Below are 48363 nucleotides of genomic sequence, written 5' to 3' on the forward strand. Positions count from 1 at the left end.
TACACTCACCTCATCGGCGAACGCTCGTAACGCCGCTTGAAGTCAAAACTGGAGCACTACCAGGCCACATGTCAGACCGGACTCGCGACAGCATCAATGACATCTGGGGCGCGCGGACGCCGCATGCCGCCGGGGCGATCTGGCCCGCACGGGTGGACGAGCACCTGTCGGAGACGCCGGACCGCTGGGTGCGGGGGGCCTGCGTCCTGTGTTCGAACGGGTGCGGGTTGGATATCGGCGTGAAAGCAGGCCGGATCGTCGGTGTGCGCGGCCTGGCCAGTGACGTCACGAACAGAGGCCGACTGGGTCCCAAGGGGCTGCACGGCTGGGCGGCGAATCACAGTCCGGACCGGCTGACGACGCCGCTGATCCGCGAGGACGGACAGTTCCGGGAGGCGTCCTGGGATGAGGCGATGGACCTGATCGTGCGCCAGTCCCGGCAGGTCATCGAGAGCCACACCGCGATGGGCATTGGTTTCTACACGAGTGGGCAGCTGTTTTTGGAGGAGTACTACACGCTGAGTGTGATCGGTAAGGGCGGGCTGGGCACGCCGCACATGGACGGGAACACCCGTCTGTGCACGGCCACCGCAGCCGCAGCCCTGAAAGTCTCATTTGGCAGTGACGGACAGCCCGGCGCGTACGAGGATCTCGATGTCACCGACACGGTCCTGATGGTGGGCCACAACATGGCCAGTCAGCAGACGGTGCTGTGGGCGCGCATTCTCGACCGCCTCGCTGGTCCCAATCCACCCTGGATCATCGTGATCGACCCGCGCCGGACCTTCACGGCTGAGCACGCCACGGTGCATCTCACGCCGAGAGTCGGCACGAACGTCGCCGTGATGAACGGGCTGCTGCACCTGATCATTCACGCGGGGGCCGCCGACCAGACCTTCATTGACGCGCACACCGTCGGGTATGACGACCTCCAGAGGACCGTGGAGCGGTACACGCCGGAGTACGTGCAGGACCTGTCCGGCGTACCGGCCGCGGATCTGCGCCGCGCCGCGGACATCCTGGCGACCACGCCGACGCTGGTGTCCACCGTGCTGCAGGGCGTCTACCAGTCCATGCAGGCCACAGCCGCTGCCGTTCAGGTCAACAACGTGCACCTGATCCGCGGGCTGATCGGCCGGCCCGGCAGCGGCATCCTCCAGATGAACGGCCAGCCCACCGCGCAGAACACGCGCGAGACGGGCGCCGATGGGGACCTGCCGGGCTTCCGGAACTGGGGCAACGCGGGGCACATCGAGCAACTCGCGACGCTCTGGAACGTCCACAGGCACACCATTCCCCACTGGAGTCCGCCCACGCACGCCATGCAGATCTGGCGGTACGCGGAGCAGGGCAGCATCAGGATGCTGTGGATTCAGGCCACCAATCCAGCCGTGAGCCTCCCGCACCTCGACCGTATTCGCAGGATCCTGCAGAAAGACGACCTGTTCGTGGTCGTTCAGGACGCGTTCATGACCGAAACCGCGCGCTACGCCGACGTGGTCCTGCCCGCCGCCATCTGGGGCGAGAAGACCGGCACCTTCACGAACGTGAGCCGCACCGTCCACATCTCCTGCAAGGCGGTCGAACCGCCCGGCGAGGCCCGCAGTGACCTCGACATCTTCCTCGACTACGCCCGGCGAATGGACTTCCGGGATCAAGGCGGCCAGCCGCTGATCAGGTGGCATGACGCGGAAAGTGCCTTCGAGGCGTGGAAGGCCTGCACCCGCGGCCGACCCTGCGACTACACCGGCCTCACCTACGAGAAGCTGCTGGCCGGGAGCGGCATTCCCTGGCCGGTGAACGAGCAGCGTCCAGACGGCACGGTGCGGCTCTACACCGACTTTGTCTTTCCCACCGCAGCGGACGATGCCGAGACGTACGGACACGACCTGGACACCGGCGCCGCCCACACCGAGCAGGAATACAGGGCGAACGACCCGCAGGGGCGCGCGATCATCAAGGCGGCCGAGCACCGCGAGCCACACGAAACGCCTGACGAGGAGTACCCGCTGTGGCTGACCACCGGACGGCAGGTGTACCACTTTCATACCCGCACAAAAACCGGGCGGTCTCAGGCGTTGCAGGACGCTGCCCCGGACGCCTTCGTGCAGATTTCAGCAGAGGACGCTCAGCAGTACGGCATCGAGCAGGGCGACTGGATTCTGATCGAGTCGCGGCGCGGCCTAGTCATCGAGCGGGCCCGCATCGGGGACATCAAGCCGGGGCTGGTGTTCATCCCCTGGCATTACGGGTACTGGGACGATCCGAGCCGGCCGCGCGCCGCAAACGAACTGACCCTCACCGAGTGGGATCCGGTCAGCAAGCAGCCGCACTACAAGTACGCCGCGGTCCGCATCAGCCGGTACGCCGCGCGGGACGCCCTGCCTGCTCCTGGCCTGATCGGCCGCGCTGTCAAAGCGGTGCAGGGCCTGCTCGGCCAGGAGCGCAGTTCTGCGGCGCAGGGCAGCTCAGCGCAGGAGCCGCAGCCCAAGACGACCCAAAGGGTGGATGGTTGAGATGCACGTCGGACATTACGTCGGCCTGGTGCACGGGAGTGAGGAGCGACTCGTGGACGCCATCACCCGCGTGGCCGAGCACCACCGGGATGAGCCGGACATCTACGAAACCTGCCAGCTACTGGCCGCCTGGTCCCGTCAGCACGCCGCGGCCCTGAAACCGTTGGTTCAACAGTACGGCGAGCACAGGAATGCGGAGCCCAGCGCGATGGAACACGCACTGTTCCAGGGCCCCCGCCGGGGCGGCCTGGCGCTGCTGCGTGACCTGCACGACCTGTGGCTGATGACCCAGGAGGTGCAGCTGTGCTGGACGGTCCTCGAGCAGGCGGCGCAGGCCTTACGGGACGAGCACCTTGAACGGGTCTGTCAGGCGTGCGGCGCGGAAACCGGGCGCCAGACGGCGTTCTTCCTCACCCGCATCAAGCAGGCCGCGCCGCAGGCGCTGGTGGTCGCGTCCTGACCAGACAGGAGGGTACTGCCCCGAGCGCCCGGAGCGGCTGCATGACGCTACTGAAAGCCCCGTCCCGGGCTCAAACGTGCCGGTCGAGCAGATCAGAAGACATCCCGAGAGCAGGGTGGACCGGCCCGCTGCGTGCGGTCTGGAGATCCGGAACGGCTACCGCCCAGCGTCCCCCACACCGGAACTGACCGCTCCGCGTGCAGGTACACGCGGAGGGCAGCTGGATGCGCCTGTGGACCGGTATCAGCTTAGCTCGCCGCGCCGGGCACGGCCCGCAGGCGGACGCGCGTGATCTTCAGACCCTGCACGTCCTCCACGGTCAGGTCGTACCCGGCGACATGCACGGTCGTGCCGGGCGCAGGGACGGTCCCCACGGCCGTCAGGACGAGCCCGGCGATGGTCGTCACGTCCGCGCTGCGAAGGGGCAGGCCGAGGTTCCTGGATAGTTCGGCCAGGGTGACCTCGCCGTCCAAGGTGAGGGATCCGTCCTCGTTGTGCGTGATCCACGGTGAGGACGGGGCGCCTTCTTCCTCGATGACGTCCTCGATGAGGTCGTCCATGGTCACGAAGCCGAGCGTCCCGCCGAACTCGTCCACGACCAGGGCGGCATGCACGCGCTCCCGTTTGAAGAGGGCCAGAAGGTCTTCGGCCGTGGCGCTGGCGGCCACGCTCGGCAGGGGACGCAACAGCCGCTCAAGTGACACGTCACGGCCCTGCACCCGGGCGCGCATGACGTCCTTGCTGTGCAGCACGCCCATAATCTGATCCAGACTGTCCCTGTAGACCGGGTAGCGGCTCCGGGGGGACGCGGCGATCTTCGACTGGACCTCCGCCATGGTGGCGCGGATGTTCAGGGCGTCCAGGCGGCTGCGGGACGTCATGAGCTCCTCAGCGGTGCGGTCTTCCAGATCGAGGATGTTGTGGATGAGCTGCTGTTGCACGTGGTCGAGTTGGCCGCTCGCGGCCACTTCCTCAGTGACGATGGCCAGCTCCTTGCTGGTGTAGAGCCCGGCGGCCTTGCCAGGCTCCCGGACGCCCAGGAGCCGCATGAGGGCCAGCGCGAGGAAGTTCAGCGCGGCGGTCATCGGGCGGAACACGAAGCCAAAGCCGCGCATCAGGGGGTTCACGGCCACGCTGACCGGCTCCGGCGTCTGGAGGGCCAGGGCCTTGGGGATCATCTCGCCGAACACGACGTGCATGAAGGTGATGAAGCTCAGGGCAACGATGAAGCCTGCCGTATGCGCGGCAGCGTGCGAGAGGCCCAGGGACTCGAAGGGGCCGTACAGCCACTTCGCCACAGCCGGTTCGCCGTACATGCCCAGCCCGATGCTGGCGAGGGTGATGCCGAGCTGGGCGATGGCAATGTACCCGTCCTTCCCAGCGGAGCGGTCAAAGACGCGCACCAACCAGCGGGCGGCGCCGCTCCCGGCGTCCGCCAGGGTCTCCAGGCGACTGCGCCGGGCGGCCAGCAGCGCGAACTCAGCGGTGACAAACAGCCCGTTCAGGATGACCAGCACGAGAATCACGGCAACGGGCAGCAGTACGTCCGTGATGACGTTCATGCGCGGCCTCCGGGCAGGGTGAAGCTCACGCGGCGCACCGCCCGGCGTTCCATGTGATCCACGCGCAGGATCACACCAGCGGGCTCCACCACCACCTCATCCCCGACCAGGGGCAGACGCCCGAGTGCCTGCCAGACGAGGCCACTGACGGTGTCCACCTCATGGGTCGGCAGGTTCAGGCCGAACTGGTCGTTGAGTGCCTCGACGAGAACGTCCCCTCGGACGGTGACGTGCCCTTGATGCACGGCGATCGGGTCATCCTCCTGATCGAACTCGTCTTGCAGCTCCCCGAAGATTTCCTCCAGTGCGTCTTCCAGGGTGACCATGCCGGCCACCCCGCCGTACTCGTTGACCACAACGGCGCTGTGCCGCCCGGCGTCCCGCAATTTTCTCCATAGGTCCGGAACGGACACGAGTTCTGACACGATCAGGGGCGTGAGCATCACGCTGGTCACCAGGGCCTCGGGGGTCCGTTCTGCCGTCAGGAACACCGTGCGCAGGTGCACCACGCCGATCACGTCCTCCTGAGCATTCACCACCGGGAACCTGGAGTAGGGGCTCGCCGCGAGCCTCGGCAGGGCCGCCTGGACCGTCAGCTCGGCGGGCACGGTCACCAGCTGCGTGCGGGTGGTCATGATCTCCCGCACCACCCGGTCGTTGACGTTCAGTACGCCTGCCAGCATGTCCCGTTCGGCCGCGTCGATCAGCCCGCCGGCGGCACTCTCGCGGTACAGGCCCTCAAGTTCTTCCGGGGAATGCACGTGCGCGTGGCTGTGGTCCACGTTGAGCTTCCAGGCGCGCATCAGGGCGAACGCCGTTCCATTGAAGAGCCTGATCAGGGGCGTGAACAGCCACTGGCTGACCTGCATGGGCCGCAGGGTGGCCAGGGCCAGCCGCTCGGGGTAGCGCAGGGCCACCGTCTTGGGCAGCAGCTCGCCCAGCACCACCTGAAGGGCCGTGATGACGACCAGCACGATCAGCACGGCAACCGCCTGCCCAGCCGCCCCGAAGAGCGGTTCAAGCAGTGGTGTCAGCTGCGCCTGACCGAATGCGCCCGCCACCAGGCTGGACAGCGTGATGCCGATCTGACAGGCCGCCACGTAATGGTCGAGGCGTCTGGGGTCTTTCAGGATGCTGAGCAGGGCCACGGCCGAGGCATTTCCCGTTTCTGCGGCCTCCTGCACGCGGGAGCGCCGGGAACCGACAGTCGCGAACTCAGCGGCGACGTACAACGCATTGACCGCCACCATGATCAGGACCACCATGATCACGAGCAGGGTGTTCATGGCTGTCTCCGGACGGCAGTAGAGGCCAGCCGCAAGAGGGTGAGCGCAGGGGAATAACCGGAACTGGGGGGTTCGGCGTCGTCACAAAGGGGCAACGTCATGAGGGCTCATCATAACGGATGTCCTGCCCGTGGGGCGTCCTCCTTTCGATGGAATCGGCAGAGGTCAGCGCCAGGATGGGCGATATCCTGCCTGTGAGCTGATTACTTACAAGAGGCAGCGTGCCTTCGACGAGTGTCTGGTCCGTCCAACGGCGGTCAGAGTCGTCAGGTCCATTCACGTGAGTAGGTTCCGCCGTAGCGTCTGAACCAGCGCTCCTGCGTTTCCCGCATGAAGAGCCCAGACCATGATCGGAACGTGCCGGTGGCGCTAGGCACCGACCCGCATATCACTCCCTCCGGCACCATCAGGCGGACCAAGCGGCTCGCGCGCTCCTGTTCAGTGCTGCCCATCAGATCGAACGCACGGACCCTGAGGCTGGCGAAGGCGCCCTGCGCAGACTGGACATGTCAGTCCTGTTGGGCGCCGCCTCAACCTGAGGATCTGGCCCTCATTTGAGGGCGCCCTGTCGCTCTTTCTGGCCTGAATACATACGTTTCAAGATCTGTGGCGCCCGTCAGGTGAAGTCGGCAGAGAAATGGCATGGTTCACGCCTCACACCCAACGCGTTACCCTGCGCTCGCCCCTCAACCCCCTCCTGCTCCTGAACGCAGGCACCCTCCGGCCTCCCGGACTGTGGCCAGGGTTCAGTCAGATTCTGGAAAGGCGTCAGACTATCCGGTATGCCTGCCCCGTTTCAGTTCGACAACACCTATGCGCGGGACCTGCCGGGCTTCTACGCGCGCTGGCAGCCGGCGGCGGTGCCCGCACCAGACCTGCTGTTCTTCAATCACGACCTGGCCGCCGAACTGGGGCTGGACCCCGATGTCCTGGATGGGCCAGAAGGCGCAGCCATCTTCGCCGGCAATCAGGTTCCTGATGGGGCCGAGCCGCTCGCACAGGCGTACGCCGGTCATCAGTTCGGGGGGTTCTCACCTCAACTCGGTGACGGCCGCGCCCTCCTCCTCGGCGAGGTCGTCGACCGATTCGGGCGGCGCCGCGACCTGATGCTCAAAGGCTCAGGCCGCACGCCCTTCTCCAGACGGGGCGACGGCAAGGCCGCCGTCGGGCCTATGCTGCGCGAGGTGCTGATCGGTGAGGCCATGTCCGCCCTCGGCATTCCCACCACCCGCGCCCTCGCGGTGGCGGCCACCGGCGAACCCGTCTACCGGGAGCGGACCCTCCCAGGCGCGGTCCTCACCCGCGTGGCGGACAGCCACCTGCGGGTCGGCACCTTCGAGTACTTCAGCGCCCGCCGCGACACCGAGCGCGTCCAGCAGCTGGCCGAGTACGCCATCGCGCGACATGACCCCGACCTCGCGGGAACGGACGACCGGTACCTGGGCCTGCTGCGGCGGGTAGCTCAGCGGCAGGCGGCCCTGGTGGCGCGGTGGATGAACGTCGGGTTCATTCACGGCGTGCTGAACACCGACAACGTCGTGATCTCCGGTGAGACGATCGATTACGGTCCGTGCGCGTTCCTGGAGGCGTACGACCCGGACGCCGTGTTCAGTTCCATCGACCACGGGGGACGCTACGCCTACGGCAACCAGCCACCGGTCACGCGCTGGAATCTGGCCCGGCTGGCCGAGACGCTGCTGCCACTCATCGCCGGGCAGGACACCGAGGCAGCCGTGTCTCGCGCGGTCGGCCAGGCAACCGAGGTGATCGACGCCTTCCCAGCGTGGTATGCCGCCGAACTGCTCACCGGACAACGGGCGAAGCTGGGCCTGCGGGGCGGAGACGACGCGAGCGACCGCGCACTGGCGGAGGACTGGCTGACGCTGCTCCAGGAGCACCGGGTGGACTTCACGCTCGCGTGGCGTCGACTGGCCGACGCGGCCGACGGGAACGAGGCGCCTCTTCGAGCCCTGTTCCCCTTCCCCCAGGCCCCCGACGCCTGGCTCGCCCGCTGGCGGTCATGCGCTGAGAGCGAGGGCCGTTCAGCTGCGGACTGGCGTGAACGGGCACAGCACATGCGCCGGGTCAACCCAGTGGTCATCCCGCGCAATCACCGCGTGGAAGAAGCCCTGGCAGCCGCCTCCGAACACGGGGATCTCGGCCCGTTCCAGCGCCTGCTGGCGGCGCTCCAGCACCCGTACGACGAAAGACCCGAGCAGGCGGCGTACCATGAGCCGGCCCGAGCGGAGGTCACCGCCTGTTACCGCACGTTCTGCGGTACTTGACGGAGCCAACCCCTCACCGAGTTGCGACGAGAACGTTCAGATCGGTCCGAGGCACCGTTGATTGAGATGGCTGAACATATTCGATGTTGATCTCGGTCTGCTGAGTGACCACTACGGGGTGTGCCGCGTGGCCCCGAGGACGTGTCGGCCGCCAAAGACTACTGATGTGTCGGCACCCAGGTGATCGGTAGGCGAGCGGGTGTCCAGGTACGGGGAAGACGCTGCCACTGGCCCCAGGCCGTAACCTCATCCCGCGCCCCCATGAGGCCGTTGACGATGCGGCGCGAACAGCGTTCCGCAGCAAGCCAGATCCATGGTGGTCTGGTGTGGCGGGTCATGCCGACGCATCACTCGGCGCACTCCAGCGCCAGCGCAGTTGGTGCTGGAGTGCGCTCGCTGTTGGTGGCAGCACAATGCCTGCTCTGCGGGACCCGTTCGTCAGTGCCCTGAGCTGGCGTCGGCACCATGAATGACTGACCCCGATCGCCCGGCCGATGCCCCGGTATGACCGGTGGTCTGACACCCATTGGTCGCCGAGGGCCGCCGGGTCAGGTGACAGTCGCGCTCGTTGGTGATGCTGCGGTTGAGCTGGATTGAGCCGACCGACCGGGTGGGGGAGACGCCGCTCATGATTGGGAACGAGGTGGAGCGACTCAACCGTGCAGGGGGTGGTCGCTCGGAGCGTGTGACGCGAGTTCTCGGATGCAGGAACTGCGTCGTCGAGACGGCTGGTCCAGAGCCTGGGCTGGCGTCAGTGGCGCGTGATGGCTGCGCGGTTCACATCATGTCATGGCTTGAAAACATTTCTGCGATCACGTACTCTTCTGAAAAGCCAACTACAGACTGTTTTGCCTCCGTCGCCGCTCAGTGTCGCCCGCCCGACGCCTGAAGGAGCTGCCGTATGCCGCGATCTGCCTCCACCTGCTGTTCCGCCCGCCGGTCCCTGGACGCTCCCCATGCTGCTTGAACGCGCCGAACTGCGTGTCGTGTCCCTGCCGCTGCTGCGCCCCTTCCGGACCTCCTTCGGCGAAATCCGCGACAAGACCTTCATCCTGCTGCGGCTCTACGGCGAAGGCCTGCACGGCGTGGCCGAAGGCGTCATGGACGCCCGGCCGCAGTACCGCGAGGAGACCATCAGCGGCGCACTGGCCCTCCTGCGCGAAGCCATCCTGCCCGACATTCTCGGACGGCGCTGGGAGAACCCCGAGCAGCTCACGCGCCACCTCAGCGCTGTGCGCGGCAACCGCATGACCCTGGCCACCGTGGAGATGGCCTATTGGGACCTGTGGGCCCAGGCGCGCAACCTTCCGCTTTCCACCGTGCTCGGCGGCGTGCGCAACGAAGTGCCGGTGGGGGTCTCGCTCGGCATCCACACGTCGGTCGACGCCACCGTGGAGAGCGCCGTGCGGCACGCCGAACAGGGGTACCGCCGCATTAAACTCAAGATTCAGCCTGGCTGGGACGTCGAAGTGGTCCGGGCCGTGAAGGCCGCCCTCGGGACGCTGCCGGTGACCGTGGACGCGAACGCCGCGTACTCCCTGGCGGACCTCAACGTCCTGCGCGCGCTCGATGACCTCGGCCTGGACTACATCGAGCAGCCCCTAGCGTGGGACGACCTGCGCGACCACGCCAAACTCCAGGCGCTCATGCGCACGCCCCTGTGCCTCGACGAGTGCATCACCACCGCCCAGGACGCCCGCAAGGCGCTCGAAACCGCCGCCTGCCGCCTCGTCAACATCAAAGTCGGGCGCGTCGGCGGGCACCTCGAAGCCCGGCGGATCCACGACGTGGCCACCTCCTTCAGCGCCCCGGTGTGGTGCGGCGGCATGCTCGAAAGCGGCGTCGGCCGGGCCCACAACATTCACCTCGCGTCGCTGGCGAACTTCACCAAGCCCGGCGACACCAGCTCGTCCTCGCGCTACTGGGCGCGCGACCTGATCCACGAGCCGCTCGAAACCCGCGGCGGCCTGATGCCGGTGCCTGCGGGCCCGGGCATCGGGGTGACCCTGGACCTGCCGTTTCTGGAGAGCGTCACCCGGCACACCGAGCACCTCGGCCCGGTAACGGTGCCGGTCACGGCGGTATGACCGGCGCGCTGACCGTCCGGGTACTGAGCGGCCTGACGGAACTGTCCCTCACGCCGCCCCTGGCGAGGGCGATCTGGGGTGAGGACGACGGCCCGGAAGACCCGGTGCTGCTGCAGGTCCTGCAGCGCGTCGGTGGCCTGGTCGCTGGCGCGCTGGACCCGCAGGGCCAAGTGTGGGCGTACCTCGTGGGGCTGCCGACCGCCCGGGCGGACACCCAGCACTCCCACCGGCTGGGCGTGCACCCGGACGTCCGGCGCCAGGGGCTCGGCGAGCAGCTCAAACGCTTTCAGCAGACGTGGTGCCTGGAACGGGACGTCACCCGCGTCACCTGGACCTTCGATCCGCTGCTGCTCGCCAACGCCCACCTGAACATCCACCGGCTCGGCGCCGTGGCGGTCGCCTACCTGCCCAACTACTACGGGGCGATGGCTGGCATCAACGCTGGCGTGCCCTCCGACCGCTTCGAGGTGGTGTGGCCGCTGGGCGGCGCGCACACCCACGCCCCGTGGCCCATGGGGCCGGCCGTGGATCCCCTCCGGGACGACCTTCCGGCGGACCTTCCGGGCGCGCTGGCCCTATGCGTGCCGCGCGACTACTACCGCCTCCTCCGTGAGGATCCGGCGCTGGCCCTCGAGTGGCGCCAGCGCAGCGCGCCGCTGTTCAGCCGGCTGTTCCAGGCCGGCCACACGCTCGTGGACGTGGACCTCAGCCGGGGACAGTACCTTTTCCGGCGGACGGCATGCTGACGTTCGTGATCCGCCGGCTGCTGGCGCTGCCACTCATTCTGCTGGCCGTGACGCTCTTGATCGTGCTGGTCATGCAGCTGATCCCGCCCGAGCAGCGCGCCGCGGCGTACGCCAGCAACCTGCAGCAGCTCTCCCAGATTCCCGAGATCATCAAAACAAACCACCTCGACGGCAACGTCTTCGAGCAGTACGGACTGTGGCTGCGCCAGGCGCTGAGCGGGAACCTCGGCTTCTCCCGCACCAGTGGCCAGCCGGTGCTTCCCACCCTGCTCTCGCGCTTTCCCGCCACCCTGGAACTCGCGCTCTACACCCTCATTCCACTGATCACGCTCGGCGTCTGGCTGGGCGGTCACGCGGCCGTGCACCGCAACCGCACGGTCGACACGGTCATCCGGGTGGTCTCGGTCGTGGGCTACAGCGTGCCCAGCTTCGTGCTCGGCGTGTGGCTCCTGGTGATCTTCTACGGCGCCCTGGACCTGCTGCCCGGCACCGGCAACCTCAGCAACGACGCCGCCGTGCGGCTGCTCACCGGTGAGGTCCGGCACGTGACCGGCCTCGTCACGGTCGACGCGCTGCTCAGCGGGCGGCTCGACGTGTTCTGGGATGCGCTGGTGCACCTGATCCTGCCGGTGTTCACGCTGCTGGTCGTCAGTGGCGCCGGCCTGATCAAGGGCACGCGGGCCAGCATGATCGAGGCGCTAAACAGCGACTACATCCGCACTGCGCGGGCCAAGGGCGTCAGTGAGCGCGTCATCGTCCGCAAGCACGCCCGGCGCAACGCGCTGCTGACCGTGGTGACCCTGTCGGCCCTCAGCGTGTCCGGGCTGCTGCAGGGCGCCGTGATCGCCGAGACCCTCTACGGCTACCCCGGCGTCGGCAGCTGGGCCGCGCAGGCCGCGGCGCTGGGCGACATGCCCGGCGTGCTGGGCTTCGCGCTGCTGACCGCGACCATCGTCGTGACCGTCAATCTGCTCGCCGACCTGGCCTACACCCTGGTCGACCCCCGGGTGCGGTACGCATGAGCCTCGTCACGGCCGGCGACTCCGGGTCCGCCCCGGGCCCGCGGGCAGCCCGCGAATCCGGCACCCGGGGGCGGCTGCGCCGCCTGCAACGCAGCGTGCCCGCGCAGGTTGGCGCCCTGTTGATCGGTCTGTTCGTGCTGGTCACGGTGCTCGCCCCGGTCCTCGCGCCGCCGCAGGGCAACTGCCGCCGGGCGCTGGGACTGAGCGCCGAGCAGACCGTGCCCGGCCCCGCGGCGTACCTGCGCGAGGTACTGCTCACGCCCGACGCCTGCCTGCAGATGCCCCGCGAGGGCTTCGCCGCCCAGCCCACCCCGCCCGCCCCGGACGCCCCGCTCGGGCGGGTGGGCGGCTACGACATCCGCTACGGGCTGGTGTGGGGCACGCGCACCGCGTTCTTCCTGGGCCTCACGGTCCTGGCCATCACCCTGACCGTCGGCAGCCTGGTGGGCCTGATCGCCGGGTTCTATGGTGGGCTCGCCGACACCCTGCTGATGCGCTTCACCGATGTGATCTTCGCCTTTCCCGCCCTGGTGTTGATGCTCGTGCTTGTGGCCGCGCTCGGCCCGGGGCTGCAGAACATCATCATCGCCCTGAGCCTGGTGTCCTGGGCCGCGCTCGCCCGGGTGGTCCGTTCGGAGGTCCTGCGGCTGCGCGAACTGGAGTTCGTCGCCGCCGCGCAGAGCCTCGGGGCCAGCCCCGGCCGCGTCGCGCTGCGCCACGTGCTGCCCGGCGCGACCGGCCCGCTGCTGAGCCTCGCCGTGCTGGAGATGGGCGCGCTGCCCATCGTGGCGGGCGCGCTGTCCTTCCTAGGGCTGGGCACGCCGCTCGGCTACGCCGACTGGGGCCAGCTGATCGCCCTGGCCCAGAAATGGATTCAGGGCCCGCCCGGCGAGCCGTTCGCCTACTGGTACGTCACGCTCTTTCCCGGCCTGTGCATCGTCCTGTACAGCGTCGCCTGGAACCTCCTGGGGGACGCGCTCAGCGAAGCGTTCGATCCCCGCAACCGCTGACCCCCTTCCCGCGCCTGTCCGCGATCCGCGCGTCCCCTGTCCGCCCGCCCCCCGTCTTCCGTCCGGAGGTCTGCCCATGAAGCGTTCCCTGATTCCCCTGTCCGGCGCCCTGCTTGGCTCCCTCGCCGCCGCCACGCCACGCGACACCCTCGTCTACCAGGTCGCGGCGGCCGTGGCGAGCGTCGAACCCGCTCAGGCCGTCGCCACGTACGACGTGCTGCCCGTCCAGCAGATCTACGAGGGGCTGTACCTGAACAACTTCGGCACGTACACCCCGCTGCTCGCCACCGGCATGACCCAGAGCAAGGACGGCAAGGTCAGCACCTTCACCCTGCGCAAGAACGTGAAATTCCACGACGGCACCACCATGACCTGCGCCGACGTGGAGTACTCGCTGCGCCGCACCTTCGTGGTAGGCAGTGAAACCTCCCTGGCCGCCCAGGTGCGCAGCACCGTCCTCGGCATTCCCGGCTTCACCGCCGACGTCAAGAAGACCTACACCTTCGCCAAACTGGCCGCCGCCGTGCGGTGCAACGCCGCCGGGCAGCTGGTCCTGACCCTGGACCGCAACGTCCCGAGCCTGCTCGACGCCCTCTCCCAGGCGTACGTCGTGCCCCGCAAGGCGCTCGTCGCGGGCGGTGACTGGAGCGGGACGGCCAGCGACTTTGCGGCGTTCCTCGGCAAGGACGTCGCGAACTCCGCGCTCGCCCAGAAACCCGTGGGCACCGGGGCGTATCAGTTCGTGGCGCGCGACCCGAGCCGCTTCATCCTGAAGGCCTTCCCGAGCTACTGGGGCGGCGCACCCGCGATCAAGAACGTGATCCTCCAGAAAGTCGACAGCGACACCGCCCGCGTGCTCGCCCTCCAGAAAGGCGACGCCGATATTGTCATCGTGCCGGACCGCGACACGCTCGCCAAACTCAAGGGCGTGGCTGGCGTCACCGTGTATGAGTCGCTGCCCAGCCGAGACCTGTCCACCGTGGTGCTGTTCAACCAGAACGTCAAGAACTCCGCGCTGCTGCCCGCCGGACAGCTTGCCGAGAACAATATGCCCGTCAACCTATTCAGCGACATTCACGTCCGCCGGGCCTTCGCGGCGCTGTTCGACGCGCAGACCTTCACCCGCGACGCCCTGCAGGGCTTCGGCGTGCCGAAGAACACCACCCTGCCGCCCAACAACTGGGCCGACGACAAGACCCTGCGGCCCCCCACGTACAGCCTCAAGACCGCCGAAGCCGAATTCCGCCAGGCCTGGGGCGGCAAACTCTGGAGCACCGGCTTTACCATCCCCATCGACTTCTTCGCGGGCAGCGGCCTGTCTGAGGTCGTGTCCGGCATCTTCAAGCAGAACATCGAGCGTCTCAACCCCAAATTTCACGTGCAGGTGAACACCGTGGAACTCAGCGCGGCCAACGCCGCCCTGCTCGGAGGGAAACTGCCCGTCGCGGCCCTCACCTGGGGCGGCGCGGATCCCGACACCGTGCTGCGCGGCCTGTACAGCGCCCAGGGCATCCTCGCGCCCGCCACGGGCATCCGGGACCAGAAACTCGAAACGCTGCTCGACCAGGCGAACAACGCAGTCGGTCAGAGCGCGCGCAAGCCGCTGTACCGCACCCTGCTGACCTACCTCAACCAGCAGATGTACGGCTTCCCGCTGCCGCAGCCGCTGACCTGGGCCGCCACCGGCTCCACCCTCAAGGGCTACCAGAACTTCCACCGCACCAACCTCCTGCGCACCCTATCGAAGTAAACGTCACTTCCGCCGCCCTTTTCCCCAACATCAAGGAGTTGCCATGACTGCACCGACGACCCCCACGACCCCCACCGACCTCGCCGAACGGTTCGAACACGAAGCCCGGCGCCTGCTCGAAGAATTCCAGGTCCCCGGCGTGTCCCTCGGGCTGCTGACGCCCGAAGGCGACCACCTCGTGACCCTGGGGGTGACCAGCCTGGAAAACCCACTCCCGGTCACCACCGACACTATCTTCCAGATCGGCAGCACCACCAAGACCCTCACCTCCCTGACCATCTCGGTGCTGGAAGCGCAGGGCAAACTCAGTCGCGACGACCTGATTCGCACCCACCTGCCGGACTTCCGGCTCAAGGACGAGTCCGTGGCGGCCGAGCTGACCATCCTCGACACCCTGACCCACCAGGGCGGCTTCCAGGGCGACCTGTTCGAGGACACCGGCGACGGCGACGACGCCCTTGCCAGGGTGCTCGACCTGCTCGCCGACGCGCCGCAGATGGTCCCGCTGCGCGGCCACTGGAGTTACAACAACGCCGGGTTCTACATTACCGGGCGGGTCATCGAGGTGGTGACCGGCCTGACCTGGGAAGCGGCGGTGACCGAACTTGTGCTCAAACCGCTCGGCATGACGAAGACCCTGTTCTTCCCCAACGAGATCATGACCCACCGCTTCGCCGCCGGGCACAACAAGATCGGCGAGGAGTTCGTCGTGCAGCGGCCCTGGCAGATGGTCCGTTCGGCCGGCCCGGCGGGCAGCACCTGCTCATCGACCGTGAACGACATGGCCCGCTACGCCCACTACGTCATGTCCGGCACGGTGCCCAGCCCCCAGACGGACACCGATGTCAGCGCCGAGGACACCCCCAAGGCCGATACGGCGTCCGGCGCCGCGACCCTCGCCACGCTCGACCGGACCCGGCTGTGGGCGCCGGTGCGGTCCATCGGCATCGCGCTCAACGGCTTCCCCGGCGACCAGGGGCAGATCGGGCAGAGCTGGTTCATCGACCAGTACGACGCCGCGACGATCCTCAGTCACGGCGGCACCACCGTCGGCCACCAGTCGGACTTCTGGCTGTCCCCGGACCGGGGCGTGGCTTTCATCGCCCTGACGAACGGCAGCAACGGCCACGCCTACAACCGCCGGCTCAGCGAATGGGTCAAGCGCGAGGTGCTGGGCCTCACGGCGCCCGACACCACTGACCACCAGCCCAGCGACGACGACCTTCAGGAGCTCGCCGGCACGTACCTGGTCGTCGGGCAGCCGCTCAAGATGGAAGCGGAGGTGCGCGGCGGCGTGCTGACCCTCCTGATTCCCGACACCGCGGGGGGCGGCACCAAGGACGCCGCCCTGCGCTTCATCGCCCCGGACCGTGCGATCATCAGTGGCGGCGACATGGACGGGTACGCCATCGACTTCCTGCGTGACGAAACGGGCCAGGTGGAGTTCCTGAAGGTCGTCGTGCGGCTCTACCCCCGCCAGCGCGACGAGGCGCCGGCCACCGCGCAGCCCCTGCCGGCGCTGGAAGAGGTGTGAGCGACGCGGTCTGGATCACGGGCGGCACCGTGATCGACGGCACCGGCGCGCCCGGCCGCCAGGCGGAGGTGATGCTCGAAGGCGGCCGCGTCACCCGGCTCGCGCCGCGCGGCACGCCCGCCCCCGCCGGCGCCGAGGTGGTGGACGCCGCGGGACACGTCGTCGCCCCCGGCTTCATCGACGTGATGAGTCACTCGGTCGCCACGCTGCTGCACGACCCCCGCAGCCTGGGCAAGGTCACGCAGGGCGTCACCACCGAAATCATGGGCGAAGGCTGGACCCCCGCGCCTGCCGTACCCGGGGAACCGCACGGCTTTCCCGTGCACGGCCTGCCCGGCGGCGACGAACGCTGGGCGGCCCGCTCCAGGGGCTGGACCCGCTTCGGGGACTGGCTCGCGGCGCAGAAGGAGGTGGGCGCCGCGGTGAACTTCGGCTCGTTCCTCGGCGGGGCCACCGTGCGCATGGCCGCCCGGGGCCACGCCCAGGGGGAGAGCACGCCCGAGGAACTGGGGCGGATGTGTCAGGTGACGCGCGAGGCGATGGAGGACGGCGCCTTCGGCCTCGCCACCGCCCTCATCTACCCGCCCGGCAGTTACGCGGGCACCGACGAACTCGTGGCAATCTGCCGCGAGGTCGCGGCTTACGGCGGCATCTACATCACCCACATGCGCTCCGAAGGCGAGGGGTTGCTCGGCGGCCTCGAGGAGGCGCTGGACATCACCGCCCGCAGCGGAGCGCGCCTGCACCTCTATCACCTCAAGGCGGCCGGCCGGCCCGCCTGGCCGCTGATGGAACCGCTGATCGAGCGCGTGAATGCCGAGCGCGCCGCGGGGCGCGACATTCACGCCGACCTGTACCTTTACACCGCCGGCGGGACGGGTCTGTCGGCCGTCACGCCGCCCTGGGCGAGTGAGGACGACGCGCTGCGCGAGCGGCTGCTGGACCCGGCGCAGCGCGCCCGCATTCGCCAGGCGATGCTCGAGCCCGACGGCACCTGGGAGCCGCTGGGCAGCCTAGCCGGCCCCGAGGGGGTCTTTCCGGTGGGCCTGCGGCACCCGGACCACCAGCCCTACGTGGGCCGCTCTCTGGCAGAGATCGCCGGCCTGCGCGGCCAGGACTGGATCGACGCGGCCCTCGATCTGATCACCGCGGAGCCCGGCCGGGTGGGCAGCCTCTTTCACCTGATGAGCGAAGCAAACATCGAGCGGCAGCTGCGCGAACCGTGGGTCATGCTGGGGTCTGACGCGGCGGGCTACGACCCGGCCGCCCGGACGGACGGCGGCACGGGTGGGCACCCCCGCTCGTTCGGGAATTTCACCCGGCTGCTCGCCCATTACGTCCGGGACCGTCAGATTCTGACCCTGGAGGACGCCGTGCACCGCATGACCGGACTCCCGGCGCGCCACCTGCGCCTCGAGGGGCGCGGTGAACTGCGCGAAGGCGCCTGCGCGGACGTGGTGATCTTCGACCCGGCCGGCGTGCGCGACCGGGCCACCTACGCCGACTCCGAGCAGCTGTCCGAAGGTGTCCGGGACGTCTGGGTGAATGGTGTTGCGGTCCTGCGCGGTGGCGAACACACCGGGGCCCGCCCCGGACGCCGCCTGTACGGCCCGGGCTCCCACCCCGCAGGAGACCCGCATGACGCGCCCACTGCCTGATTTCGCTGCGCCTGATTTCACCGCGCCTGATCCCACCGCGCCCCTCATCGTGGACGCCCACCTCGACCTCGCCTGGAGCAGCCAGGCCAACGGACGAGACCTCAAGCGCACAGTCGCCGAGATTCGCCGGGCAGAGGGGCGCACAAGGGACAACGTCATGCTGACGCTCCCGGACCTGGCGCGTGGGAACATCGCGCTGGTGTTCGGCACGCTGTACGCCCAGCCGGCCAGCCTCTCGTTCGCGCAGGACCTCGTCTCGGCGCACCCGGGCGGGTACACCACGCCCGCTGAGGCGCGCGCCCAGGCGACGGCGCAACTGGAGCAGTACCTCCGCTGGGAAGAGGGCGGACACCTGCGCCTGATCCGGCACCTGCCGGACCTCGACGACCACCTGCGCCGCTGGCCGCAGGACGCGGTGCCCGGCGTGGTGCTCACCATCGAGGGGGCCGATCCCATCCTCGCGCCGGACGAGTTTGACTGGTGGTGGCGCCAGGGCGTGCGCTCGGTGGGGCTCGCCTGGACCGGCACCCGCTACGCGGGCGGCACCGGTGACCCGCGCGGCCTCACGCCGCCGGGCCGCGAACTGCTCGCCGCCATGCGGGAACGCGGCGCGATGCACGACGCGTCGCACCTCGCCGAGGAGGCCTTCTGGGAGGCGCTGGACCTCACGGCCCCCGGCGCCCTGATCGCCTCGCACAGCAACGCCCGGGCCCTGCTGACCTCCGCCGGACGCGCGGACCTGCCGCCCGACCGGCACCTCAGTGACGACATGATCCGCGCCATAGGCAGCCGCGGCGGCGTGATCGGGCTGAACCTCATGAACTCCTTTCTCGACGCGGATTGGACCCTGAGGGACCGGGCCGTCCCGGTGCGCATGCGCGACCAGGTGGCGCGGCACTGGGCCCACGTGGCGGGCCTGGTCGGGTGGCACAGCGTCGGGATCGGGTCGGATCTCGATGCCGGCGCCGGACGCGAAGAAAGCCCTGAGGAGCTCGACAACGCGGCCGACTGGCCGCGGCTGGCCGGCGCCGTGCCCGAAGAGCACCGTGAGGCGGTGCTGGGCGGCAATTGGCTGCGCGTGCTGCGTGCCCACCTGCCCCGCACGTAGCGCCGACCGATTGAACTGACGGAACAGCGCCCCCCTGGCCTGCCGGCCCACCCGACCATTCAACGGAGCCTGCCATGACTGCACCGACGACCCCCGCGATCCCCACCGACCTGGCCGAGCAGTTCGAGCACGAGGCCCGCCGCCTTCTGGGCGAACTCGGGATCCCCGGCGTGACCCTCGGGTTGCTGACCCCGGACGGCAACCACTTCGTGAGCCTGGGCGTGACCAGCCTGGAGAACCCGCTGCCGGTTACCTCTGAGACCCTCTTCCAGATCGGCAGCACCACCAAGACCCTCACCTCCCTGACCCTCTCGGTGCTTGAGGCGCAGGGCAAACTGAAGCTCGACGACCCGGTTCGCACGCACCTGCCGGACTTCCGGCTGAGGGACGAGTCCGTGGCGGCCGCGCTGACCGTACGGGATCTGCTGACCCACCAGGGCGGCTTCCAGGGGGACCTGTTCGAGGACACCGGCGACGGCAACGACGCGGTCGCCCGCGTGGTCGATTTCATGGCTGGCGTGCAGCAGATGGTGCCGCTGCGCGGCCACTGGAGTTACAACAACGCCGGGTTCTACGTGGCTGGGCGGGTCATCGAGGTCCTCAGCGGCATGACATACGACGCGGCGGTCACCGAACTCGTCCTCAGGCCGCTGGGCATGGACGCCACGCTGTTCTCCGCCAACCAGATCATGACCCACCGCTTCGCCGCCGGGCACAACAAGATCGGCGACGGGATGGCCGTGCAGCGCCCCTGGATGATGATGCGCTCCGCGGCGCCGGCCGGCAGTACCTGCTCGTCCACCGTGCAGGACATGGCCCGCTACGCCCACTACATCATGTCCGGCACCGTTTCAGGGCCCTCCAGTGAGCCGGTGGCCGAAGAGACACAATCGGCCCCGGCCGCGCTGCTGGCCGCCCTGGATCGCAGTACGCTCTGGGCGCACACCGTCCCCACCGGCCTGTCGCTCAACGGCTTCCCCGGCACGCTGGGCGAGATGGGTCAGAGCTGGTTCGTGGACCGGCCATCCGGCACGCTGATTCTCAGTCACGGGGGCACCACCCACGGGCAGCAGTCGGACTTCTGGGTCGCCCCGGACCTGAACGTGGCCTTCATCGCCATGACGAACGCGTCGAACGGGCACGCGCTGCACCGGCGGCTCAGCGACTGGGTCAAGCGCGAGGTGCTGGGCCTCACTGCCCCTACCCTCGAGGCTTACGCACTCCCGCCCGGGCAGATGCAGGCGCTGGCGGGCGAGTACGCGGTCTTCGGCCTGCCGGTCAGCGTGACCGTGCGGGCCGAGAACGGCGGACTGACCCTGATGCTCCCCACGATGACGGATGAGGCCCCTGAACGAGCTGCGCTGCGCCTGATCGGCCCCGACCGGGCGGTGATCGTCGGGGGCGACACCGACGGCTTCGGCGTGGAATTCCTGCCGGGCGCGGACGGTCAGGTTGAGTTTCTGCGGCTCGGCGGGCGCCTCTATCCACGCGCGGCGCAAAGCGTGTAGCGTGACTCAGGCATGACGACGGTTTCCCCCACATCAGTTGCCCCGCCCAGCACGGTGGTCGAGCAGCTGCGCGCCTCACTGGACACCCTGGGGCAGCGCGATCAGCGGATTGCCCGCTTCGTCATCGACCACGCCGAGGAACTGCCGTTCCTGAGTGCCGGCGAGATCGCTGAACGCCTCGGCGTGAGCGGCCCGGCCATCACCCGCTTCAGCCAGCGGGTCGGGTACGAAGGGTATCCCCACCTGCAGCGCTTGGTGCGCCAGGACCTGCGCGCCACGCTGGGCGTCAAGCAGCCCGGTCGGCAGGACGCCGTGGCCGCGAACTACTGGGCCAGTGAGCGCGCCAACCTTGAGGCGCTGCAGGGCATCGGGGAGCGCCAGCTGCTGCCGTTCGCCGCGACGCTCACCCAAGCGCGGCAGGTGTGGATCATCGGCGCCCGGTCCTCATACGGCGTGGCGCTGATCGCCGAGTCACTGCTCTCACCCTTCCGGCCCCGCGTGCGGGCGCACTCGGCTGACACGCTCTGCGGCCAGCCGGAGCGCCTGCTGGAAGTGAATGCCGAGGACGTCGCCCTCGTGTACACGCTGCGGCGGTACAGCCGCGCCACCACCCGTGTCACGACCGCCCTGAACAGCCAGGGGGTCACGGTGCTGCTCATCACCGACCAGGGCGCCTCCCCGCTCGGCAAGATTGCCCATCAGAGTCTGCGCGTGCCCACCCAGGGATCGGAGGTGGTGGCCTCACTGGCCCCCTTCATCAGCGTAACCGCCCTGCTTGCCACGCTCGTGGCCCGGGAACTGGGCGGCGGGCACCTTCAGCAGGCCGAGACCCTCAAGGCCGACTTCTCCGTGTACGAGTACTGAACCCGGCTGGGGCCGGGTCGGCGTCAGCACCAGGAGAGGGGTGGACGGACTTGTTTATTCTCAGAGGCGTGGAGACGACGACGGTGACGGGCGTCCGGGTGACCGGGAACGTCACGGTGGAGGGTGCGTCGCGCGTGGGCCTCGCTGGAGCCCGCTCGGGTCAGCACGCAGATGGGAACACAATTGTGATGCGGGGCGCCACGGTCCACTTCAAGGGGTGGACAGAAGTCGGGGCTTGGGGGTCTCAGGACTCTTCTGAAGAGCTTGAGATCCACGACCCAGCGGTCACTCTGCGGCGTTCTCTGGCGTACCCTGTGACTCAGCCGCCCCTATGTACCTAACGACGCTCGGCACCACGCACCTCTCAGGCCCCCGGTTGACGCCCCGGCACCTGCTCTTCCTCGCCTTTCTGGCCGTGGAAGGCTCGGTGAGCCGCGCGCGGCTGCGGACCCTGTTCTGGCCGAACAGCACGTCGGCGGCCAACAGTCTGCGGGTGCTGCTGAGCACGATGCGCCGCGCGGCCCCAGGCCTCTTCGCTGAGCGGGGTGACCGTCTGATCATGCAGTGCGGCAGTGACCTCGCTGATCTGCTCGGGCACCTTCAGGCCGGTCGGGCCGCCCAGGCCCTGGCATTGTACCGGGGGCCGTTCCTGGATGAACTCTCGCCGACGCTCTTCGGCCCGGAGCTGGAAGAGTGGTTGATGGACACGCGGGAGTCCATCGCCGAACAGCTGTGGGAAGCGCTGGTGCACTCGGCAGAACACCTGGCGGGCCAGGGGCGTCTGGACGAGGCGACCACCCAGGCGGAAGCGGCGTGGCAACTCCCGGGCCTTCCGCCGCGTGACGCTCATGACCTCCAGCGCCTCCACCGCCTGCTGATCCTCGGCAGCAGCAAGCTCGCCGGGCGGGTCGCCCGTGAGGCGGGCGAGCTGGGTCTGAACCTGGACGCCTACCGCCTCCCTCCGCCTGAGCCGGACACCTCCTCGCCGTCCACGGTGCATCTTCCGCTGGAGGTCACGCCCTTCCTGGGGCACCGCGACCTGCTGGACCAGATGAGCCAGACGCTCGCGGATCCGACCACCCGGCTCCTAACGATCTTCGGCATGGGAGGGGCCGGTAAATCCCGCCTGGCCCTTCAACTGGCCCGGCAGGCCCGGCACACGTACCAGGATCAGGTGTGGTGGATTCCCCTGGAGGACGTCCGCCAGCCGGGGGACCTGCTGTCCCACACAGCGCTGGCCCTGGGGATCAACGTGACGCCGCACCGCCCTGGACGTGATCGCCACGGTACTGCGCGACCGTCCCGCACTCCTCGTGTTCGATCAGTTCGAGCATCTGGACGCGGCGGCGCCCCTCCTCGCCGAGCTGCTCGCCCTCTGCCCCCACCTGAAGATGCTCGTGACGTCCCGGCACCGGCTCTCTCTGCGGGCAGAAACGACCTTCGAGCTGCGCGGACTGGAGGTGCATCCCCGCCCGGGGGAGACGCAGAGTGACGCCGTGACCCTCTTCCTGAGTCAGGCCCGGCGGGTCCGGCCCACCGCCCGCCTGACCGACGCGGATCTGGCCCACGTTCAGGCGATCTGCGCGTTCGTTGATGGTCTGCCCCTGGCCATCGAGCTGGCCGCCAACTGGCTGCGGATGCTCACCGCCGAGCAGATCCTCCAGCAGCTTCAGACTGGCCTGGAGCTGCTGGAGTTCCCTGTGGTGGACCTGCCGGAGCGGCACCGGAATCTCCGGGTGGTGCTGGAGCAGAGCTGGCACTACCTGACGCCCCGGGACCAGGAGGTGCTTGCCGCGCTGGTCGTCTTCCACGGTGGGTTCACGTTCGCGGCGGCGGCCGCCGTGACGGGCGCGTCGCTCCGTGACCTGCAGGTCCTTGTCGATAAGTCCATGCTGAGTGTGGACGTGACGGGTCGCTTCAACCGGCACGCCCTGATCGCGCAGCTGTCGCGCCAGCACCTGGACCCGGATCACCAGCGGCAGCGGCAGCTGGAAGAGCGGCACGCGGCTTTTTCCTCCAGCAGTCCGGCACGGGCTTCTACGAGATGCTCGATGAGCACCGGCGGATCGCGTGGCGCACCTGGTTCCAAGTCGAGTACCCGAATCTCATGGCGGCCCTGACGGGCGCGGTGGCCCGGGGCGACTATCTCTCGGCGGCCTACCAGGGGCGGAACCTGCACCGGGAGTGGAATAACCGGGGCGTGGCGGAGATGGCCCTGCCGGTCATGCGGTCCCTCCTGCCTCACCTGGACGGGCCAGCGCACCTTGAGGCGCGCGCCTGGGTGCTCCTGACCGCTGAAGCCCTCGCGCTCTACAGCGGCGTTCCACCTGTCGGGGACGCCGTGGCGGCCGCCAGAGCAACGAACGATGAGTTCCTCCTGATCTGTGCCCTCTACATCCGGGCGTATGGCACGCAGCAGCGGGGAGGCCCGGCCCACCGGGCCCTGATGGCGGAAATGTACGACGGTGCCGTGCGGACCGGACGACCTGCGCCGCTGGCCCTGACGTTGAGAAGCCGTGCCAGCGTCGCGCTCTTCCAAGGGGATGGGCCAGCCGCCTGCGCTGATCTCGAGCGGGGTCTGGACCTCATCAGGCGCTTGGGGCCGACTTTTATCCAGGCGGACCTCCATCTCCTGATGGGGCAGGTCCACGCCTTGCAGGGAGCGCTGGACGCGGCCGAGCAGTGCCTGCGCTCCGCACTCCACCTGTTCACCCTCCTGGGCTTCCGGCCCGAAGCCAGCACGTGCCTGAGTTCCCTGGCCCTCGTGAGTCTCCTCAGGACGGGGGCTGAGGCGCTGGGCGCCGTGCAGGCCGCTCAGGCGTGGTGCGAGCAGGCCGACGCGACCTTCAGTGCCCAGGCCCGGTTTGCCGTGCGGGACAACGTGAACGCTCAGGGATTCGTCTTCAGCGCGGCCGGGCGTCTCCCGGAAGCCCAGGCGTGCTTCGAGCGTGACGTGCTGGCCGCCAGAAGTTATGGAAACCGGCAGGGTGAACTGATGGCCCGCCTGGGCCTGGGTCGCCTGGCGCTCCAGCGCCGCGAGTGGACGCTGGCCAGCAGCATCCTGAGCGCGGTGATCTGTGACGCTGACGCGGTGAACGGCCATGTCCCGGTGCGCTGGCTGGCCCTCGCTGGCCTGACCCAGGCCCATCAGCGCTTGGGGGAGAAGGAAGCCGCACGTGCCAGCTGGACAGCCGCGCGGCAGGCGGGTCAGGGGCTGGGCGCCGTTCTCCCGCGTGTCGTGGTCGGTCCAGTGCTGAACACTGCGGCAGCGGGGGGATGAGGGACGCCAAGTGCTCGGGGTCATCGGGGCAGCAGGCGTGATGGGGCGGCCATGGGCGGTGCAGGTCATGCCGGTGTCGTGCCGTCGAGTTTCACAGGCTGGTAGAGGGCCAGGCACACAGGCTCTGCACTTGGACTTGGAGATTGCCTTCGTCTGGGCTGGGGTCCAGATCAGCGTGCCGTTGGGGACACGCAGGCTTGAGTCATGACGTCAAGCGCATTGTGCCTGCCCCTAGGGTGATCTCCGCTGTTGACCAGGCTGGTCCATTAGGCGCGGTTTAACCCAGGAAGGCTGCGGGCACGCAACTCTCCCCGATTCTGTACACGGCTGGCCAAGACGCCGGGAGAAGCGCTCCTTCTCCGGCGCTATTCCAGCGGCACCACGCCGTGTCCACTCACGCTCAGTTGCAGGTTCAGCGGCGCGAGCACGGTCTGCGGGAGGACCAGCCACCACCACGTGAGGCCGGGTGCACCGGGCACATACTCACGGGCGTACAGGTCCAGCGTGACCCCGGCGAACGACACCTGCCAGCGAGCTGGCCGCTTGACACCCCAGGTGCGGCGCGCGGGAGGGAGAGTGGCCTCCTGCACGGTCCACACCTGGCCGGCGACAGTCACGCGAACCGGTCGGCCCGCACCATCTATGTCGACGGCACAGCGCACGTGCAACTGGCCTGTCATGGGCGACCCAGCGCAGGCTGAAGAGAGTGGGAAGAGGCCATGTCGTTGCCATGTAGGCTACAGGATGCGCCTGATCACGTGGGAAGCCCACCCGTTGAGGGTGTAGGGCCGCACCAGCGAGCAGTTCCTGACCACACTGTGCTGAACCCCGGGGCCGAGCTGGCTCAGGACCAGCTGGGTCCCGAATCCATAGCCGCCTGCAATCGGATTGATGCCGAGATTGAATCGCTCTACCAGCAGGTCATGCGCGAGGGCGTGACCGTCATCCTGCAGGACGACACGAGCGCCGAGTTGTTCCTGCTCGCGCTTGATGGACTGTCGATCATCCGCCCACGGAGGTCCTGGCCCGGCACAACTAGGTGCTCACGGGTGGATCTGGCCTCTTGACCGAGCTGGCTGGTGGTGACGTTCAGGAGGCTGCTGGCGTTCGCCGAACCGTCAGAACGGGGCAGTACGGGTTCCGACCAGGTGACCATAGTGCCGGTCTGGCCGACCAGAAGCTCAAACTGGCGCTTCTCCTTTGGGGACCGTCGAATGCTGGCCAGCCCACGGTCACTCCGGTTCTGATCTGGGTGACTCGAGCGGTCCTCAAAAGCGGTGCATTCTTGAACGTCAGGCGGAAAGTCTTGTCCCAGGTGAGTAGGTTCGACCATTCCGTTGATGTCCGTCGCTGTGCTGTTGATCACGAAGATGACGAACCCTAGGCTCAGCGGGCCACCTTCCCCGACGGTTCACTCCGGTAGACTGCCCACGTGCCCGAGCGCTCCTTCCACGTTCTCCTGGTCGACGATGAGATCGCCGACGCTGAACTGTTTACCGAGATCTTCATGGAAGCCTTCCCGGAGGTCCAGATTCGTCATGTGCTCAACGGACGGGAAGCGCTCGACCATCTTGACCGTGCCGGCACGGCGCGTCCTGACCTGATCATCCTGGATCTGAACATGCCCGTCATGAACGGGCATGACTTCCTGCAGCGCGCCAAAGCCCACGACACCCACCGTGACATTCCTATCCTGGTGCTGTCCACCTCATCGGGCGAGGACGACGTCCAGCGGTCCTACCACAACTTCGCCAGTGGGTACGCGGTGAAACCCGCCTCGTATCAGGATCTCCAGGCTCTTGTCGACCGGATCAGCGGGTACTGGCAAGGCGCGGTGATTCTGCCCCGCATTGAACAGGTCACCGATTAAGCCCACCGGTCAGGAGGCGTCCGTCCTGGCCTGAGCGTCGGGCGTCCAGGCTGGCAGCGTGAAGTGGACACTGGTGCCGCCACGCTCGTTGCCAGTGATCCAGATGCGTCCTCCATGACGCTCGACGACCTTCCGGCACACGGCCAACCCAATGCCATTCCCGCTGGATTCCGTGCGGTTCTGAAGTCGGCGGAACATCTCGAACACGTGCTCCGCGTGTTCCTCCGCGATGCCCACCCCTGCGTCCGCCACTTCAAAGGCCACCTGAGTCCCCTCCTGGACACCCGACACTGTCACGATCAAGGCGCGTCCTGCACTGAACTTCAGGGCGTTCCCGAGAACGTTGGTCAGCAACTGACGCACCTGGCCGGGGTTGGCCTGCACGGGGGGGAGTGCGCTGCACTGCACCGGATGGTCCTTCGGCCACCTCAGCGTGTCCAGAATGTCTGGCATCAGGGCGTGAAGGTCCAGTCTGGTCGTCTCGGGCGCGGCCGTGATGTCGGCCATGGTCAGGATGTCCTGCACGAGGCGACGTGCCCGGGCCGCCTGACTCACGATGTGACTGAGGGACCGGTCGGCGCGTTCGTCCAGTTGCCGTCCCTGGTAGCGGGCCTGGAGCCTATCGGCGTGCAGACTGAGGGTCCGCAGCGGCTCCTGCAGGTCATGTGACGCGACGGAAGCGAACTGACTGAGTTCATCATTCCGGGCCGCGAGCTCCCGGTTCTGCCGGCTCAATTCCAGTCGGCTGGCGTCCAGGTCCCGGTTCCGTCGGCTCAGCTCCTCGCGACTGGCTTCCAGGTCTCGCGTGCGGTCCTGCACCTTCGCTTCCAGTGTCCGGTTCAGCAGGCGGACTTCCAGCTCGGCGAGTTTGCGCCGCGTGATGTTCTCGTGGGCGACCACGGCGTACGTTTCAGCGTCCTGCTCGAAACGTGTCACGCGCGCCACGAAGTACCGCTCTTCTGTGGGCGAGTGACAGGGGTATTCCAACTCGAAGACGTCAGTGAGCTCACGCAGGACGTCCTGAATGCCGGTCATGATCGTCAGCGCGTCGGTCTGGTCGGGGCCGTCGGCGTTGGCGCAGACGTCAAGATAGTTGCTGCCCAGACCGCTGTCCCCGCCATTCGCCTGAGCGAAATTCGCCCAGGCGCGGTTGACGGCGGTGACCGTGCCGGCGCTGTCGAGGATGGCCACGTGGGCAGAGAGCGCATCGAAGGCCGCGATCGCGTAGCGGTTGGGCAACGTGCCGTGTCCAGGCATGAGGGCCACAGTAGCAGGAGTGGGATGGGTGATTCAGGCGGCGCGGCACCAAGGGTGACGCACCCCACCCGCGGAGAACGTGCAGGTTGCCTGGACCGAGCAGGACCGGGTGACCCACACCCTGGCGGGTGCCGAGCAGGTGACTGCAACCGACGACACCCAGTTGCTCAACGAACCAGCACGCGAACGGCGTGGCGGCCAGCGGCTTTGGCCTCATACAGGGCCGCATCGGCCTCGTGCAGCAGCGCCGTGAGGGAGACCCCCTCACGGAGGCTCGCGACGCCAAAGCTTCCGGTCACGCGAAGGTCCGGATGGATCTCCGGCCAGGTCAGGGCCGAGAGCGCCTGACCGAGGCGGAGACACACCTGCTCCGCGTCCCTGATCGACACGCCAGGCAGAATGATGACAAATTCCTCTCCGCCGAACCGGGCCACGCAGTCCACGTCCCGCAGGGCGGCACGCAGCACTTGGACGACCCTGGTCAACACCGCGTCCCCGGCCGCATGACCGTAGGTGTCATTCACGCGTTTGAAGTGGTCCAGATCCATCAGCGCGACCGCGCTGCTGCGGCCCTGCTGCGCCTGAACGTGCAACTCAGCCAGGATCTGCATCGCGTGCGCCCGGTTCGGCGCGCCGGTCAGTGGGTCACGCAACGCCGCTTCAGCGAAGGCGGCCGCGCGCACTTCCGCGTCACGCGCCTGCTGCTCAATCTGCCCCACCAGGGCCCGCTGCTGGTAGAACCCGTGATACAGGGCGTACACCTGCCGCGTCGCCTCCCGCTGCACGTGAAAGGCTGCGAGCGCCTGACCCTGCTGGGACAGGGCCTCGGCCAGCTGTTCGCGGGCGCGGGTTGCGAACAGCTCGTGACCTGCTGCCGTGAAGGCGAGTACGGCCTGGCGTGCGTCCGCCTCCATGGCGCTCCAGGCACCCGCGGCCTCGTGGACCCGGGCGCGGTCCAGCAGCGCCCGGCCCACCAGCAGCGGTCCATCCGCCTGAACGGCCAGGCTGACCCGCTCGTCGGCCAGTGAAGCGGCGTGCCCAGCCTGTCCGTCCATCAGGGCGACCAGCGTCAGTGCTTCCAGAATCTCGATCACCCGCAGCGGCTGACCCAGCTCATCACGATGGGCGAGCCAGTGCTCGAGGAGGGCCCGCGACACCCTCACCTGTCGCAGGACGGCACCCAGCAGGACCTCACCGGCCAGGTGTGCTCCAGCGGCACTGATCAGGTAATTGATGTGCAGGGCCTGAAGGAGATTCTCGGTGGGGCCGATCAGCACGCCCCGAACCTGCGGGGAATCCAGCAGAGCCTGGAGCCGAAGAACGGCCGCAAGCGACTGCCCACGTTCCATTTCATAGTGCGCGCCATTGACCGCGACCAGGGCCACGCCGCGGTCATCGCCCGCTGCGCGGACGAGTGCATCGGCCAGTGTGAAGTGATGAGCAGCGCCGATGTTGTCGTACACCTCAGCCTGCACCAGGGCAAGGATGACGTGCGCTTTGGCCTTCAGGGACGGCTCGTTAACGGCGCGGGCCAGATCCAGGCAGCTGAGGGCGTGCGTCATGGCCGCCGCCGTGTCGCCGATCTCCATGGCGGCATACGCCGCGTCGCGGTGCAGCAGGGCCAGTGCCTCCGGACCACCTGCCGCCGCACTGATTTGCTCCTGAAGGGCCCTTAACGTGCCCTGCAACGCCGGAATGGATGGTGGAGCCGTCACGGCGTACCTCGGCACACAGGACAACTCGCAGCCGGAAAAGCTGAAGCTCTCACGACGTCTGGAGCTGTACGCGACCCCATCATTTCACCTTGAACAGTACGACGCTGACCTGCACAACTTTATGAATGGCAGCTCCAATGAGCTTGTGACCTGCACTCGACACCCGACGTTCCTCAAACGGACGTGGACTACTTTCAGCGGGTGGTGAATGGTGTTACGCCGCTGGCGGTTCTGGAGAAGCTATATCTCCGAGCGGACGGCGAGGTCGTCTGGTCCCGCTCCAGCGTCTCGCTCCTGCCCGCGCGCAGTGGCGCGGTCACCTCAGTGGTGGTCGTGGCGGACATCACCGAGCTTGAGCGCGCCCAGCGAAGGCTCGAAGCCGTCAACCTCAGCCTCCAGGTGACCCCCAGAGGAAGCCTGCTCGGTCTGGGGGACCGCTCTGGAAGCCGGAGATCTAGAAACCTTCGGGCACACCGTGCGCGTGGTGCAGTACTGCGTGCCCCTCGGTCAAGGGCTGGGCCTTAGTCCTGCGAGCCTCAATGACCTCGAACACAGCGCCAGACTCCACGACATCTTCAAGCTCACCAGCCCCGGTGCGGCGATGCTCAAACCAGGCCGCTTGGACCCCGCGGAATGGGCTCTCATGCAGCGCCACGCCCAGAACGGTGAGGCCATCGCGCTGCGTAAGCCCACACTCCCCCTGAGGCTCTGGACGTCATTCGGTCCCGCCACGAGCGCTGGGACGGCACCAGGTATCCCGACCGCTTGGCTGGTGCGCAGAACCCATTCCTGGCGCGCATCTTCGCAGTGTGTTGACGTGTAGGGCGAGCTGACCAGCGAACGGCCGTTCAAAGCCGCCTGGAACGTCTAGGCGGCACTCGCCGAATGTAGTGCTCAACGTGGTGGGTCACTCGATCCGGACGTGGTGGATGTGTTCACGAGCATATGACTGCCCAGCGCCCCGGAGCCTGACTGAGAGCGTTGAAGGAGATTCAACCTGTGCGAAGTCCAGGTCGCGCCTCGGGCTCCTTGTCAAGGGCTGGGGAGATACACGGAGAACCGGGCGCCCTCGCCCGGGCTCCCGTGCGCCGTGACGGCCCCACCATGGCGCTCCGCGATACGTTTGACGTTGGCGAGCCCCACGCCAGTCCCTTCGAACGCCGTGTCCGAATGGAGGCGCTGAAAAACCTGGAAGAGCCGCCCGGCCTGCGCTGGATCAAAGCCAACGCCGTTGTCCTGCACGTGGAACGTCCAGCCGGGCGGCGTCCGTTCAGCCCACACGGTAATGCGCGCCACAGCGCGGTCCCGGGTGTACTTCAGAGCGTTGCCGAGCAGATTGCTCAGCAGCTGATGCAGCATGCTGCGGTCCCCCTGCACCGTGGGGAGGGCCTGCAGCGTCCAGTCCACCGTGCGGTCCTGGCGGTCCGGGCTCAACTCAGCCCAGACCTGTTGCGTGAGGGCCTCCAGTTCGATCGGTTCAACGTCCAGTGGCAAGGTGGTGTTGCGCGCCAGGACCAGCATGGCGTCGATCACCATGCTCAGCCGCTGGCCAGCGTTCTCCACGACGTCCAGGTGCCGTCGGGCGGCGTCCGGGTCATGGAGTTTGGTGCGGGCCAGGGCCGTGAACCCCAGGACGTGCCGTACGGGCGAGCGGAGGTCGTGCGCCACGCTATGAGTGAAGGCATTCAGCGCTTCGTTGGCGTCCAGCAGGGCCTCGTGCTGCGTCTTGAGTTGCTCGACCAGCGACTCGGCCCGTTCGCGTTCGGCTTCAGCCTGTTTGCGCGGCGTGATGTCACGGTACTGCACGGCAATGCCCTGCTGAAACGGGAAGGCCCGCAGTTCAATCCAGGTCTGCACGGGGTCGTAATGCACCTCAATGTGTTCGGCCTGGCGCAGGGTCATGACCCGGTGACCCAGGTCAAACAGGGGGGTGAGCCTCGCGTCTGGGAAGGTCTCCCACAGCGGCAGTCCCTTCAGGTCTTCAGGCTTACCGGGCCAGCCCACGAACGCAGCGGCCAGCGCGTTGACGAAGGTAAAACGCCACTCTTCATCCACCACGAAAGCGGGATCGGGCAGGTTGCGCAGCAGTTCATGGACTGGGTCGGGGTGCAGGTGCGCGTGACGGGTCATCGCAGGTGGCCACCTGGACGGCCGCGCCGCAAGGCATCCGGGTACACGAGAACAGGCGGCATCAGGCTGATCTGCAGTGAGCCCGCGGTCCAGGGTGCGCCACCCCTCATCGGGTGGGCCTCCTTAGAAAGCAGCAGTCCAGTCGTATCATGGTCAGACCATACTGGACGCCTCCGCCAGGACTCCAGCGGCTGACGCTACGAAGTTGCCGCCTGCATCCAGCAGCGTCCAGTAGTAAGAGGTCCACTCACCGCCGCTTGGGCCGCAAGTGGGCGAACGGCAGTGTCACCCTTGCTTCTGGTCATGAGTGACTATTGTTCGGTTCAGGGCAGGGCAACGGAAGCTGTGCTCCTCGACCCGCTGGCAGCAGCCCTCCGGAGACGGGTGAGGCTGTGGGTAGGTTCACCCAGGGCAAGCCGCTGCGGCCGGGCAGGTCGTTCAAGGAGGCAGGAAGGCTCAAGTAAGGGTCGGTCCAGTCCTGTTCTGTGTCCTGCGGGATTAGGGCCGCCATGGGGCTCCTGTGCCCTATGGCGCGCCTGTTCTAGCCGCTCAGTATTCCCGCGCAGGAGGTCAGGCTCCTGACCAGGAGTCCTTGACTGGGCCGCCCTGAGCTTCAGCGCACGTAGGACGCCCCGTTCAGGTCCAACGTGGCGCCGGTCATATGCCGCGCGAGGCCCGAGGCGAGAAACGCCACCGTGTTCGCCACCTCCTCGGGCGGCACCACGTCTCCGAGTGGAATGTCGCGCGCGATGTCCTCGGCGTGCTCGCGCAGGTACGCCTCAGCCATGTCCGTACGAACCCAGCCGGGCGCCACCGCGTACGCCAGAACGCCGTCACGGGCGTACCCACGCGCGATGGAGCGGGTCAGGGCAATCACGCCGCCTTTAGACGCCGCGTAGTGCATGGCGTCCGGATTGTCCCCCCGGAATGCCGCGCGGCTCGCCACGTTGATGATCGTTCCGCCCCCCCGCACCCGGAAATGCACGATCGCCTCGCGGCACAGATCGGCGACCGCCACCAGGTTCACCTGCAGGGTGCGCGCCCAGGTGTCCGCCCAGTCGCCTGACGGGTCATCCACCGTCACGCTGGGCGCAATACCGGCATTGTTCACGAGCACGTCTACACGCCCCTGCCACGCCGTGGCCGCCTGGAAGAGCGCTGCGCCGGCGCCAGGTGCGCCGAGGTCCGCGCCGAGCGCCAGCGCCCGCTCCGCCCCAAGTTCCTCAACCAGCGCCTGCGCTTCGGCTGCGTTGCGTCCGTAGTGCACGATGACCTGCGCGCCGGCCCCCGCCAGCGTGCGGACGGTCGCGGCGCCAATCCCGCGAGACCCACCCGTCACGAGCCTGACTTTCCCCGTCAGATTCAGCATGACGCCCATTGTGAGGCCAGGCCCGGAAGGTGAGGCCCTCAACGTGTGCAGGGTGTCCCAGCATGGCGTGTGATTCGGCGTTCACTGCATACACCGGAACTGGCGGAACACGCTCGCTCCGGGGTGACGTGTGCGGCGCGATGAGCCACGGCCAGACAGGCAGTCGCTGCCCGACCTCATCCGTGATGATGGCCCCCCCAGCCCGCCTCTAGGCTGCGCCGGTGATTCCCTCAGTCCTGCCCGCGCGCAAGCAGAAGCATTGAAAGCGACTACGGACATCGAGGCACTAACTCGAACTCGGTGTTGAGAAACACAGCGGAAGGCCTGTGACGTCAAGTGGAGCTAGGCGCCTGCGCTTTAGTACGGAATCGGCGTCGTTGGGGAGTGGGGAGAATCTCTTCCAGATACGCCGGTCAGAGGGGGGCCACCGAAAGTGTTTAAGCTCCCCCGGCATGTGTCGGAGCTGAGCCCCGTGGGTCAGCCGGAACGCTGTCCCAGCCTTCAGCAAGTCAAAACCGTCCGCGCCTCTTGAGGGGGCGCGGACGGTCTATCTCTCACGTCTTCAATTTTTGCGCGGCGGACCTGTCAACTTCAGCATGCCCTGCTCATGAGCACCGCTGCTGTTCATGGCGCCCTGGGTCAGTCGGCTGCGACGCTGGCGCGTTCGCTGCTCAGCGGCAGGCCATCCTCACCGAGGGGTTTTTTCAGGATGCCCAGCATCAGGGTGCTGACTACGGTGCCGGCCACGATCGCGGCGACGTACATGGGCAGGTTCGTCACGGCGTTCGGGATGAACAGCACGAAGATCCCGCCGTGCGGGGCGCGCAGCAGGCACCCGGCCGCCATGCTGATCGCCCCGGCGACCGCGCTGCCTGCCATGAGGCTGGGAATCACGCGCAGCGGATCACGCGCCGCAAAGGGAATGGCGCCCTCGGTGATGAACGAGATGCCCAGCACGCCCGCCGCCTTCCCGGCCTCCACCTCGTCCTTCGTGAAGCGGTTTTTGAACACCAGGGTCGCCAGGAACAGCGCCAGGGGCGGGGTCATCCCGGCGGCCATGGTCGCGGCGATCGGGCCGTAGACCTTGGCGCCCAGCAGGCCGGTACTGAAGGTGTACGCAGCCTTGTTGATCGGGCCGCCCATGTCGAAGGCCATCATGCCGCCCAGCAGCGCGCCCAGCAGCGCCGCGCTGGTGTTGCCCAGGCCCTGCAGCCACGCGGTCAGGCCGGTCAGGGCCGCCGCGACGGGCTTGCCGACCACGAACATCATCAGCAGGCCCACGCCCAGCGTGCCCAGCAGCGGCAGGATCAGGGTGGGTTTCAGACCTTCCAGCGTGCGGGGCAGTTTGATCGCGCGGGTCAGCCACAGCACGAGGTACCCGGCCAGGAAGCCCGCGATGATGCCGCCCAGGAAGCCGCTGCCGGTCAGGCCCGCCAGGAAACCGCCGATCATGCCGGGCGCCAGGCCGGGCCGGTCGGCGATGGAGAACGCGATGTATCCGGCGAGGACCGGGACGAACAGCCCGAACGCGCCGTTCGCGCCGATCTTGAACAGGGTGTTGCCGAGCGTCCCGGCGTACTTGTCCTCGTAGATGAAGATGCCCTGGTCCCCGAACTGGAACGACCCGATCGCGAAGGCCAGCGCGATGAGCAGGCCGCCGGCGACCACGAAGGGCAGCATGTGCGACACGCCGGTCATCAGGTGCTTGTAGAAGGCGGGGGTGCCCGCGTTCTTCGCGGCTTTCGCGGCGGCGGCCTGCGCGACGTAGTCGGGGCTGCTGGCATCCGCGCCGCCCGCCGCCGTCACGCCGTGCACGGCCGCCTGCGCCTGCGCCGTGGTGATGACGGCCGCGCCGTCCTTGATAGCGGGCTTCGTGCCGGTCACGTACACGCGCTTGCCGGTGAAACGTGACAGGTCCACGTTCGTGTCCGCCGCGATGACCACCAGGTCCGCGCGGGCGATGTCGTCGGGCGTCAGGGTGTTCCCGGCGCCGACGCTGCCCTGCGTCTCGATCTTCGCGGTGTACCCGAGTTTCTTCGCGCCGCCTTCCAGGCCCTCGGCGGCCATGAAGGTGTGCGCGATGCCGGTGGGGCAGGCGGTGATGCCCACGATGTGCAGCGGCGCGGCGGCGGGCGCCCCGGTGGCGCCGGCGCGGGCCAGCAGCGCGCCCGGATCACGGATGGCGTCCTGCGTCCCGGCGCGCACGATGGTCTTCCCGGCGAAGCGGGATTCGTCCACGGCCACGTCGGCCGCGAGGATCACCAGGTCCGCCTGCGCGATCTGCACGGGGGTCAGGGTGCCTTCCGTGCCGACGCTGCCCTGCGTCTCGACGTGCAGGGTGAGCCCGGCCTGGGCGGCGGCGCGCCGCAGCGACTCGGCGGCCATGAAGGTGTGGGCGATGCCGGTGGGGCAGGCCGTGACAGCGACAATCTGAGCCATACGTTCTCCTGAAGGGGGGGCAGCGACCTGAGGGGCTGCCGCGGACAGTGCGGGAAGGGGGTGAAAACAGGCCGGTGGACTGGAGGGTCAGTGGGTCAGGGGCTGGGCGGCCTCGACCTGCACCTGCGCGGCCAGGACGTCCAACTCCGTGCGGGGAGGCAGGTGCGCGCCCAGGCGGGTGATGCTGCCCGCGCTGAAGGCCGTGGCACGCCGCGCGGCGTCTGCGAGGTTCAGGCCGTCCAGGTGGGCGCTGATCAGTCCGGCGACCATGGCGTCCCCCGCGCCGACGGTGCTTTGCACGGTCACGCGCGGCGGGCGGGCGAACAGCGCCTCCTGCGCGGTCACGAGCAGGGCCCCGCGTTCGCCCTGCGACACGGCGACCAGCTCGGCGCCCCGGCGGATCAGGTCGCGCGCGGCGGCCAGGACCTCGGCGTCGGTGGTCAGCGGGTGCCCCAGCGCCGTTTCCAGCTCGTGGATGTTCGGTTTGACTAGGTGCGGCAGCGTGTCGGCGGTCAGCGCGGCGCGCAGGGCTTCGCCGCTGGTATCCAGCGCCACGAAGCGTCCCTGCCCGCGCAGGCGGGCGATCTCCTCGGCGTAGAAGCTGGCTTGGACGCCCGGCGGGAGGCTGCCGCACAGCGCCACGACCTCCACTCCGGCGGGCTGCGAGCGTAGCGTGGCTTGCAGGTGCGCCAGCGCGCGGGCGCCGACGGTCAGGCCCGGCAGGTTCAGGTCGGTGGTGTCGCCGCGCGCGGGGTCGACCAGTTTCAGGCCCACGCGGGTTGCGCCGGGCACCCGCACGAACTCGTCACTGACGCCCTTGTCGCGGAACAGCGTCTCGAAAGGCGCGGCGTTGTCGCGGCCCAGCAGGCCGGTCGCGGCGACGGGCACGCCCCAGTCGGCCAGGATGGCGGCCACGTTCACGCCCTTGCCGCCTGCGTCCTGCTGCGCGCCCTGAGCGGCGTTCACCTCGCCCCGCTGCCAGCCGCCCGCCTGCACGGTCAGGTCCAGCGCGGGGTTCAGGGTGACGGTCAGGACGCGCGGCGTAACGCTCACGCGCGGACCTCACCGGCACTCAGGGTGCGGGCCAGGGCGCGCACGCTCGCCGCGTCGGGCTGCGCCAGGGCCCGCTCGGCCAGATCGCGCAGGGTGGCGAGATCGTGCTGCCGCAGCGCGGCCTTCACGGCCGGGATCTGCGGGGCGCTGACCGACAGTTCCTTCACGCCCAGCCCGGTCAGGATCAGCGCGCCGACCTCGTCCCCGGCGGCGCCGCCGCACACGCCCACCCACTTCCCGTGCGCCTCGGCGGCCTGCACGGTCAGCGCCACGAGTTGCAGCACGGCGGGGTGCATCGCGTCGGTCTGGCGGGCCAGTTGTGGGTGCAGGCGGTCCATGGCCAGGGTGTACTGGGTCAGGTCATTCGTGCCGACGCTGAAGAAGTCCACCTCGGGGGCGAGCTGAGCGGCGAGCAGCGCCGCCGAGGGCACCTCGATCATCACGCCCAGCGGAATGCGCGGCGCGTCCAGCTCGGCGCGCACGTCATCGAGCAGCGCGCGGGCGCGGCGGAAGTCCTCCAGGGTGCTGATCATGGGGAACATGACGTGCACGTTCGGGTGATCCTTCGCGACGCGCACGATGGCGCGCAGCTGCGGCAGGAACAGGTCCGGGCGCTCGAAGCACAGGCGGATGCCGCGCAGGCCCAGGAAGGAGTTGTCCTCACGCTCCAGGCCCAGGTACGGCACGTCCTTGTCCCCACCGATGTCCAGCGTGCGGATGATCAGCGGGCGCTCGCCGAGCGATTCGGCCATGGCGCGGTACTCGCGTTCCTGCTCGTCCTCGGTGGGGACGCTGTCGCGCTCCAGGAACAGGAACTCGGTGCGCATCAGGCCCACGCCCTCGGCCCCGGCGTCGAGCGCACCGGGCGCGGCGGCGGCGCGGTTGATGTTCGCGGCGATCTCCACACGGGCGCCGTCGCGGGTCGCGCCGGGGCGGTGCCGGTCGGCGCGGGCGCGGTCCAGTTCGGCCTGCAGTTGCCCCTGGCGGGCGCGGGCGGCCTGCACGTCCGCCGCCGAAGGGTTCAGGTACAGGGCACCCGCCTGCCCGTCGAGGATGGCGGGGGTGCCGTCCGGGATGTCCAGCAGGCCACTGCCGGCGGCGACCACGGCGGGCAGGCCCAGCCCGCGCGCGATGATCGCGGTGTGGCTGGTCGGGCCGCCCTGCGCGGTCACGAAGCCCAGCAGGCTGCCCTCGCTGAAGCGGGCGGTGTCGCTGGGCGTCAGGTCCGGGGCGAGCAGGATCGCGGGGGCGGCGCCCTCCAGGCGGTCCTCGCCCAGGCCCAGCAGGCGGCGCAGCACGCGGCGCTGCACGTCGCCCAGGTCGGCGGCGCGCGCGGCGAGGGTCGGATCGTCGAGTTTCTGCAGCTGCGCGATGCGCTCGCCGCTGGCCTGCTGGTACGCCCAGGCCGCGCCGTGCCCGTCCAGAACGAGATTCACGGCGTCCTGCACGGTGCCCTCGTCGGTGAGCAGTTCGCGGTGCGCGCGGAAGATCGCGGCCCGGTCGGCGTGCCCCGCCTGCGTCTGCTGCTCGATCAGGCCGTCGAGTTCGGCGGCGGCGGCGTTTAGTGCGTCGTCCAGCGCCTGCGCCTGCGCGGTCGCCTCGCCGGGCTGGTCGGTGACGTGCAGTTCGGCCGGACGGTACACGCGGGTCTCGCCGATCACCAGGCCGTCGCTGGCCGGGACGCCCTCGATGGTCGCCCCGACCTGCGTAGGCCGCCAGTCGGCCTCACGCCGCACGGGCTCGGCCGGGGCGGCCAGGCTCAGGTCGTCGCCCAGCCCGGCGCGGATCGCGTCGGTCACGGCGCCCAGCGCCGCCTCGCTGTCCGCCCGCACCGTCAGGACGCTGCCGCGCTTCAGGCCCAGGCTGAGCAATTCCATCAGGCGCAGCGCGTCTGCGCTCTGCCCGCCGTGCTCTACCCGCACGCGCGCGCCCAGGCGGCGCACCAGATTGGCGAGCATGGTGCCGGGCCGGGCGTGCATGCCCAGCGGGTTGGGCAGGGTGACCTGTGCGCTGAAGGGCAGCGCCGGACCGGCGGTGGACGTGGCGGGGTCCTCGGCGGTGGCCTCGCCGGTCAGGGCGCGCTGCACCAGGGCCGCGTCGCCGGTCGTCGAGAGCTGCTCGACCAGGGCGTCGTCGGCGAGCACGCGGGTCAGGCGGCGCAGGATGTCGAGGTGCTCGTCGCTGGCCGCCGCGATCCCCACAACGAGGCGCACGGTTTCGCCGCCCTCGCCCCAGGCGACGCCCTGCGGGAGTTGCAGCACGGCGATGCCGGTCCGGTGGATGAGGTGGCGGGTGTCGGGCGTGCCGTGCGGAATGGCGATGCCGCTGCCCAGGTAGGTGTTCGCCTGACCCTCGCGGGCGAGCATGCCGCCTAGGTAGGCGGGGTCGACGTTCCCAGCGCCGGCCAGCAGCGAGGCGACCTGTTCGATGGCGGCCTGTTTGCTGCTGGCCTGCGCGCCGAGGCGGATCAGTGAGCGGGGGAGGTTGATCATGGTTGCTTCTCCTGTGGGGAGAGCGGGACAGCCACCCGCTCGCCTGCCGATTCCTGACGAATCGTGATCAATTTTGAGCAATTTCGATCATAGTTGACATGGCCCTGACCATCAAGTGCCCAGGTCACCCTTGCCTGGACACGCCCGCCACCACGGCAGAAACGCGCCCTCACCCACCCCTGTTCCCACGCGCTACCATGAGCAGAGATGAACGCCCCCCTCGCGGAGGACCGCCTCCAGCGCATCCTCGACCTGCTCTCCCGCCACGGCCGGATGCGCACCACCGCCCTGACCGAAGCGCTCGGCGTCAGCGGCGCCACCACCCGCCGCGACCTCGACCTGCTCGCCAGCCGCGGCCTGATCCGCAAACTCCACGGCGGCGCGGCCCTGGCCAGCCAGGACCAGCAGTATGCGGACCGGCAGCAGCTCCACCAGGACGCCAAAACCCGCCTCGCCCAGACCGCCCTGAGCCTCATTAACCCCGGCGCGACCCTGTATCTCGACGCGGGCACCACGGCTCTGGCCGTCGCGCAGGCCCTCCGGCGCACCCCCCAGCTGACCCGCACGCTGCGCGTCGTCACCCACGGCATCGACGTCGCCTACGAACTCAACGGCGAATGCCCCCTCTACGTCGTCGGCGGCGAACTCTACGGCAGCACCTACAGCCTGACCGGCCCCGATGCCCTGGACACCATCCGCCGCTACCGCTACGACCTCTTCCTGGTCGGCTGCACCAGCATCGACCCCACCCGCGGCCTGACGAACAGCAACCTCATCGAGGCCCAGCAGAAAGCCGCCATCATGACCCAGGCCACGCGCACCGTCCTCATCGCCGACCACAGCAAATGGGGCCCCACGGGCTTCGCCACCTTCGCCACCCTGAACCAGGTGCAGGACTGGGTCACCGACCACGCCGGACCCGTCGCCCGCTGCGCCTTCGAGGACGCCGGCGTGCGCATCCACGCCAGCACCTGACAGTACTGCTCAGCTGCGTCCGAGAGCATCGAAGCCTCACAGCATCTGATGACGACCTCTCGCTCCGCTCGATTTGGCTGAAGGAGGCTGTGTACGGACTCCGACGTCCCAGTCTCCAACACGTATTGGCAGGCTCAGCACCTGACACTTCGGGAAGCTGACGTGCGAGCGGTTGGGAACGGCGTTCCGAGGAGTGCAGACATTCCCAGAAGACCTTGCCGCCCCACCACACCCCTTAACTCAGGATCTGCCATCCGATCCGCGCCTGACTCACGACCACCCGCCCGCGCTTGTCCCGCCGAGGGGCGTGGGTCTCTGTCCGCTGTGCGCCGATCCGAGTCATCCAGGCCAGCACAATACACAGTAGTCCGAAGAGCCGAGAGATTCGTTCAGGGGCTGTCATGTGTGGCCTCAAAATTCAGCCCGCGGGCTTTCAATGCGGAAAACGCCGATTCAATCGCCGACCTGAGCTGATAAGTCCGCAACACGTCCAGCACGGGCAAATCGGATGCCACGATCACCCTGTCTCCCTCGAAGGACAGGGTAATGACCATGTGCATCCAGCCCCCATACACCCACGTTCGCTCGAATAGGGTGCGCACCTGTCCCAGTTGCAGCATCGTGAATAGGTCTTGCACCAGTTCATCCTCGATCCTGGTGTTCTCCCGGATGCGGATACACTGCCGGATGCGTTTCCAGCGCAGGAGCGCAGCAACGAGCACCACTCGCGCCCCACGAACTCCCGATCTGCGATGACGACGGCCCACCGTCGAGCGGGCAGGACGTTGAGCAATTGAGCAACCAGCAGGATTCGGGCGGCAGTACAACTGTTGCCTTGATGGGGCAGCATCGACCAGACGAGTGGGATCACCGCGCCCCCGAGGAGGGCGCCCAGCACGAGGATGTTCAGCAGGGTCCGGCCATAGTGCCACGTCGTGCGGTCCATGATGAGGGTGAGCTTGCCGTCGGGCAGTAAGTGAAGCAGGACGTCACAGATGTACTGCCCAGTGAGTTGAGCGTCGTGGCAGACCCGGGCAACCGTCCGAGTCTTTGATTCCAGCGTGGCTGATCTGGGGAGGTGGAGTGCGATCTTGCGGTGGAGCGTGGATTCGACCTGGAGGACGGCCAGAAGGACTTCCGCGAGCCGTCTCAGCGCATCGAGGCGGCGACGAGGGAGATGGGCTTTGAGGTGGGCGGTCAGTGTGTCGGCATGGAATCGGGCAGTATCGGGGATCGTCTCAGACCCAGATGCCGTCCGTTGTCACGCTCCACTGCGTTCGGGACGCCATTTCTGGCGAAATCAGGTGCTGACCACACCTGCCCTTGATTTCCGCCAATACTGTAGGGAATGTCCACAGTTGGTGCGTCTGACCTTGATCGTCTCCAGGTGCTCCTCGCTCAGCGCACCTTCCTGCTTGCGTTTCATGACGCAGTGAAGCCACTCGCCGACCCGGTCGACATTCTGACGACGGCGATTCGCGTGCTGGGCCAGCACCTGGGCGCCAACCGGGTTCTGTACTTCGAGATCCACGGGAACAATTACGTCGTCGAGCACAATTACGTCCACGGCGCTGCGGCACTCACGGGCACCTTTCCGGTGGACTCATTCAGTCCGCGGGTGCTGGAGGCCCAGCAGGCTGGCCGAACCGTGGCCGTCTCCAATGTCGCTGCCGATCCCGGCCTGAGCGCGGAGCGGAAAGAAGCGTATGCGGCGATCGCAGTTGGTGCGCTGGCCGACGTGTCTCTGGTCAAAAATGGCACATTCATCGCTGGGCTGGCCATCCATTTCTCCCAGCCACATGCGTGGACGCCCGAAGAGATCACGCTGTGTGAAGACGTCGCCGAACGGACATGGAGCGCCGTGGAACGGGCCCGCGCCGAAACCGCGTTGCGGGAATCGGAGGACAAATTCCGCAGCCTGTTCAATTCCATCGACGAGGGGTTCTGCATCGTCGAGCTCCTGTTCAGCGAGAACGGGAGACCGGTGGATTACCGGTTTATTCAGGCGAATCCGGCCTTCGTTGAGTTGACGGGCCTCCCTGCTGACGCCCTCGGCAAAACTGCACGGGAGCTCGTCCCAGATCTGGAAGCGTTCTGGGTGGAGACGTACGGCGAGGTCGCGCTGACGGGCCAGGCCGTGCGGTTTGAGAACCGATCGGACGCGATGAACCGCTGGTTCGATGTGTACGCCTCCCGCATCGGTGGCGACGGCAGTCACCAGGTCGCCATCGTGTTCAACAACATCAGTGAGCGCAAACAGGCGGAAGCTGACATCAGGGAACTCAACCGCCTCCTGGAGGCGCGCATTGAGGAAAGGACTCGCAACCTCGCTGTTGAGCGCGCCGCCCTGGAAGTGGCGAATGATGAGCTGCAGGCGTTCAATCACAGCGTCTCGCACGATCTGATGACGCCGCTGCGGCACATCACCGGTTTCGCGCAGTTGGCTTCCAGGAGCCTTGACGATCCGCAAAAGAGCCGCCGTTACCTGGACATCATCGTCCAGGGCGCGCAGCGCATGGAGACGATGATCGAGGGCATGCTGGCCTTGTCACGAACCGGACAGCGCGAACTGAGCGTGGGCATGGTGGATCTGAACCATCTCCTCGAACAGTCGCGGCTTGATGTGCAGGTTCAACATCAGGGCCGGATCATTGAGTGGCGGTTGGGCCAACTCCCTGTCGTTCAGGGTGACCGCGTGACGCTGCAGCAGGTGATGACCAACCTCCTGGAGAACGCGGCGAAATACAGTCGGGAACGCGATCCAGCGGTCATTGAGGTCTGGGCTGAAGAGGACGTGCAGCACTGGACGGTTGTTGTGCGGGACAATGGAGCGGGCTTCGATCCGGCGCGGGCCGGCCAGCTGTTCGGGATGTTCCAGCGCCTCCACCATCAGGACGAATTCAACGGTACAGGGATTGGCCTGTCGTTGGTGCGGCGGATCATCACCCGACATGGCGGGACAGTGAGTGGGACAGCTGCCCTGGGTCAAGGAGCAACGTTCTGCTTCACCTTGCCCAAACCTGAACGTGCGCCAACCATCATTTAAGTGTCCAGGCTTTCAATTGTGAATATTCTCAAGCTCCTGATGCTTCGGGTCGCTGCGGTATTGACGATCGTGAACAGAGTGCCACGTCCCTGAAGGCAACCCAAGAGCACAAGTCCACCGCACTGCCTGGCTGAGTGCATATCACCCGATCCGCGTGTGAATCACGACCCTTTGTCCGTGGTTGTCTCGCTGAGGGGCGTGAGTCTCTGTCCGCTGCGGGCCGATCCGGGTCATCCAGGCCAGCGTGAGACACAGCAGTCCGAACAGTCAGGACATTCACTCTGGAGTGGTCAGGTGCGTGGCCTCCAGCTTCAGCCCGCGAGATTTCAACGGGCTGACCACGGAGTCAATGCCCTAGCGGACACGACAGGGGTACAACACGTCCAGCATGGGCACCTCCGACGCGACGATCACCTTGTCCCCACGGGGACAGCGTGATGACCACGTGCAGTCAGCCCCCATAGACTCACGTCCGCCTGAACAGGGTGCGCACCTCTCCCGGTTGCAGCGTCGTGAGTAGATCCGCACTGCGTCCATGACGCCATTTCAGCCGAAGTGTCAGGTGTTGAGCTCGGGCGTACAGAGCAAAACATTCTCGATTCTGTTTTCGTCGTTTGAAGCTAAGCTGAGCACGTTCCTGCTGCCGAGACAGACGATGGCTTTGCTCCGCGAGAGTGTTGCAGCGGGCCGTAGAAACACCTTGGATGTGCTTCACCCTGTGGGCCACAGGCCTGCCCGGATGGCCGCCCTATCGCTCTACAGCTTGTCCGTGTGGATCGAAACTGGTGTGGACGGCTAGGAGGTGCGCGTTCTCGCCGAATTCGGCGTGCAGGCGTTTTATGAACGGGATGCTGCGGGAGAGGCAGCTGGGGCATTCGAGGTTGAAGGTCATGAGCAAGCACAGGCCGCGCTGACTTCCCTTCGGCGGGACAGCGACGGCTTCTGGCTGCTTTCAGTTGCTCGGGCTGCCAGTCCCGACCGTCAGCACTCCGGTTTCCCAACGTGTCAGGTGCTGAGGCATGATCTGCCAGAGAGCGGCCGGAACTAGCGTTTCGATCATCTCAGTACCCTCGTCCAGCCGTATGGTCCCCAGGCTCTTCCATGGTTATCCATCAGAGTGCACGGCGCGCTGCGGCGAGGTACACCGTCACCGCCGACGGTGCGTGGAGTGGGGAGACGGCAGGTTTGAGTGGCGTCCGCAGTGAAGTAGCTTTTCATGACGTGCGGGATCAACAGGCGGCCGAGTGACCGAGCGATTGCACAGGACGGGTACACTAGGGGTCATCCGTTCACCGGCCGATTCAGCTGTCCTCCGGGCACTGCTGCAAGCAGCGCCTCGTCAGCGCGCACCATTCATCCTCTCCACCGCTTGAGGCTCTCCCGTGCCAGAACACCACGCTCAGATGTTCAATGTCGTCTTCCAGCACGCTCGACTGGGCATGGCGCTCGTGAGCCTGGACGGCCGCTACATCACCGTGAACGACGCGCTGGGGCAGATGCTGGGCGTCCCGGCCTCCGAGCTCGCCGGTCAAGCCGCTGAGCAGTTCATCCATCCAGACGATCTCCCGGTGAACAGCGCGGAATTCAGTGCCCTCCGGAACGGCTCGCAGCGCGAGTTCACCGCGGTCCAGCGGTACAGTCCGCGGACGGGCGGCGTCCTGTGGCTCGAGGTGTCGGTCGTTGCGGTCACCGATGAGAGGGGCCAGCTGGCCTGCGCCGTGACGCAACTGCGTGACGTCACCGCCGAGCGGGCGCAGGCCGAGCGACTCCAGGCACTCAGTGACCAACTGGACGTGGCGGTGCAGGCCACCGAGGACGGCGTGTGGGACTGGCCGGTGGGCACCCCGTGGGTGCAGGTCACCGAGCGCTGGCAGGTCTTGATGGGCGGTGACCCTCAGGCGCGCCGCGCCTCGCTGCGCTGGTGGTGGCAGCGCATTCACCGTGCCGATCGTCCCCAGGTGCGCAGCCAGCTGCAGGCGCACCTTGCGGGGACACGCCCGAACGTGGATGTGGTGCACCGCGCGCTGCTCCCGGACGGTCACTGGCGTTGGTTGGCCTTCCGAGGCCGCATTGTGAAACGCAGCCCGGAGGGCCGCCCCGTCAGGATGGCCGGCACGTTGACGGACATAGAAGACCGCCTGCAGACCCAGCAGGACCTCCAGATCCTGCTGGATCACCTGCCTGTGATGATCGGCTACTGGGACGCGCAGCAGCGCAACCGGTTCGGCAATCAGCGGTACGTCGACTGGTACGCCCAGCCGCCAGCGCAGCTGCACGGCCAGCAGCTTCGTGACGTCATCGGTCCCGACCTGTATGCGCGCAACCGGCCGTTCATTGAGAAGGCCTTGCAGGGCGAACCGCAATCGTTCGAGCGGCGCATCACCACCCCGGATGGACGCGTCCTGGACACGCTGCTGCAGTACATTCCGGACCGGCGGGGGCCGGACGTCCGGGGATTCTACGTGCTGGGCACCGATATCACCGCGTACCGTCAGACGGAGCAGGACCTTGACGCGCAACGTGAACTGTCCCGGATCACGCTGGAAGCTATTGGCGACGGGGTCATCACCACCGACGCCGACGGGCGCGTCACGTTCATGAATCCGGTCGCGCAGCGCCTGACCGGCTGGCAGGAAGCTGAAGCGGTGCGCCAGCCTATTGAACAGGTGATGCCGCTCTGGAACGATCAGGCGAGGCGCGCGGTGCTGAATCCCATCCGCGTGACCTTGCGGGAGCGGCAGGTGGTCCGCCTGTCCTCCAACGCGGCGCTCCGCAGCCGCCTCGGTGGAGTGGCCCACATCGAAGACACGGCCGCGCCGATCTTTGACCGCAGAGGTGACCTGATCGGGGGCGTGATCGTCTTCCACGACGTGACGGAAAAGCAGCACCTGGCGGAGCGGATGAGTCACCTGGCCCGGCACGATCATCTGACGGGCCTGCCGAACCGGACGACGCTGCTGGATCAGTTGGCCCTGACGCTTGAGCAGGCGGGCCCACAGCAGCCGGCCTTCGCCGTGCTGTTCGTGGACCTCGACGAGTTCAAGCAGGTCAACGACACCCTCGGGCACGCGCTCGGTGACGAGGTGCTGCGGCAGGTCGCCGCCCGGCTCCAGCTGGAGATGCGCAGTACGGACGTCGTGGCCCGTCAGGGTGGCGATGAATTCCTGATCCTCCTGGCTGAAGCGGTCACTGCGCCTGAAATTCAGGCCATTGGCGAGCGGCTTCTACGGACCCTGCGGCGTCCCTTCGACGTGGGAGAGCATCACGTGACCGTCTCGGCCAGTCTCGGCGCCGCGCTGTATCCGGGGGACGGAACCGACGCAGACATCCTGATTCGGCGTGCGGACGCCGCCATGTACCGGGCGAAAGCGGAGGGCCGGGACCGGCTGCGCTTCTACGACGCGCAGCTGGACGCTCAGGTCCGAGAACAGCAGGTGATGATGAGGGCGCTGCGGACAGCAGTGCAGGCGCAGGCGTTCCACCTGGTATACCAGCCGCAGGTGAATGTCCGCACGGGCGCGGTTGTGGGCGTTGAGGCGCTGCTGCGGTGGACCCTGCCGGATGGCAGCAGCGTGTCCCCTGCGACGTTTATTCCGCTGGCGGAGCGGATGGGGGTGATGCTGCACCTGGGGACCTGGGTGCTGCGTGAGGCGGCGCGTCAGGCGCAGGCGTGGCGGCAGGCTGGCGCACCCACGCGCGTGGCGGTGAACGTGTCCGCGGCGCAGTTCCAGGATCCACAGTTCGTGGCGGCGGTCCGGGCCGCCCTGGCGGATCACCTGCTGCCAGCCGAGCTGCTGGAGCTGGAAGTCACGGAGACCCTCCTGATGCATGACGTGCCCCGCGTGCGGCAGGTGCTTCAGGAACTCAAGGGTCTGGGGGTGACCCTGTCACTGGATGATTTCGGGACGGGGTATTCCAGCCTGAGGTACCTGCAGGCCTTCCCGATTGACACGTTGAAGATCGACCGGTCTTTTCTGTCCAGTGAGCATCAGGGAGATCAGGTGATCCTGGGTGCCATCGTGAGCCTGGGGCGGACACTGGGACTCCAGGTGATTGCAGAGGGCGTCGAGACGCCCGCACAGGAACGGCTCCTGCTGGCCCTTGGGTGTGAGTGGATGCAGGGGTTCCTGTATGCCCGGCCGATGACCGTGGACGAGTTGGACCTCTGGCGCGGTGCGTGGGGGCAAAGACGGACCCGGGTGAGTGGGCCATGACTTCAAGGACAGGCAGACACAATCTGTAAGCCAGCACCTTGCATGAGTGGTTGTATCGGCATAGAATCGCCAAGTTATCTTTCAGGTCCGCAGTGAATAGGTCCCGTACCAGGAGAGTCATGGTGAAGGGCTTCGGACGTGGAAGATCAGGAGTTGAATATGGCTTCAGGTACAGTCAAGTGGTTTAACGCAGAGAAAGGGTTCGGGTTCATCCAGACCCCCGGGAGCCCCGACGTGTTCGCGCATTTCAGCGCCATCCAGGGCAGCGGCTTCAAGAAGCTGAACGAAGGCGACGAAGTCGAATTCGACATCGAAGACGGCCAGCGCGGCAAGGGTCCCCAGGCCAAAAACATTGTCGTGACCAAAGCGGCGCCCGTGAGCGAGTACGGCGATCGGCCCCAGCGCCGCGACGACCGCTGGTAAGCTCAGTCCACATCAAGAAGGAGAGCCTTTGTCGGCTCTCCTTTCTGTTGTGAGGGGCCTGCCAGCAGGTTCAGTGCCACGAGGGGCCAGCGGATGACGGCCGGGACCCTGTTCGGCCGACGTTGACTGTGAGTCTGGCGCTTTTTTGGAATCAATTGAGTTCGCGTGCAGGATTGCATTCGAAATGTATGCTAGGCTCAGGAGTGTTAATTTTAAACGGTATTTATCATGTGCAGCCCAATAAAAAGTTGACGATTCTTCCCGAGATCAAAGCGCAACCCAAAGGTACGCTTGAATCGGACATCACTGCCTTGCGCGTCGCGTGCGAAATCAGTGGTCGGTGCGACGTCCAGGTGATGACGCAGCACGGCATGATGTTGGGCACATTAGTGGAACGGAAACCCTTGCAGCTCCGCCTATGGCAGTTTGAAGGCTATCTGGCTTTCCCTGCCAAAGCGTAAATGTACGGACTGAGCCCTCATCAGGGAACTCCCTGCACGATCAAAACAGTTTGAAGACGTCAATCAGGGATAGAAAGTCAGCCCCCACCCCAGTTCTGGGGTGGGGCGTTGCACATTGGGGTTCGGCAGGGGCGTGGCCGCTGAGGTGCTGAGGGACAAGCGTGCGGCGCTGGCGTGACTTAGAGCCTGAGGACAGAACACGTCGGACTATGTTCCGATCATGGTCGAGCAGCTCGTACCCGA

General features: G+C 67.6%; 35 protein-coding genes and 2 pseudogenes. 26 read left to right on the plus strand and 11 right to left on the minus strand.

The features are described 5' to 3' along the window. The first annotated feature begins 68 nt into the window (after positions 1-68). Positions 69-2516, plus strand: a complete 2448-nt coding sequence (locus IEY63_RS20340) for a molybdopterin oxidoreductase family protein (protein WP_189070832.1) — start codon at positions 69-71, stop codon at positions 2514-2516. Between the two features lies 1 nt (position 2517). Next, a complete protein-coding gene (locus IEY63_RS20345; protein ID WP_189070833.1) occupies positions 2518-2976 on the plus strand; it encodes a molybdopterin oxidoreductase in 459 nt (152 codons plus the stop codon). A 248-nt stretch (positions 2977-3224) separates the two neighbouring features. Here IEY63_RS20345 and IEY63_RS20350 read toward each other — a convergent pair whose 3' ends face one another. Together IEY63_RS20350 and IEY63_RS20355 are read right to left on the minus strand one after the other, a co-directional pair. Next, on the minus strand, positions 3225-4538 hold the full coding sequence (locus tag IEY63_RS20350; RefSeq protein ID WP_189070834.1) for a hemolysin family protein: 1314 nt from the start codon (positions 4536-4538) through the stop codon (positions 3225-3227). Next, positions 4535-5824 (minus strand): hemolysin family protein, encoded by a 1290-nt coding sequence (locus IEY63_RS20355; RefSeq protein ID WP_189070835.1) that lies wholly within the window; start codon positions 5822-5824, stop codon positions 4535-4537. Before IEY63_RS20355 ends, IEY63_RS20350 begins: the two co-directional genes overlap by 4 nt. A 782-nt stretch (positions 5825-6606) precedes the next feature. On the opposite strand from IEY63_RS20355, the gene IEY63_RS20360 reads away from it, so the two are divergent. The 14 genes from IEY63_RS20360 to IEY63_RS20425 all read left to right on the plus strand — a co-directional run bounded on the left by IEY63_RS20360 (position 6607) and on the right by IEY63_RS20425 (position 24676). Continuing rightward, positions 6607-8109 (plus strand): protein adenylyltransferase SelO, encoded by a 1503-nt coding sequence (locus IEY63_RS20360; RefSeq protein ID WP_189070836.1) that lies wholly within the window; start codon positions 6607-6609, stop codon positions 8107-8109. Between the two features lie 956 nt (positions 8110-9065). Beyond that, positions 9066-10196 (plus strand): o-succinylbenzoate synthase, encoded by a 1131-nt coding sequence (menC, locus tag IEY63_RS20365; RefSeq protein WP_189070837.1) that lies wholly within the window; start codon positions 9066-9068, stop codon positions 10194-10196. Further along, positions 10193-10942 carry a GNAT family N-acetyltransferase gene (locus tag IEY63_RS20370; RefSeq protein WP_189070838.1) on the plus strand — a complete coding sequence of 250 codons (750 nt, stop codon included), beginning with the start codon at positions 10193-10195 and terminating at the stop codon, positions 10940-10942. The genes menC and IEY63_RS20370 overlap by 4 nt, the downstream gene beginning before the upstream one ends. Next, positions 10936-11964 (plus strand): ABC transporter permease, encoded by a 1029-nt coding sequence (locus tag IEY63_RS20375; RefSeq protein WP_189070839.1) that lies wholly within the window; start codon positions 10936-10938, stop codon positions 11962-11964. Before IEY63_RS20370 ends, IEY63_RS20375 begins: the two co-directional genes overlap by 7 nt. Continuing rightward, positions 11961-12974, plus strand: coding sequence for an ABC transporter permease (locus IEY63_RS20380; protein ID WP_189070840.1), 1014 nt, complete (start codon positions 11961-11963; stop codon positions 12972-12974). The genes IEY63_RS20375 and IEY63_RS20380 overlap by 4 nt, the downstream gene beginning before the upstream one ends. Before the next feature lie 76 nt (positions 12975-13050). Continuing rightward, the gene (locus tag IEY63_RS20385; protein ID WP_189070841.1) at positions 13051-14724 is read left to right on the plus strand and encodes an ABC transporter substrate-binding protein; all 1674 of its coding nucleotides are present in this window, start codon (positions 13051-13053) and stop codon (positions 14722-14724) included. Positions 14725-14767: 43 nt separating this feature from the next. Next, on the plus strand, positions 14768-16258 hold the full coding sequence (locus IEY63_RS20390; RefSeq protein WP_189070842.1) for a serine hydrolase domain-containing protein: 1491 nt from the start codon (positions 14768-14770) through the stop codon (positions 16256-16258). After that, positions 16255-17916, plus strand: a complete 1662-nt coding sequence (locus tag IEY63_RS20395; protein WP_189070843.1) for an N-acyl-D-amino-acid deacylase family protein — start codon at positions 16255-16257, stop codon at positions 17914-17916. Before IEY63_RS20390 ends, IEY63_RS20395 begins: the two co-directional genes overlap by 4 nt. Beyond that, positions 17897-19024, plus strand: a complete 1128-nt coding sequence (locus IEY63_RS20400) for a dipeptidase (protein WP_189070844.1) — start codon at positions 17897-17899, stop codon at positions 19022-19024. The genes IEY63_RS20395 and IEY63_RS20400 overlap by 20 nt, the downstream gene beginning before the upstream one ends. A 74-nt stretch (positions 19025-19098) precedes the next feature. Beyond that, positions 19099-20532: a serine hydrolase domain-containing protein gene (locus IEY63_RS20405; RefSeq protein ID WP_189070845.1), complete on the plus strand. Its 1434-nt coding sequence runs from the start codon at positions 19099-19101 to the stop codon at positions 20530-20532. A 12-nt stretch (positions 20533-20544) separates the two neighbouring features. Continuing rightward, a complete protein-coding gene (locus IEY63_RS20410) occupies positions 20545-21396 on the plus strand; it encodes a MurR/RpiR family transcriptional regulator (RefSeq protein ID WP_189070846.1) in 852 nt (283 codons plus the stop codon). Between the two features lie 331 nt (positions 21397-21727). Next, a complete protein-coding gene (locus IEY63_RS20415; RefSeq protein WP_189070847.1) occupies positions 21728-22888 on the plus strand; it encodes a BTAD domain-containing putative transcriptional regulator in 1161 nt (386 codons plus the stop codon). Between the two features lie 4 nt (positions 22889-22892). Further along, a complete protein-coding gene (locus tag IEY63_RS20420) occupies positions 22893-23516 on the plus strand; it encodes a hypothetical protein (protein WP_189070848.1) in 624 nt (207 codons plus the stop codon). Beyond that, the gene (locus IEY63_RS20425) at positions 23504-24676 is read left to right on the plus strand and encodes a hypothetical protein (RefSeq protein WP_189070849.1); all 1173 of its coding nucleotides are present in this window, start codon (positions 23504-23506) and stop codon (positions 24674-24676) included. The genes IEY63_RS20420 and IEY63_RS20425 overlap by 13 nt, the downstream gene beginning before the upstream one ends. Positions 24677-25041: 365 nt before the next feature. Here IEY63_RS20425 and IEY63_RS20430 read toward each other — a convergent pair whose 3' ends face one another. After that, positions 25042-25293, minus strand: coding sequence for a hypothetical protein (locus IEY63_RS20430; RefSeq protein ID WP_189070850.1), 252 nt, complete (start codon positions 25291-25293; stop codon positions 25042-25044). Between the two features lie 201 nt (positions 25294-25494). On the opposite strand from IEY63_RS20430, the gene IEY63_RS20435 reads away from it, so the two are divergent. Continuing rightward, positions 25495-25743 carry a hypothetical protein gene (locus IEY63_RS20435; protein WP_189070851.1) on the plus strand — a complete coding sequence of 83 codons (249 nt, stop codon included), beginning with the start codon at positions 25495-25497 and terminating at the stop codon, positions 25741-25743. Between the two features lie 365 nt (positions 25744-26108). Beyond that, the gene (locus IEY63_RS20440; RefSeq protein ID WP_189070852.1) at positions 26109-26546 is read left to right on the plus strand and encodes a response regulator; all 438 of its coding nucleotides are present in this window, start codon (positions 26109-26111) and stop codon (positions 26544-26546) included. 9 nt (positions 26547-26555) lie between these two features. On the opposite strand, the gene IEY63_RS20445 is transcribed toward IEY63_RS20440, so the two are convergent. Both IEY63_RS20445 and IEY63_RS20450 read right to left on the minus strand, forming a co-directional pair. Beyond that, a complete protein-coding gene (locus tag IEY63_RS20445) occupies positions 26556-27803 on the minus strand; it encodes a sensor histidine kinase (RefSeq protein ID WP_189070853.1) in 1248 nt (415 codons plus the stop codon). Positions 27804-27970: 167 nt separating this feature from the next. After that, complete coding sequence (locus IEY63_RS20450; protein ID WP_189070854.1) at positions 27971-29518, minus strand: GGDEF domain-containing protein; 1548 nt, start codon at positions 29516-29518, stop codon at positions 27971-27973. 204 nt (positions 29519-29722) lie between these two features. Here IEY63_RS20450 and IEY63_RS22650 point away from each other — a divergent pair, with 204 nt between their 5' ends. The 3 genes and pseudogenes from IEY63_RS22650 (at position 29723) to IEY63_RS22710 (ending at position 30334) form a co-directional block, all read left to right on the plus strand. Continuing rightward, a complete protein-coding gene (locus IEY63_RS22650) occupies positions 29723-30043 on the plus strand; it encodes a PAS domain S-box protein (protein ID WP_373290946.1) in 321 nt (106 codons plus the stop codon). Further along, positions 30015-30143, plus strand: a pseudogene (locus tag IEY63_RS22705) (HD domain-containing phosphohydrolase); the annotation flags it as partial. The gene IEY63_RS22650 and the pseudogene IEY63_RS22705, both read left to right, overlap by 29 nt. Before the next feature lie 92 nt (positions 30144-30235). After that, complete coding sequence (locus IEY63_RS22710; RefSeq protein ID WP_505703833.1) at positions 30236-30334, plus strand: hypothetical protein; 99 nt, start codon at positions 30236-30238, stop codon at positions 30332-30334. A gap of 216 nt (positions 30335-30550) precedes the next feature. Here the strand turns inward: IEY63_RS22710 and IEY63_RS20465 are convergent, their stop codons facing one another. The 5 genes from IEY63_RS20465 to ptsP all read right to left on the minus strand — a co-directional run bounded on the left by IEY63_RS20465 (position 30551) and on the right by ptsP (position 39001). After that, positions 30551-31648, minus strand: a complete 1098-nt coding sequence (locus IEY63_RS20465; protein ID WP_189070857.1) for a sensor histidine kinase — start codon at positions 31646-31648, stop codon at positions 30551-30553. Between the two features lie 613 nt (positions 31649-32261). Next, entirely contained in the window at positions 32262-33017 is a 756-nt protein-coding gene (locus IEY63_RS20470) for an SDR family NAD(P)-dependent oxidoreductase (RefSeq protein WP_189070858.1), read from the minus strand. Positions 33018-33656: 639 nt separating this feature from the next. Further along, on the minus strand, positions 33657-35456 hold the full coding sequence (locus IEY63_RS20475) for a PTS fructose-like transporter subunit IIB (protein ID WP_189070859.1): 1800 nt from the start codon (positions 35454-35456) through the stop codon (positions 33657-33659). An 87-nt stretch (positions 35457-35543) separates the two neighbouring features. Beyond that, positions 35544-36509 (minus strand): 1-phosphofructokinase, encoded by a 966-nt coding sequence (gene pfkB, locus IEY63_RS20480; RefSeq protein WP_229784834.1) that lies wholly within the window; start codon positions 36507-36509, stop codon positions 35544-35546. Next, positions 36506-39001: a phosphoenolpyruvate--protein phosphotransferase gene (gene ptsP, locus IEY63_RS20485; RefSeq protein ID WP_189070860.1), complete on the minus strand. Its 2496-nt coding sequence runs from the start codon at positions 38999-39001 to the stop codon at positions 36506-36508. The genes pfkB and ptsP overlap by 4 nt, the downstream gene beginning before the upstream one ends. A 207-nt stretch (positions 39002-39208) precedes the next feature. Here ptsP and IEY63_RS20490 point away from each other — a divergent pair, with 207 nt between their 5' ends. Next, positions 39209-39976: a DeoR/GlpR family DNA-binding transcription regulator gene (locus IEY63_RS20490; RefSeq protein ID WP_189070861.1), complete on the plus strand. Its 768-nt coding sequence runs from the start codon at positions 39209-39211 to the stop codon at positions 39974-39976. 134 nt (positions 39977-40110) lie between these two features. On the opposite strand, the pseudogene IEY63_RS20495 reads toward IEY63_RS20490, so the two are convergent. After that, a pseudogene (locus IEY63_RS20495) lies at positions 40111-41210 on the minus strand (transposase). Between the two features lie 114 nt (positions 41211-41324). Here IEY63_RS20495 and IEY63_RS20500 point away from each other — a divergent pair. The 4 genes from IEY63_RS20500 to IEY63_RS20515 all read left to right on the plus strand — a co-directional run bounded on the left by IEY63_RS20500 (position 41325) and on the right by IEY63_RS20515 (position 48120). Beyond that, positions 41325-43022: a sensor histidine kinase gene (locus IEY63_RS20500; RefSeq protein ID WP_189070862.1), complete on the plus strand. Its 1698-nt coding sequence runs from the start codon at positions 41325-41327 to the stop codon at positions 43020-43022. Between the two features lie 1382 nt (positions 43023-44404). Beyond that, positions 44405-47236 (plus strand): sensor domain-containing protein, encoded by a 2832-nt coding sequence (locus IEY63_RS20505; protein WP_189070863.1) that lies wholly within the window; start codon positions 44405-44407, stop codon positions 47234-47236. Positions 47237-47395: 159 nt separating this feature from the next. Next, positions 47396-47659 carry a cold-shock protein gene (locus tag IEY63_RS20510; protein ID WP_189070864.1) on the plus strand — a complete coding sequence of 88 codons (264 nt, stop codon included), beginning with the start codon at positions 47396-47398 and terminating at the stop codon, positions 47657-47659. A 203-nt stretch (positions 47660-47862) separates the two neighbouring features. Beyond that, a complete protein-coding gene (locus IEY63_RS20515) occupies positions 47863-48120 on the plus strand; it encodes a hypothetical protein (protein ID WP_189070865.1) in 258 nt (85 codons plus the stop codon). Positions 48121-48363: the final 243 nt, after the last annotated feature.

This window comes from Deinococcus radiotolerans (assembly GCF_014647435.1).
GTDB lineage: Bacteria > Deinococcota > Deinococci > Deinococcales > Deinococcaceae > Deinococcus > Deinococcus radiotolerans.

What these genes read in the sequence shown, in the direction of transcription:
- IEY63_RS20405 (WP_189070845.1), top strand. Translation starts at nt 19,099, where the DNA reads ATGACTGCACCGACGACCCCCGCGATCCCCACCGACCTGGCCGAGCAG.
- IEY63_RS20370 (WP_189070838.1), top strand. Translation starts at nt 10,193, where the DNA reads ATGACCGGCGCGCTGACCGTCCGGGTACTGAGCGGCCTGACGGAACTG.
- IEY63_RS20375 (WP_189070839.1), top strand. Translation starts at nt 10,936, where the DNA reads ATGCTGACGTTCGTGATCCGCCGGCTGCTGGCGCTGCCACTCATTCTG.
- IEY63_RS20400 (WP_189070844.1), top strand. Translation starts at nt 17,897, where the DNA reads ATGACGCGCCCACTGCCTGATTTCGCTGCGCCTGATTTCACCGCGCCT.
- IEY63_RS20445 (WP_189070853.1), bottom strand. Translation starts at nt 27,803, where the DNA reads ATGCCTGGACACGGCACGTTGCCCAACCGCTACGCGATCGCGGCCTTC.
- IEY63_RS20340 (WP_189070832.1), top strand. Translation starts at nt 69, where the DNA reads ATGTCAGACCGGACTCGCGACAGCATCAATGACATCTGGGGCGCGCGG.
- IEY63_RS20500 (WP_189070862.1), top strand. Translation starts at nt 41,325, where the DNA reads ATGTCCACAGTTGGTGCGTCTGACCTTGATCGTCTCCAGGTGCTCCTC.
- IEY63_RS20415 (WP_189070847.1), top strand. Translation starts at nt 21,728, where the DNA reads ATGTACCTAACGACGCTCGGCACCACGCACCTCTCAGGCCCCCGGTTG.
- IEY63_RS20410 (WP_189070846.1), top strand. Translation starts at nt 20,545, where the DNA reads ATGACGACGGTTTCCCCCACATCAGTTGCCCCGCCCAGCACGGTGGTC.
- IEY63_RS20490 (WP_189070861.1), top strand. Translation starts at nt 39,209, where the DNA reads ATGAACGCCCCCCTCGCGGAGGACCGCCTCCAGCGCATCCTCGACCTG.
- IEY63_RS20360 (WP_189070836.1), top strand. Translation starts at nt 6,607, where the DNA reads ATGCCTGCCCCGTTTCAGTTCGACAACACCTATGCGCGGGACCTGCCG.
- IEY63_RS20475 (WP_189070859.1), bottom strand. Translation starts at nt 35,456, where the DNA reads ATGGCTCAGATTGTCGCTGTCACGGCCTGCCCCACCGGCATCGCCCAC.
- ptsP (WP_189070860.1), bottom strand. Translation starts at nt 39,001, where the DNA reads ATGATCAACCTCCCCCGCTCACTGATCCGCCTCGGCGCGCAGGCCAGC.
- IEY63_RS20470 (WP_189070858.1), bottom strand. Translation starts at nt 33,017, where the DNA reads ATGCTGAATCTGACGGGGAAAGTCAGGCTCGTGACGGGTGGGTCTCGC.
- IEY63_RS20390 (WP_189070842.1), top strand. Translation starts at nt 14,768, where the DNA reads ATGACTGCACCGACGACCCCCACGACCCCCACCGACCTCGCCGAACGG.
- menC (WP_189070837.1), top strand. Translation starts at nt 9,066, where the DNA reads ATGCTGCTTGAACGCGCCGAACTGCGTGTCGTGTCCCTGCCGCTGCTG.
- IEY63_RS20385 (WP_189070841.1), top strand. Translation starts at nt 13,051, where the DNA reads ATGAAGCGTTCCCTGATTCCCCTGTCCGGCGCCCTGCTTGGCTCCCTC.
- IEY63_RS20355 (WP_189070835.1), bottom strand. Translation starts at nt 5,824, where the DNA reads ATGAACACCCTGCTCGTGATCATGGTGGTCCTGATCATGGTGGCGGTC.
- IEY63_RS20425 (WP_189070849.1), top strand. Translation starts at nt 23,504, where the DNA reads ATGGCGGCCCTGACGGGCGCGGTGGCCCGGGGCGACTATCTCTCGGCG.
- IEY63_RS20350 (WP_189070834.1), bottom strand. Translation starts at nt 4,538, where the DNA reads ATGAACGTCATCACGGACGTACTGCTGCCCGTTGCCGTGATTCTCGTG.
- IEY63_RS20345 (WP_189070833.1), top strand. Translation starts at nt 2,518, where the DNA reads ATGCACGTCGGACATTACGTCGGCCTGGTGCACGGGAGTGAGGAGCGA.
- IEY63_RS20465 (WP_189070857.1), bottom strand. Translation starts at nt 31,648, where the DNA reads ATGACCCGTCACGCGCACCTGCACCCCGACCCAGTCCATGAACTGCTG.
- IEY63_RS20510 (WP_189070864.1), top strand. Translation starts at nt 47,396, where the DNA reads ATGGCTTCAGGTACAGTCAAGTGGTTTAACGCAGAGAAAGGGTTCGGG.
- IEY63_RS20380 (WP_189070840.1), top strand. Translation starts at nt 11,961, where the DNA reads ATGAGCCTCGTCACGGCCGGCGACTCCGGGTCCGCCCCGGGCCCGCGG.